The sequence below is a fragment of the Megamonas hypermegale genome (assembly GCF_900187035.1).
Taxonomy (GTDB): Bacteria; Bacillota; Negativicutes; order Selenomonadales; family Selenomonadaceae; genus Megamonas; species Megamonas hypermegale.
Genome location: NZ_LT906446.1, coordinates 576715 through 634385, shown reverse-complemented (window position 1 = coordinate 634385; position 57671 = coordinate 576715). Strand labels below are relative to the sequence as shown.

52 protein-coding genes and 2 pseudogenes (2 of these 54 only partly in view) are annotated in these 57671 nt (G+C 34.1%); 5 read left to right on the top strand and 49 right to left on the bottom strand.

Annotated elements, in window-relative coordinates:
- The 19 genes and pseudogenes from CKV65_RS03005 to CKV65_RS02915 all read right to left on the bottom strand — a co-directional run.
- Positions 1 to 1018, bottom strand: partial view of a glycoside-pentoside-hexuronide (GPH):cation symporter gene (locus CKV65_RS03005; protein WP_027889655.1) — the 5' portion only. 395 nt of this gene lie to the left of the window's left edge; 1018 of the gene's 1413 nt are visible here — the first part of the coding sequence; its start codon is at positions 1016 to 1018; its stop codon lies off the left edge, out of view.
- A gap of 90 nt (positions 1019 to 1108) precedes the next feature.
- Positions 1109 to 1711: a cytidylate kinase-like family protein gene (locus CKV65_RS03000; RefSeq protein WP_197695401.1), complete on the bottom strand. Its 603-nt coding sequence runs from the start codon at positions 1709 to 1711 to the stop codon at positions 1109 to 1111.
- A gap of 268 nt (positions 1712 to 1979) precedes the next feature.
- Positions 1980 to 2720 (bottom strand): ABC transporter permease, encoded by a 741-nt coding sequence (locus tag CKV65_RS02995; RefSeq protein WP_027889653.1) that lies wholly within the window; start codon positions 2718 to 2720, stop codon positions 1980 to 1982.
- Complete coding sequence (locus tag CKV65_RS02990) at positions 2710 to 3450, bottom strand: ABC transporter ATP-binding protein (protein WP_027889652.1); 741 nt, start codon at positions 3448 to 3450, stop codon at positions 2710 to 2712. The genes CKV65_RS02995 and CKV65_RS02990 overlap by 11 nt, the downstream gene beginning before the upstream one ends.
- Positions 3447 to 4400 (bottom strand): ABC transporter substrate-binding protein, encoded by a 954-nt coding sequence (locus CKV65_RS02985; RefSeq protein WP_027889651.1) that lies wholly within the window; start codon positions 4398 to 4400, stop codon positions 3447 to 3449. Before CKV65_RS02985 ends, CKV65_RS02990 begins: the two co-directional genes overlap by 4 nt.
- A 177-nt stretch (positions 4401 to 4577) precedes the next feature.
- Positions 4578 to 5954 (bottom strand): S-layer homology domain-containing protein, encoded by a 1377-nt coding sequence (locus CKV65_RS02980; RefSeq protein ID WP_036254447.1) that lies wholly within the window; start codon positions 5952 to 5954, stop codon positions 4578 to 4580.
- Positions 5955 to 6293: 339 nt separating this feature from the next.
- Positions 6294 to 9818: a pyruvate:ferredoxin (flavodoxin) oxidoreductase gene (gene nifJ, locus CKV65_RS02975; RefSeq protein WP_027889649.1), complete on the bottom strand. Its 3525-nt coding sequence runs from the start codon at positions 9816 to 9818 to the stop codon at positions 6294 to 6296.
- Positions 9819 to 10229: 411 nt separating this feature from the next.
- On the bottom strand, positions 10230 to 11447 hold the full coding sequence (locus tag CKV65_RS02970) for a peptidase U32 family protein (protein WP_027889648.1): 1218 nt from the start codon (positions 11445 to 11447) through the stop codon (positions 10230 to 10232).
- Positions 11448 to 11467: 20 nt separating this feature from the next.
- Positions 11468 to 11737: pseudogene (locus CKV65_RS02965) on the bottom strand (O-methyltransferase); the annotation flags it as partial.
- Positions 11738 to 11848: 111 nt separating this feature from the next.
- A pseudogene (locus CKV65_RS02960) lies at positions 11849 to 12277 on the bottom strand (RNA-guided endonuclease TnpB family protein); the annotation flags it as partial.
- 509 nt (positions 12278 to 12786) lie between these two features.
- A complete protein-coding gene (locus tag CKV65_RS02955; protein WP_051177665.1) occupies positions 12787 to 13182 on the bottom strand; it encodes an O-methyltransferase in 396 nt (131 codons plus the stop codon).
- Positions 13183 to 13202: 20 nt separating this feature from the next.
- Positions 13203 to 14237 carry an endolytic transglycosylase MltG gene (gene mltG / locus CKV65_RS02950; RefSeq protein WP_027890908.1) on the bottom strand — a complete coding sequence of 345 codons (1035 nt, stop codon included), beginning with the start codon at positions 14235 to 14237 and terminating at the stop codon, positions 13203 to 13205.
- Between the two features lie 21 nt (positions 14238 to 14258).
- The gene (smpB, locus tag CKV65_RS02945) at positions 14259 to 14732 is read right to left on the bottom strand and encodes an SsrA-binding protein SmpB (RefSeq protein WP_027890907.1); all 474 of its coding nucleotides are present in this window, start codon (positions 14730 to 14732) and stop codon (positions 14259 to 14261) included.
- A 31-nt stretch (positions 14733 to 14763) separates the two neighbouring features.
- Positions 14764 to 17250 (bottom strand): ribonuclease R, encoded by a 2487-nt coding sequence (gene rnr / locus CKV65_RS02940; protein WP_027890906.1) that lies wholly within the window; start codon positions 17248 to 17250, stop codon positions 14764 to 14766.
- A gap of 20 nt (positions 17251 to 17270) precedes the next feature.
- Entirely contained in the window at positions 17271 to 18005 is a 735-nt protein-coding gene (locus CKV65_RS02935; protein ID WP_027890905.1) for an alpha/beta hydrolase, read from the bottom strand.
- An 87-nt stretch (positions 18006 to 18092) separates the two neighbouring features.
- Complete coding sequence (secG, locus tag CKV65_RS02930) at positions 18093 to 18323, bottom strand: preprotein translocase subunit SecG (RefSeq protein WP_081654882.1); 231 nt, start codon at positions 18321 to 18323, stop codon at positions 18093 to 18095.
- Between the two features lie 81 nt (positions 18324 to 18404).
- On the bottom strand, positions 18405 to 18902 hold the full coding sequence (locus tag CKV65_RS02925; RefSeq protein WP_036254994.1) for an LptA/OstA family protein: 498 nt from the start codon (positions 18900 to 18902) through the stop codon (positions 18405 to 18407).
- Positions 18902 to 19750 (bottom strand): amidohydrolase family protein, encoded by an 849-nt coding sequence (locus CKV65_RS02920; RefSeq protein ID WP_036254992.1) that lies wholly within the window; start codon positions 19748 to 19750, stop codon positions 18902 to 18904. Before CKV65_RS02920 ends, CKV65_RS02925 begins: the two co-directional genes overlap by 1 nt.
- Positions 19751 to 19880: 130 nt before the next feature.
- Entirely contained in the window at positions 19881 to 20480 is a 600-nt protein-coding gene (locus CKV65_RS02915; protein WP_051177664.1) for a Uma2 family endonuclease, read from the bottom strand.
- A gap of 226 nt (positions 20481 to 20706) precedes the next feature.
- On the opposite strand from CKV65_RS02915, the gene CKV65_RS02910 reads away from it, so the two are divergent.
- The 3 genes from CKV65_RS02910 (at position 20707) to CKV65_RS02900 (ending at position 25457) form a co-directional block, all read left to right on the top strand.
- Positions 20707 to 21561, top strand: a complete 855-nt coding sequence (locus tag CKV65_RS02910) for a tetratricopeptide repeat protein (protein WP_051177663.1) — start codon at positions 20707 to 20709, stop codon at positions 21559 to 21561.
- 277 nt (positions 21562 to 21838) lie between these two features.
- Positions 21839 to 24463, top strand: coding sequence for a heavy metal translocating P-type ATPase (locus tag CKV65_RS02905; RefSeq protein WP_027890901.1), 2625 nt, complete (start codon positions 21839 to 21841; stop codon positions 24461 to 24463).
- A gap of 109 nt (positions 24464 to 24572) precedes the next feature.
- A complete protein-coding gene (locus CKV65_RS02900) occupies positions 24573 to 25457 on the top strand; it encodes a penicillin-binding transpeptidase domain-containing protein (protein ID WP_051177662.1) in 885 nt (294 codons plus the stop codon).
- Positions 25458 to 25519: 62 nt separating this feature from the next.
- Here the strand turns inward: CKV65_RS02900 and CKV65_RS02895 are convergent, their stop codons facing one another.
- From CKV65_RS02895 to CKV65_RS02885, 3 genes are all read right to left on the bottom strand, one after another.
- Positions 25520 to 26713: an MFS transporter gene (locus CKV65_RS02895; RefSeq protein WP_027890899.1), complete on the bottom strand. Its 1194-nt coding sequence runs from the start codon at positions 26711 to 26713 to the stop codon at positions 25520 to 25522.
- Between the two features lie 169 nt (positions 26714 to 26882).
- On the bottom strand, positions 26883 to 27773 hold the full coding sequence (locus CKV65_RS02890) for a fumarylacetoacetate hydrolase family protein (protein ID WP_231922705.1): 891 nt from the start codon (positions 27771 to 27773) through the stop codon (positions 26883 to 26885).
- A 60-nt stretch (positions 27774 to 27833) separates the two neighbouring features.
- Positions 27834 to 29477, bottom strand: a complete 1644-nt coding sequence (locus CKV65_RS02885; protein WP_027890897.1) for a putative manganese-dependent inorganic diphosphatase — start codon at positions 29475 to 29477, stop codon at positions 27834 to 27836.
- Between the two features lie 300 nt (positions 29478 to 29777).
- Between CKV65_RS02885 and CKV65_RS02880 the strand changes: the two genes are divergently transcribed.
- Complete coding sequence (locus CKV65_RS02880) at positions 29778 to 30560, top strand: tRNA lysidine(34) synthetase (protein WP_027890896.1); 783 nt, start codon at positions 29778 to 29780, stop codon at positions 30558 to 30560.
- Here the strand turns inward: CKV65_RS02880 and CKV65_RS10760 are convergent.
- The 17 genes from CKV65_RS10760 to dapF form a co-directional block, all read right to left on the bottom strand.
- Positions 30551 to 30691: a hypothetical protein gene (locus CKV65_RS10760; RefSeq protein ID WP_155909611.1), complete on the bottom strand. Its 141-nt coding sequence runs from the start codon at positions 30689 to 30691 to the stop codon at positions 30551 to 30553. The two genes, CKV65_RS02880 and CKV65_RS10760, sit on opposite strands and share 10 nt — an antisense overlap.
- Before the next feature lie 152 nt (positions 30692 to 30843).
- Entirely contained in the window at positions 30844 to 31902 is a 1059-nt protein-coding gene (ispG, locus tag CKV65_RS02875) for a flavodoxin-dependent (E)-4-hydroxy-3-methylbut-2-enyl-diphosphate synthase (protein ID WP_027890895.1), read from the bottom strand.
- A 141-nt stretch (positions 31903 to 32043) separates the two neighbouring features.
- Positions 32044 to 33078 (bottom strand): RIP metalloprotease RseP, encoded by a 1035-nt coding sequence (gene rseP, locus CKV65_RS02870; protein ID WP_027890894.1) that lies wholly within the window; start codon positions 33076 to 33078, stop codon positions 32044 to 32046.
- Positions 33072 to 34226 carry a 1-deoxy-D-xylulose-5-phosphate reductoisomerase gene (locus CKV65_RS02865; RefSeq protein WP_027890893.1) on the bottom strand — a complete coding sequence of 385 codons (1155 nt, stop codon included), beginning with the start codon at positions 34224 to 34226 and terminating at the stop codon, positions 33072 to 33074. The genes rseP and CKV65_RS02865 overlap by 7 nt, the downstream gene beginning before the upstream one ends.
- A 22-nt stretch (positions 34227 to 34248) precedes the next feature.
- Positions 34249 to 35085: a phosphatidate cytidylyltransferase gene (locus CKV65_RS02860; protein WP_420891135.1), complete on the bottom strand. Its 837-nt coding sequence runs from the start codon at positions 35083 to 35085 to the stop codon at positions 34249 to 34251.
- A gap of 5 nt (positions 35086 to 35090) precedes the next feature.
- A complete protein-coding gene (locus CKV65_RS02855) occupies positions 35091 to 35876 on the bottom strand; it encodes an isoprenyl transferase (RefSeq protein WP_027890891.1) in 786 nt (261 codons plus the stop codon).
- A gap of 88 nt (positions 35877 to 35964) precedes the next feature.
- On the bottom strand, positions 35965 to 36132 hold the full coding sequence (locus tag CKV65_RS02850) for a DUF362 domain-containing protein (protein WP_027890890.1): 168 nt from the start codon (positions 36130 to 36132) through the stop codon (positions 35965 to 35967).
- Entirely contained in the window at positions 36133 to 36336 is a 204-nt protein-coding gene (locus CKV65_RS02845; RefSeq protein ID WP_027890889.1) for a hypothetical protein, read from the bottom strand. It lies immediately after the preceding gene.
- 5 nt (positions 36337 to 36341) lie between these two features.
- Positions 36342 to 36899 (bottom strand): ribosome recycling factor, encoded by a 558-nt coding sequence (gene frr, locus CKV65_RS02840; protein WP_027890888.1) that lies wholly within the window; start codon positions 36897 to 36899, stop codon positions 36342 to 36344.
- A 1-nt stretch (position 36900) separates the two neighbouring features.
- The gene (gene pyrH, locus CKV65_RS02835; protein ID WP_036255002.1) at positions 36901 to 37641 is read right to left on the bottom strand and encodes a UMP kinase; all 741 of its coding nucleotides are present in this window, start codon (positions 37639 to 37641) and stop codon (positions 36901 to 36903) included.
- 320 nt (positions 37642 to 37961) lie between these two features.
- Positions 37962 to 39365 carry an aminopeptidase gene (locus CKV65_RS02830; RefSeq protein WP_027890886.1) on the bottom strand — a complete coding sequence of 468 codons (1404 nt, stop codon included), beginning with the start codon at positions 39363 to 39365 and terminating at the stop codon, positions 37962 to 37964.
- A gap of 126 nt (positions 39366 to 39491) precedes the next feature.
- Complete coding sequence (coaBC, locus tag CKV65_RS02825) at positions 39492 to 40706, bottom strand: bifunctional phosphopantothenoylcysteine decarboxylase/phosphopantothenate--cysteine ligase CoaBC (protein ID WP_027890885.1); 1215 nt, start codon at positions 40704 to 40706, stop codon at positions 39492 to 39494.
- Between the two features lie 14 nt (positions 40707 to 40720).
- Positions 40721 to 40930 (bottom strand): DNA-directed RNA polymerase subunit omega, encoded by a 210-nt coding sequence (gene rpoZ, locus CKV65_RS02820; RefSeq protein WP_036254990.1) that lies wholly within the window; start codon positions 40928 to 40930, stop codon positions 40721 to 40723.
- Between the two features lie 27 nt (positions 40931 to 40957).
- Positions 40958 to 41578: a guanylate kinase gene (gene gmk, locus CKV65_RS02815; protein ID WP_027890883.1), complete on the bottom strand. Its 621-nt coding sequence runs from the start codon at positions 41576 to 41578 to the stop codon at positions 40958 to 40960.
- 4 nt (positions 41579 to 41582) lie between these two features.
- Positions 41583 to 41843: an extracellular matrix/biofilm regulator RemA gene (gene remA / locus CKV65_RS02810; protein ID WP_027890882.1), complete on the bottom strand. Its 261-nt coding sequence runs from the start codon at positions 41841 to 41843 to the stop codon at positions 41583 to 41585.
- 23 nt (positions 41844 to 41866) lie between these two features.
- Positions 41867 to 42763 (bottom strand): YicC/YloC family endoribonuclease, encoded by an 897-nt coding sequence (locus CKV65_RS02805; RefSeq protein WP_027890881.1) that lies wholly within the window; start codon positions 42761 to 42763, stop codon positions 41867 to 41869.
- 11 nt (positions 42764 to 42774) lie between these two features.
- Entirely contained in the window at positions 42775 to 43605 is an 831-nt protein-coding gene (gene dapF, locus CKV65_RS02800; protein ID WP_027890880.1) for a diaminopimelate epimerase, read from the bottom strand.
- Between the two features lie 340 nt (positions 43606 to 43945).
- On the opposite strand from dapF, the gene CKV65_RS02795 reads away from it, so the two are divergent.
- Positions 43946 to 45715: an Rqc2 family fibronectin-binding protein gene (locus tag CKV65_RS02795; protein WP_027890879.1), complete on the top strand. Its 1770-nt coding sequence runs from the start codon at positions 43946 to 43948 to the stop codon at positions 45713 to 45715.
- Positions 45716 to 45763: 48 nt separating this feature from the next.
- On the opposite strand, the gene CKV65_RS02790 is transcribed toward CKV65_RS02795, so the two are convergent.
- The 10 genes from CKV65_RS02790 to gatA all read right to left on the bottom strand — a co-directional run.
- Positions 45764 to 46222, bottom strand: a complete 459-nt coding sequence (locus CKV65_RS02790; protein WP_027890878.1) for a DUF3887 domain-containing protein — start codon at positions 46220 to 46222, stop codon at positions 45764 to 45766.
- Positions 46223 to 46234: 12 nt separating this feature from the next.
- Positions 46235 to 46540 (bottom strand): hypothetical protein, encoded by a 306-nt coding sequence (locus CKV65_RS02785; RefSeq protein ID WP_143746725.1) that lies wholly within the window; start codon positions 46538 to 46540, stop codon positions 46235 to 46237.
- A 276-nt stretch (positions 46541 to 46816) separates the two neighbouring features.
- Positions 46817 to 47593, bottom strand: coding sequence for a GTP-sensing pleiotropic transcriptional regulator CodY (gene codY / locus CKV65_RS02780; RefSeq protein WP_027890877.1), 777 nt, complete (start codon positions 47591 to 47593; stop codon positions 46817 to 46819).
- 172 nt (positions 47594 to 47765) lie between these two features.
- A complete protein-coding gene (gene hslU, locus CKV65_RS02775; RefSeq protein ID WP_027890876.1) occupies positions 47766 to 49160 on the bottom strand; it encodes an ATP-dependent protease ATPase subunit HslU in 1395 nt (464 codons plus the stop codon).
- 17 nt (positions 49161 to 49177) lie between these two features.
- Complete coding sequence (gene hslV / locus CKV65_RS02770; RefSeq protein WP_027890875.1) at positions 49178 to 49717, bottom strand: ATP-dependent protease subunit HslV; 540 nt, start codon at positions 49715 to 49717, stop codon at positions 49178 to 49180.
- A gap of 35 nt (positions 49718 to 49752) precedes the next feature.
- Complete coding sequence (trmFO, locus tag CKV65_RS02765) at positions 49753 to 51084, bottom strand: FADH(2)-oxidizing methylenetetrahydrofolate--tRNA-(uracil(54)-C(5))-methyltransferase TrmFO (RefSeq protein WP_027890874.1); 1332 nt, start codon at positions 51082 to 51084, stop codon at positions 49753 to 49755.
- Positions 51085 to 51118: 34 nt separating this feature from the next.
- Complete coding sequence (gene topA, locus CKV65_RS02760) at positions 51119 to 53362, bottom strand: type I DNA topoisomerase (protein ID WP_027890873.1); 2244 nt, start codon at positions 53360 to 53362, stop codon at positions 51119 to 51121.
- Positions 53362 to 54447, bottom strand: coding sequence for a DNA-processing protein DprA (gene dprA / locus CKV65_RS02755; RefSeq protein ID WP_027890872.1), 1086 nt, complete (start codon positions 54445 to 54447; stop codon positions 53362 to 53364). The genes topA and dprA overlap by 1 nt, the downstream gene beginning before the upstream one ends.
- Positions 54448 to 54940: 493 nt before the next feature.
- Entirely contained in the window at positions 54941 to 56368 is a 1428-nt protein-coding gene (gatB, locus tag CKV65_RS02750) for an Asp-tRNA(Asn)/Glu-tRNA(Gln) amidotransferase subunit GatB (protein WP_027890871.1), read from the bottom strand.
- Positions 56368 to 57671 carry the 3' portion of an Asp-tRNA(Asn)/Glu-tRNA(Gln) amidotransferase subunit GatA gene (gene gatA, locus CKV65_RS02745; protein ID WP_027890870.1) on the bottom strand. Its footprint extends 160 nt past the window's final position, so 1304 of the gene's 1464 nt are visible here — the last part of the coding sequence; its start codon lies off the right edge, out of view — the gene reads right to left on this strand; it ends in the stop codon at positions 56368 to 56370. Before gatA ends, gatB begins: the two co-directional genes overlap by 1 nt.

The window sequence follows — 57671 nt, the reverse complement described above, 5'->3', positions numbered from 1 at the left end:
TTAAGCACATAACTGTATTTTGACCTGCAAAGGCATAAATAACGAGTGCGATTACCATGATTGCAATGGAAGCGACGAATAATTTACGTCTTTTGAAGTTTTTAGTTAATGTTGGGAATAAAGCAACAGCAAGTAAACCGATAATAACGTTAATAACACCTAAAGAGGATAATACAGTGGAGTCACCTAAAATATAAGTAAAGTAGTACATTTGGAAAGCATTTACTAAGTCCTGACCAAAGCAGAAGATAAGGAATGTAATAGCAATCCACATTAACTGGTCATTTTTACCTAAGATAGAGAATACTTCTTTGAAAGATGTTTCTTTTTTGTTCTGACGAAGTGCAGAAGCATGTTCTTTAGTACCGAGACCGAGGATAATAGCACCAAGAATAGAGATACCGCCGCCGATTACAGCAAATGCTAACCAACCTTGTGCATCACCAACACCACCATTTTTATTAGCAGAGAAGAATAATACAATTGGAATAACCATTACTGTAACGAGTTGAGCACCAAATACAGAACCGATACGAGCAAAAGTTGCTGTAATTTCACGTTCACGGGAATCAAAGGACATTGCAGGAACCATAGACCAAATAGCAACGTCTTTTGCTGAGTAGAATACGTCCATAACGATATATAAAATAGCAAAAACTATTAAATATAACATTGGAGAAGAAGTTAATCCACCCATATCTGTGAACAAAATAATCAAGGAAATTGCTGCAATTAAACCACCAACGATAACCCATGGTTTAAATCTTCCCCATCTAGTATTTGTTTTATCAATAGTATTACCAATGAATGGGTCAATGAAAAGTTCTGCAATACGGATTACTAAGATAACTGTCATAATAGTAGCAATCATATATTCATCATGAGCTTTATCGCCTGAATTGAATAAGTTACTAGTTATGAACATGATAAAATACGTGTTTACCATCATGAAGAATATATCATGACCAAATGTACCACACGCATATGATATACGTGACAAAAGTTTATTGCCTGACATAAAAATCCTCCTAATAAAAATACATCAAAATAAATATACAATAAATACAAAATACAATAAAATAAATATAAATATTTGAAATTATTAAAATTATTTTTTAATAGTTTTTATATAATTGATGATAGCATCTGCTATTTCATCTAAAGAACCGCTACTTGTATTTACAACTAAATCATAATTAGCTGGGTCGCCCCATTTTTTGCCAGTATAATAGTTGTAATATCTAGCTCTTTTATCATTTTCTTGATTTAATTCTTTTAACGTTTTTCCTTCGTAAACGATTTTGCCTCTTTTTTCTCTGTATTCATCACTAGCACAAACGAATATAGAAAAATGATTTGGTTCATCTTCAAGTACATAATCAGCAGAACGACCTAAGATAACGCATGGGCCATCATTTGCTAATCTTCTAATAACACCTGCTTCGGCAATAAACATACCACGGCTAGATTCACCTGCATGATTACCGAAAGAATGGAATGGTACATAAGTAAGTGTCATTGGTTCAACAGTATTTTCTAATTCTTTTAGTTCCTCTTCACTTAAATCGTTGATACCAAGTTTAGCTGCAGCAAGATGAATAATCTGTTTGTCGTATAATTTTACATTTAGCTTTTTAGCTAAAATAGTTGCTAATTCACGACCACCGCAACCATACTGTCTGCTGACAGTGATTACAACATTTTCCATAATAATCCCTCACTTTTAATATAATAATGAAAATCTACAATGAATAGAAGATATATAAAAAATAAATTTATTCGTTTTTTTTGAAAATTTAATCTGAAAACGTTTACATATCTTCTCAACATAGTTAAATTATAATACATCTTTAGTATAAATGCAACATAAATTTTTAAAAAATATATTAAATTTACAAATAACTCAAATTTCATCTAAATATCAAAAAAAGACCGGACAGCCTAATAACTGTCCGGACAAATAATATTTTGATTTGTTTTTATCTGTTCCATTTGCAAAAATAGCGTTCGCATAAATCTAAAATACCAAATAAACACAAACCCATTAAACTTAAAACTATTATTCCCGCATACATATCTAAATAATTAACACGTAGCCAAGCATCCATAATAAAATATCCCATACCGTATTTTGTACCGAATGTTTCGGTAAAAAATAAAACAGATATTGCTGTTCCCATAGCTACACGCAAAGCTGTAATAAAATTTGGCAAAACAGCTGGCCAAAGAATTTTACAAAAAATATCTTTAAATGAAGCACCTAACGTATATAAAGGATAAAACATCTCTTTTGGTATAGAACTTATGCCATCGCGTAGTGCCACAAGTACTTGAAAAATAACGATTAAAAATATCATTAATATTTTAGGCAATTCACCGATGCCACATAATAACATTAAAATTGGCAAAAGTGCAATCTTAGGGATTGGATATGTCAAATATACAAGTGGTGCTAAAATTGTATCTACTTTTTTCGTATATCCCATCAAAATTCCAATAGGTACACCGATTAGTACCGCTAATAATACACCAGCTACAATGCGCCAAAAACTATAAAAAGCATGTATCGCTATTGTATCACTGAAGATATCTATTAACCTTTCTATCGCCAAATACGGTGATGGAATAATCGGCAAATGAACTATAAGAGATATCACATACCATAAAGCGAGCAGAAAAACTATTGCAGGTATATAAAAATAAATAGATTTATGCTTCATTTTCTCTACCTGCCTTTTTCAAATAAATTCTGAGTTGTTTACTGAGCTGTACAAATTCTTCTCTATCGCGGAAATTTTTATCAGCAAATAATGGATTATCGATTATTTTATAAACCTTCCCTGGTGTAGCAGTCATAACCACTATTTTTTGCCCTAAATACAACGCTTCTTCTACATAATGCGTCACAAGCACAGTCGTAACATTTTGTTGTTGCCAAAGATTAATAAATACATCTTGCATTTCTTCGCGCGTTATAGCATCAAGTGCAGAAAACGGTTCATCCATCAAAAGCAAATCAGCTTTTAATGCAAAAGCTCTTGCAAGACTAACTCTTTGCTGTTGACCGCCACTTAATTCTTTAGGATAACGATTTAATAATTTATTTAATCCTAAACTGTCGATTAAATCCATTGGTATTTGCGAATTATTTTTATGCTTTATATTTAAGCCAAGCATGATATTATCTTTAACTTTAAGCCATGGCAAAAGCCCATAATTTTGCGGTATAAAACCAATCGTCTGCTTTTTCGGGCTCGGCTTCATGCCATTTATAAATACCTTGCCTTCATAATCATGATTAATACCCGCTAAGATATTGAGCAGTGTCGATTTACCACAGCCCGAAGGCCCAATCACTGCGCAGACTGAGCCCTCTGCCATTTGTAAATTAATATCTTCTAATATATTTAGATTGTCGTATTTTACAAAAAGATTATCTATCTGTATCATTTGCTTAAAATATCACTAACCATATCATCATAACTATAAGTTTCTTTTACTAAACCTTTTTGATTGAGCCATTGTATAGATTTTTCCCATGCATCTTTACTAGGAAGAGCTGCTTCATGATATTTTGGCATAGTCAAAGCATCTTTTGTTGCCGGTGGAAGTCCTGCTTTTTCAATGACTAAATCCATGTATTCTTCTTGTGGTGTATTATTCAAATATTCAACAGCTTTATTATAAGCTCTGTACATCGCTTTTATTTCTTCCGATTTATTTTGCAAACTATCATTTGTAAATACCATTACACCTGGATTAATCTGCATTTCTTCAGAAGAATTAATTAAATGACAACCATTTTTTATAGCAATACTGCCCATAGGTTCAGGAAGTACAGCTGCATCTAATTTACCATTTTGTAACATTTCCAATCTCGTTGGAATTTGTGGAATAACTGTTTTATTTATATCAGCTTCAGTCATCTGATTTTGCATGAGCATTTGGTCCAAAACAAATTCTATAATCGTATTTTTGGATACAGAAATATTTTGACCTTTCATATCTTTAATGGACTGTACATTATTTGCTGTACCCGCAACTAAACAATAATTGCCATCTGTCATAGAAGTCATCTTCACATCAAAACCGCCATCTTTAGCAAATCCCGCTGCTAACATATCAGATACACCGCCATCTAAATTGCCACTTTGCAGTGCGCTATCTCGGTCCATAGCACTTTTAAAATGTTGAAGTTCTACATTTACACCTTCTTCTTTAAAGAAGCCTTTTTCTTCTGCAATAATAAATGGAATAGAATCAATATCTGGCATCAATCCTATTTTTAATGTTGTGTCACTTGCATTTTTACTATTATCTGCACTTTGTTGTGTATCTGAAGTGCAACCTGTAACAGCTAACAAGCCTAAACAAATAATTAAAACTAATAATTTTTTCAAGAAACTCCTTCCTTTCTATAAAAAGTTAACTATTTAATCACTTCATATATCATAACAAAAATAAATGATTATATGCAAATAAAAAAAAGCAGATGTTAATCGTATAATATAACATCTGCGAATAAGATTATTGTATTTATTATTTATTTTGAATAGAGGACTTTATTATTTTACAAATTAGAAATAGAATTCCATTTGTGCACGGAATATATCCGCATCTTGAATACCTTCATTAGTAGTAGCATTTACTTGTTTACCATTAATGTAGAATACTTCAATTGTTGTATTTTCAATTGGCACATAGTCAAATCCAAGTGTCCAGCCTTTAATATTTTCTGTATAATCGACTGTGGCATCAATTGTGGATAATGCACCAACATTACGATAGTTTGCAAAGATAGCGAAGGAACCTGGGTCAGTTATATCATGTTTTTTATAACGTAATTCACTAAACCAACCGTCATTTTTAACTTCACTACCTACACTATCATAGATACCATCTCTATCAGATTTAGAGTAAGCAGCCATCCAAGTGAGATTATCAGCTACAGTTGTATTAAAACCAACTTCCCATAAATCAGCACCATCATCACTGAATTTATTTACATCACTTTCATAAACAGTGAGATTATCTAAATGACCATAAGTAACACCCATAGCTGTTACTGGGCTGAAGTTATATTTCAATCTTGCTGATGTATATTCTCCAGCTTCACCTGGTGCACCGAGTTTAATACCAAAGTTATCATTTACAGTGCCATCTTCAAAGTTCTTTACACCAGATGCTGCAAAGGATGTACCAGCCATATTTCTACCATGTTTTAAACGACCATAAGTTAAAGCACCGGATAAACCTTCATTTGGGTCACCCCAAGTCAATTCAGCACCGGAAATTTCCGTATCAATAATACGTCCATAGGAAGAGAATTCACCATAACGGCCTGCTTTAAGCGTACCGCCGAATAACGGGCCTTCCACATAAACTTTATTTACCTGATGGTCATTACCGCCGTAAGCTGTAATACTGCCAGTTTCATTATTGAATTCCGTTTCAATCTGACCAATGGCCGTCCAATCGTCATTTACTTTACCTTTAATCCAATATTCAATATGAGAATGGCTGGCGGTATCATCATTATTTGCTTTTGTATTTGTGGCATTTATGCCGCCATCGTCATAACGAAGACGCGCCGTACCAGAAAACTGCACATTATCGCTCTTCTTTTCAAGGTCGGCCACACGGACACCGAGATTGTCGAGTTCTTCAGCAAATTCAGCTGCTAATTTATCTACAAGAGCTTTATCTGCTTTTTCCATATCTGTTTTCGCCATTGCACGTGCTACAATTTGAGCCATTTCATAACGAGTCATTGTTTTTTGTCCCTGATATGTACCATCAGGATAACCATCAATTACACCATCAGCAGCAAGTGTAGATACTGCATCATATGCCCAGCTATCAGCTGGAACATCACTAAATGGGTTATTTGCTGCTGCTGCAATACCAGTGCTCATTACAAGAGCTACTGCTGATAATCCTAATATTTTTTTCATAATCTTCCCTCTTATTTTTAATTATACATTCCTTATCGCTCATTATTACTCATTTTGTAAACGCTTACTTATATTTAAATTTTTTCTTCTTTTTTATATATATTTATACTTATTTATTAGAGCTTTTATAAAACATGTTTTATCTGCATATTATTATATATTACAGAAGCTATAATATCATTATGTAAATGTTGTTATAATTTGTTATAATGTTGTTCTTTATGACACAAATTCAATTATTCATTACTTTAAAAAAATTCACGACTATAAAAAAATAGATATTTAGACAAAAAAAGACTGACATAAAAATGTCAGTCTTTTAGATTTACAACTATAATATTATTTACCTGCTAATTTTTTATAACCTTCAAGACGTTCTTTAGCATCTTTTTCAGTCTTAGCAAATAATTCTTCAGCAATTTCAGGGAATGCACGTTTCAAGGAAGTATAACGAACTTCACCTTGTAAGAATTCCTGGAAGTTGCCTGTTGGTTCTTTAGAATCTAAGCTGAATGGGTTTTTATCTGTGCCACGAAGTTCTGGATTGTAACGATAAGTTGCCCAGTAACCGCATTCAACAGCACGTTTTGTTTCGTTTTGGCTCTTGCCCATACCTGCACGTAAACCATGATTAATGCATGGAGCATATGCAATGATAAGAGAAGGTCCTTTATAATTTTCAGCTTCAACGATAGCTTTTAAAGTTTGGTTTTTATCATAGCCCATAGCAATTTGAGCAACATATACATAACCATAGCTCATAGCCATCATGCCGATATCTTTTTTCTTTGTACGCTTACCAGCTGCGGCAAATTGTGCAATAGCTGCTGCTGGAGTGGATTTAGAAGCCTGACCGCCAGTATTGGAGTAAACTTCTGTATCAAGGATTAATACGTTAACATCTTCGCCGGAAGCAAGTACATGGTCAAGACCGCCATAACCGATATCATAACCCCAACCATCGCCGCCGATAATCCATTGGGAACGTTTTACAAAGAAATCTTTTTTATCATAGATTTCATTTAAGAGGTCATTATCGCCTTTTTCTGCTTCTAAGAGTGCAGTTAATTTCTCAGCACGTTCACGGCTACCTTCACCTTCATTGATGTTTTCTTTCCAATCAACAAGAGCAGCTTTGAGTTCATCGCTACCAAAACCAGCTTCAAGAACTGCATCAACTTTAGAAGCAAGTGCTTCACGAACAGCTTTAGTACCAAGGAACATACCTAAACCATATTCAGCATTATCTTCAAATAAGGAGTTTGCCCAAGCTGGACCTTGTCCTTTATGGTTTTTAGTGTATGGCATAGATGGTGCAGAACCACCCCAAATAGAGGAGCATCCTGTTGCATTAGCAACCATCATGCGGTCACCGAAGAGCTGAGTAACGAGTTTAACATATGGAGTTTCACCGCAACCTGCGCATGCACCGGAGAATTCTAAGAGAGGTTTTTCAAACTGGCTACCTTTGAGAGTAGTTTTCTTCATAGGATTTTTCTTTGGTGCAACTTTTGTTGCATCTACTGCATAATCGAATTCAGGCTGTTTTGCAAGCTGAGTTCCAATAGGTTTCATTGTGAGAGCAGAACCTTTTGGAGCTGGACAGATATCAGCACAGTTACCGCAACCTTCGCAGTCTTTAGCGGAGATAGTGATAGCGAACTGAAGTCCTTTTGCACCAAGAGCTGGTTTTGTCTTCATACCTTCTGGAGCGTTAGCAACTTCTTCTTCTGTCATGAGTACAGGACGAATTGCAGCGTGTGGGCAAACGAAAGAGCATTGGTTACACTGGATACATTTATCGATATCCCATTCTGGTACATTGATAGCAATGCCACGTTTTTCATAAGCAGCAGTACCTACAGGGAATGTACCGTCTTCTCTGCCACGGAATGCACTTACTGGAAGTTCGTCGCCTTCTTGACGGTTCATTGGTTCTTGAACGTTTCTGATGAAATCTGGTGCATTATCTTCTTTAACAGCTTCATCTACAGCATCTTTCCAAGAAGCAGGAACTTCAACTTTATGAAGTGCTTCAATACCTTTATCGATAGCGCCATTGTTCATATCAACGATGTGTTGACCTTTTTTACCATAAGAAGTAACAACAGCGTCTTTTAAGTATCCAACAGCTTCATCAATTGGAATGATATTAGCGAGTTTAAAGAATGCAGACTGCATAACCATGTTAAAACGACCACCAAGACCAAGTTCTTGCGCAATTTTAACAGCGTTTACAGTGTAGAAATTAATATTGTTAGCTGCAATATAACGTTTCATATATGCAGGTAAATTTTTATCTAATTCTTCATCGCTCCAAAGCGTGTTTAAAAGGAATGTACCATTTTGTTTTAAGCCAGCAAGTAAATTGTATTTATCTACATAAGATTGCTGTGAACAAGAAATGAAGTTTGCTTTGTTGATGAGATATGGGGAACGAATTGGTTTTTTACCAAAACGTAAGTGAGACATTGTTATACCGCCAGATTTTTTGGAGTCATATGCAAAATATGCCTGTGCATACATATCTGTTTTATCACCGATAATCTTAACGGCACTTTTATTTGCACCTACTGTACCATCAGAACCGAGGCCCCAGAATTTGCAAGCTGTTGTTCCTTCTGGAGTAAGGTCAATATCTTCATGATATTCTGGTAAAGATGTATTAGTAACATCATCTTTAATACCGATAGTAAAGCCATTTTGTGGGCATTCTTTAGTGAGTTCATTATAAACAGCGAAAATCTGGTCAGGTGTAACATCTTTACCACCTAAGCCATAACGGCCACCGATGATAACTGGTCTTATATCACTGTTATAAAGTGCAGACTGAATTTCTAAGTATAATGGGTCACCGATAGAGCCTGCTTCTTTTGTACGATCTAAAACAGCGATTTTCTTAACAGATTTTGGAAGAGCTCTCATAAAATGTTTAATAGAGAACGGTCTGTATAAATGAATAGAAAGTACGCCAACTTTTTCGCCTTTAGCATTTAAATAATCAGCTACTTCACTTGCTGTATCACAAATAGAACCCATAGCGATAATTACACGTTCAGCATTAGGGTCACCATAATAATTGAATAACTGATAATTACGGCCAGTTACTTTATTAATCTGTTCCATTGCTTCTTCTACCATTTGAGGTACAGCTGCATAATATGGATTGCTAGCTTCTTGTCCTTGGAAATAGATATCTGGATTTTGGCTAGTACCACGAATTACAGGATGGTCTGGATTTAAAGCATTATGACGGAATTTATTAACAGCTTCCCAATCAAGCATTTTGCCTAAATCTTCATAATCCAAAACTTCGATTTTTTGAATTTCATGAGAAGTTCTGAAACCATCAAAGAAGTTTACGAAAGGAACGCGACTTTTAATAGCAACAAGATGAGCTACAGCACTTAAATCCATAACTTCTTGAACACTTGCTTCTGCGAGCATAGCACAGCCTGTCTGACGAACAGCCATAACATCGCGATGGTCTCCAAATATATTAAGGGAGGAAGTAGCAAGCGCACGTGCACTTACATGGAATACGCCTGGCAATAATTCACCAGCAATTTTATACATATTCGGAATCATCAATAAGAGACCTTGTGATGCTGTATAAGTAGTAGTCAAAGCACCAGCTTGTAAAGAACCGTGCACTGTTCCAGCAGCACCTGCTTCGGACTGCATTTCAACAACACGTACTTTTTGGCCAAAAAGATTTTTTTTGCCTTTTGCAGCCATTTCATCTACAGCTTCTGCCATAGGTGAAGAAGGAGTGATAGGGTAAATTGCAGCTACATCAGTGAACGCATAGGACACGTATGCAGCGGCAGTATTACCGTCCATAGTTTTCATGTGTTTGCTCATTAAGGATAAGCTCCCTTCTATAAATATATACCCAAAATAGGTAAGTTAAACTATAATGTAAATTTATGATACAACTTTTTTCAATATTTTTCAACTATATTTAATTATTTTTTAGCATTTTTCATAAATCTTACACTATGAAACAAATTATCAATCATAATATCATGGTATTTACATTGGAAATAATCATTTTTCCATTATATAAAGCATAAATATTTTTAATCGAAAAAAGTATACTTAATACAATATATTTGTTTGTTTATTTAACCAATTTTAGATTTTATAATTATTGATAAAAATAATTTCATTTTATAAGTATTACCTATTAAATTCTATTAAATAATAAGTCTATTTCACTCAAATAAAAGCTCTTGCCAAATAAATCTTTCATTATTGACAAGAGCTTTTTTACTAACAATCTCTACGTAAAATTGTATACGGTACAACAGGCTTATCCATTTTCATAGTGATAATCTGCTGTGGATGAGGTGCAACTTCAATTGATATACCTTCATCATTAAACATTTCTGTAATAGTTTGCTTGAACAGCGGTGCATTCGGTTGGAAAAATTCTATTTCTTGTCCAACTGTTAAATGATTACGCTGCTGAATAGTAGCAATCTGTGTTTTTTCATCATAAGATAATACAAGTCCAACAAAGTCTGATGTGTGTTCGTATGAAGTTGTATTATAAATCTGGTCATCACTAGATGTCTTATGGTAAGAAAAACCACTTGTATATTCGCGATGGGATACTTTATTTAATTCTTCTATCCATTCATCTTTTATAGTGAAAGCTTCTGGTTTTTCAAAATAGCTATCAATAGCATGGCGATAAGCGCTAACTACACTAGCTACATAATGAATGGATTTCATGCGACCTTCAATTTTCAAGCTATCGACACCGCATTCAATTATGTCTTTTAAATATGGAAGTAAACATAAATCTTTAGAATTGAAAAAATACGTTCCATTTTCATCTTCTGTCACTGGAAAATATTGACCAGGACGTTTTTCTTCTGTTAAATTGTATTTCCAACGGCAAGGCTGTGTGCAAGCACCTCTATTGGAGTCTCTACCTGTTAAATAGTTGCTGATAAGGCAACGACCAGAATAAGATATACACATAGCACCATGCACAAACATTTCCAATTCAACATTTGTCTTTTCGCGAATTTCACGAATTTCAGCGAAAGAAAGTTCTCTCGCCAAAACAACGCGCTGTGCTCCTAAATCCTGCCATGCTTTTACTGCCATCCAATTAGTATTGTTTGCCTGTGTACTGATATGAACTTCTAAGCCTGGTACTTCATTTTTAATTAAAGTGAATAAACCAATATCAGATACCAAAACAGCATCTACATTCATTTCTTTTAATTCTTTTAAATACGGTAAAGCACTATTTATATCGCTATTGTGCGGAAAAATATTAACTGTTACATAGACTTTTTTGCCACGTTCATGAGCAAATTTTATGCCTTCAAGCATTTCTTCCTGTGTAAAATTACCGCCATAAGCGCGCAAACCAAATTTTTTTCCACCAAGGTAAACAGCATCAGCCCCATATAAAATCGCCATTTTTAATTTTTCTAGATTTCCAGCTGGTGCTAATAATTCAGGTTTTCTCAACAAAAATCCTCCTATATCAATTAATCATTGTAAACTCTCTGCGAAACAGCTAAGCCATCACCATTTTCATAGATTGTCGTCAAAAACTTATCTTTGTCTTCTATTATTTGCAAGTATTCTCTAAGTCTTTTTACAATCGTCTTATAACGACGAGGGGGCTTTTCTGTACTCAATACATAGCCTCGAAACAATACATTATCTGATATAATAACGCCGTCTTTCGTCAAATGTGGCAATACTTTTTGCAGATAATCTAAATACTGTCCCTTAGCTGCATCAATAAATACCATCTGAACCTCCCACGACTAAAGTCGCAGGGTTCTCGGTCAAGTATTCTAACGAATACAGTATCTCCGAGCTATCCCCATAGTTCCTACGGTTCTTGTATATGTTATTCAAGATTAAGCTATGTTTAATATTCTTAATCCTTCATCTCTAATATTTATAGCTACATTTACATCTCTATCGTGATGTGTTTTACATTCAGGACAGTTCCACTCTCTAACATTTAAATCTTTTACTTCAATATTTTTATACCCACAAATATGACATAATTGGCTTGAAGGATAAAATTTATCTATTTTGACAATAACCCTGCCAAACCATTTGGCTTTATATGTTAGTTGTCTCATAAACTCTGACCAACTGACATCAGCTATATTTCTTGCTAATTTATGATTTTTCATCATGTTTTCAACTTGCAAATCTTCAAGACAGATTACATCGTAGTTTCTGATAAGTTGACATGTCACTTGATGTAGTAAATTGCGTCTTTGATTGGCAATTCTATCATGCAATTTAGCTACTTTTACTCTAGCCTTTTCCCAATTTGAATTACTTCCATACTATCATCTAATATAATCATGACATATGTATAGCAATATAGCAAGTGTTTATATATTAACTGCCTATTTTAAATAACGTATACAAGAACTGTAGGTTCTGCTTTAGTCGTATTATGAGGTCTCGTTCATATAGAAACGCTACTTTCTATACAGTTCTCTTATGAACTTCCGTTACTTTCGTAACGGCACAGACTATATCTTATCCCTCAGCTTTACCTGTTAGAGTCTGTCCACTTCCTCAGTCAATAGCTTACTGAGTACTTCCCTCAAGAGGAATAGTCGTTGAACGTTCTCCTATTCGGAGCTTCGCTGCTGATTGTCCATTTTTCAACACTTAGGATTTAACCTTATGCTATATATCTGATTTTTTCTGCTTTCGCCACATTCACGTTTAACTTTATTTCATGTTTACGTTGTAGTTCAGATATCTTTAGGGCTTTCCAGCAATTCAAACAGTATTGGATAGATCTTAGTCTATCTCTACGTACATATTTCTATATACGCTGACTATTTTGTTCGCCTAACTCATGATTAAAATCACAAGTGTGAGGCTCACAATAATCAAAGATTTCTTCTTTGTCAAGTGATAACAGATTTTCACCTGCATCACCGATGACGATTTCGATATCATCTTTATACGGTGATTTATCAATAAAAGATTGAGCGATTTCTGCTCTTTCAGTTGACAACTCTAATGTCTTTATTTTTATGCCTTCACCGCAATTTGCCATGAGCAGTGCAGAATAACCAATGGCTGTACCGATTTCTAAAATACGCTTTGGCTTGTATTTAGCAATAATATCTTTAAATATCTTTCGCTCTGCTTCTTTAATAATCGGCACATGGTTTAATTCTGCAAACTCTTCCATTTCCTTAAATAAATAATCCAAATTTCTTACCTACCCAAATATTACTCACCATAAACTTCTTTTATCGTCTGCAAATGCTCGTCATACGTTGCGCTATAGTGATTATGTCCTTCACTATCTGCAACAAAATATAAATAATCTGTATCAGCTGGATTGAGCACTGCATTTATTGAATCAAGCCCTGGATTTCCAATAGGGCCAGGTGTTAAACCTGTATGTTGATATGTGTTATATGGTGAATCAATTTTTGTATCTTCTATAGTGAATTCTTCTTTATGCTCATCTAAAGCATATTGTATTGTAGCATCTGATTGCAACATCATGCCATCAGCTAAACGCTTAAAAAATACATTAGCAATTATCGGTCTATCTTCAGCAAATTTAGCTTCTTTTTCTACAAGAGAAGCCATAGTTATCAATTCAAACACAGACAAATTTTCTTCTTTAGCCTTTTCGCGCATCTGTGCATTGACTCTGCGGTCAAAATTATCAGCCATGATTTGCATGATTTGCTTTGCTGTATAGCCTCTATCAAAATCATACGTATCCGGGAATAAAAACCCTTCTGCTGCGTAATTTATATCAGGTTTATCTAATGCTTCTTTCATATAATCATACGGCGCAAAATCTTTTGCCACATTGCAAAAATCTTCCTTATTTACTAAGCCTTCTTTTTCCATGAGTGTTGCAATATCTTCAACTGTATACCCTTCTGGAATTGTAACTCGTACGACTGCATTTTGCGGACCAGATACTAAATTTTGCAATACAACACCAACACGCATATCGGATTTAAAATAATATATGCCTTCTTTAAAATCTGCTTCATAACCGCCAACTTTTGCCAATATACGAAAACCTGTACTACTGTTTATAACGCCTTTATCTTTTAAAGTTTCCGCAATCTCTGCAGTCGTCATTCCCGAAGATATCTCTACTGAAATATTATCGCCTTGACCTTTGCTTGTTCCCATGCCAAACAAGGCAAAAAATATTATGCAGATAATAATTAAAGCTACGATTGCACTGCCGATATATCGTTGTTTTTTTGAAAGTGATGCAAATTTTTCCCACATATAAAATTCTTCACCGCTCTCTTAATATCTTTGTCGTTCTTTTAATGCTCTTTCTACATCTCGTTTTGCTGCTTTTTCAGCTAAAGCCTGTCGTTTATCATAATTTTTCTTACCAGTAGCAAGCCCCAATTCAAGTTTAGCTCTACCTTTTGAAAAATATACTTTAAGCGGTACAAGTGTATAGCCTTTTTCTTTTACTTTACTAGAAAGTTTTACGATTTCCACTTTATGCATCAATAATTTTCTCGCACGAATTGGGTCATGATTGAAAATATTTCCCTGTTCATATGGGCTTATATGCATATTGTCTAGAAATATCTCATTATTTTTTATACGCGCAAAACTATCTTTTAAATTTGCTTTGCCTGCACGAAGTGATTTTACCTCTGTTCCTACGAGCACAATACCTGCTTCATACGTTTCATGGATAAAATAATCATGACGTGCTTTGCGATTTTCACATACGATTTTTATATTCGCATTCTTCTTTCCCATTTATTCACCCTTCATTTTTCAAATCAATTTATTATTTTCTTCTCTTTCTTTTAGAAGCTTTATCTTTTGTTTTTCTATCTGAACCATTTTTGCGATGTGATTTTTTATTGTATATATCATCATAAAATTTATGGCTCTTGACTTTTTTCTTAGCAATATTTTTACTGTGCTTTTCTTTAGATAATTTATCCTTGCGCACTCTATCTGTCAATTTTTCTTTTTTATGTTTACGTTTTTTTGCTCTTCTTGATGGTTTTTCTTCTTTAATATCATTATCTACCGCTTTTTTAGCAAAAAACTTTTTATCAACATCTTCAACGCCTGTAAGTATCGGCTTTGCAATGATATCATCTTCTAAAAATAACGGCATTTTACCATTGTCTTTTAAGATTAAATCAATAGCTCGCTCTTTAATACTAGCGCGTGTTAAAATGACAGTTACTGGGTCGCCCAAGCGATAGCGGAAATTTGTTGCTTCGCCAACTAAAGCGTATTCACTCTCTACATATTCATAATAATCATTTACCATAGTAGATACATGAACAAGCCCTTCAACGCCATTATCCAATTCAACAAATATACCAAAAGCTGTAACACCGCTGATTATGCCGTTAAATTCTTCGCCCAAAAATTGTGCCATGTATTCAACTTCTTTAATCAAAATCGTTTCGCGCTCTGCTTCTGTTGCTATGCGTTCACATTTTGAAGTATGCGTTGCAATTTCTGGCAGACGAGCTTTCAATTTTTCTTGGCGAGCTGTACTCATTTTACCATTTAATTGTTCTTTTAATAAACGATGTACAATTAAATCAGGATAACGCCTAATCGGTGAAGTAAAATGTGTATAATACTGTGCTGCCAAACCAAAATGGCCGAGATTTTCCGCATTATACCTAGCTTGTTGCATACTGCGCAATGCCACTGCTGAAATTATCTTTTCTTCTGGCTTGCCTTTAATATTGTTTAAAACTTGCTGAATTGCTAGTGGCTCAATTTCACCATCTTTATTTCTATTTAAATGTAAATTAAATGTAGCTAATAATTCATTCAGCGCATTCATCTTATCTTCAGTTGGATTTTCATGCACGCGATAAATAAATGGCAAATTGCGCTGTGCCATATGCTGGGCAACTGTTTCATTAGCGACAAGCATACATTCTTCAATGATGGACTCGCCTAAACCGCGTTCTCGTTTTATAAGTCCAACAGCTTGTCCTTTAGCATTTAATTTTACCTTTACTTCCGAAATATCAAAATCTATCGCTCCGCGTCTATTGCGACGAGCAAATAATCTTTCTCTAACTTCCTTTAATATATCGAGCAATGGCAAAATATCCTGATTATCCGATATCACTTGTTCATCTTTTTCCACTAAAATCTTATTGACTAAATTATAAGTCAAACGGCGATATACATGAATTACTGCTGGAGCAATTTCATATTTTACAACTGCACCATTGGCATCAATTTCCATTTCAGCGCACATGGATAAGCGGTCTTCGCCTGCATTTAAGCTACAAATGCCATTGGAAAGTTCCACAGGAAGCATCGGTATTACTCTATCTGCTAAATACACACTTGTGCCTCGATTATAGGCTTCTCTATCGAGTGGCGCAAATGAATGAACGTAATGGCTGACATCAGCGATATAAACGCCAAGAAAAATATTGCCGTTTGGCAATTTTTCTGCGTAAACACCATCATCTAAATCCTTAGCATCTTCGCCATCAATCGTTACAATCTGAAAATCGCGTCTATCTTTGCGATTTTTATATTCTCTCTTACTTGGTTCTGTTTCAATATGTTTAGCTTCTTCCTGCACTTCAAGCGGAAATTCTTCCGTTAAATCATATTGGCGCATAACAGATAAAATATCTACGCCTGGTGAACCAATCCTACCGAGAACCTCTATTATTTTCCCTTCTGGGCTGTGGTTTTTTGTCGGCCATTTAGTGATTTCTGCCACGACCTTCATGCCCACTTTAGCTCCGTTAAAATTGCGCCCTTCAATAAAAATATCTTGATTTAATCTATTATCATCAGGCACAACAAAACCGAATGTTCTACTACTTTCAAAAGTACCAACTACGCGATTGTTAGCACGTTCTAAAATGCGAATAACTTCGCCTTCACGTGTTCTATTTTCATAACTTTTTTCAGCAGTAATACGCACGAGAACTTTATCATTGTTCATTGCTGTTCCAAGCATACCTGATGGAATAAATACATCATTGACTTTAGCTTTGCCCTCTTCATTGCCATTATCAGGAATGACGAAACCAAAACCTTTGGCAGTTATAGACATACGACCAATAACTAAATTCATATGACTAGGCAAACCATATAAACCACTGCGATTTTGAATAAGTAGATTTTTTCTCACTAATTCTTCCATCGCTGGCACTAATTCACGAATTTCTTCATCATGCCAATCAAGCGCTGTAAGTAATTCTTCTTGACTCATTGGCTTTTTTGCACGCTCTTGCATGTACTTCATTATACGTTCTTGTAAACTCATAAAAACCTCATCTATATCAATTAAATTAGAAAATCTTTTATTTCTTTAAATACTTTATCATGTTCCACATCTAGTGTTACTAAATGCCCCGATAATTCTATTTTAAACAATTTTTTATCTTGGCTTTGTACATGGTCGAAAATATATTGACCACTTTCCGCTTTCACTGTATGGTCATTTTCACTTTGTACTACAAGTATCGGCTTTGTCAATTCTGGCAAAATAGCTTTTGTCTTAGCGATTACATCTAAAAGCTGATACACGCAAACAAGCGGTATTTTATTGTACGATACATTATATCGCTTAGCTAATTCTGGCAAATGGCGACGATTTTTGCGATGATAGCGCCCTGCTGAACGTTCTAAAGGTGGAAGTAGGCGCAAATTTCGCTCATTTGCAATGAAAATCGGCGCTGACATAGAAACAACTTTTTTTACTGGAAAATCTATGCCTAAACGAATAGATAAAAGACCACCCATAGATAAACCAATTACAGAAATTTCATCACACCAACCGCGCAATAAATGGTACCCATCGCAAACAGAATGATACCACTGTTGCCAATCTGTATTTGCCATTTCTTCAACGCTCGTTCCATGACCTGCCAATCTAACACCTAAAACAGTATATCCCTGTTTATACAGATAATTTCCCAATAAAATCATTTCTGAAGGTGAACCAGTAAATCCATGGACTAACAAAACACCCTTATGACTACCCCGCAGAAAAAAAGGCTCTGCTCCTTTTTCTATCATGACAAGCCCTCCTTCAATTTTAATTTATCTTAGTTAAAATATTAAAAAAAAGCTCTCTACCCAAATTAATAGATAGAGAACATTTCTTTAATTTGTTATCTTAGCAATGATTACAGTAACAATCATGAATAATACGGCAAAAAATACAGTAAAACGTGCCATCAGTGCATCAAGACCACGAGCACTGCTACTAAAAACCGTTTCATTCTGACCGGACAGACTGCCCATGCCACTTGTTTTTCCTTCTTGCATCAATACAGAAGCAATTAAACCAATCGCAATCAAGGCATCTAAAATCATTAGAATAGTTAATAACATATATCTATCCTTCCCTTAATTCTTAGTTATTTAGACTACTTCCTATAATACCATATATATTACATCAAAGACAATACAATATTATTGAGCGTCAATTATTTTATCTTCTATGACATTGTAATGAACAACATCATAAACATCAACTTTACCATCTTTTGTCACTTCAACGAGATTATCAAATTCAGCAATTTTAGTCTTCCAATTAAAAGAACAACGTTCTGCCTTGATAGTGATATCTGGTCTTTGGAAATTTACATTACCTTTTATAGTAACTGTTTTAATTTCATCAGCAGCATATAGATTTCCGCCAGTAAAATTAATTTGCTGACCTGGTTCTTCTAAATAAATATTGCCATCAGCCCAAACTTCTTTAGTTATCAAATTAACTCTTGCTTTATCTGCCTTAATAGTTCTATCATCTGTTTTTACAACGACATTACCATCTAAAACAAAGCACTTTGTAGTAAAATCAAAATACCTACTATTTGAGCTTATTTCTGGCATAGCTGCAAACGAAGTACTTATCATACTAAGCATAAAAACAAAAGTTAAAATAAACGACCTAAAAGTTTTTCTCATTACACAGTCCTCCATTTATTTAAATAATTCGATATCCTATCAAAAACTTTAATAGCATTATTATAAAAAACATCTTCATATGCAAACTCTGGCACAATTGATTTAATAACTTCAATATATGAAGCAAAATCAACTAACGGCCAATCTGAACCATACATAAGTTTTTTATAGTTACCCAAATAATTAAACCATGTTCTAAATACATCAAGATATGGCTTAAAATGTTCAATCTGGGTTTTTGCTTCAAATTTACCTTCCATTAAACCAGATAAATCAATATAGACATTTTTATTTTTAGCCGCTACTTCTACTGCATCAGCCACCCAAGGTGTACCGCAATGCGCGATAACAAAGCGAACATTTGGAAAATCCACAGCTACATCATCTACAACAAGCGGATGAGAATATTTTAATCTTCCCATAGAATTTGCCGTATCTCCCATATGGAAAACAACTGGCACATCGTATTTTTGAGCTAATTTATAAAAAGGTTTATAAATGTCATCTGTCGCATAAAAAGGCTGATAACCTGTATAAATCTTTATACCTGCTGTTGTATCCTCGTTCATTTTAGCTTCAAAACTGTCTAATACATCTGCTATATTTTCTTTCGTTATAACTGAAGCATCCACGCCTAAACATTGCATCATAAACGGTGGAAATCTATCTTCCCCATGATAAATAATTTGCGGATTGGTATTTGGATAATCACCGCTTTTATCAACACCCATGCCAATGCTAAGCACTATATTATTCTGTTTAAATTGCTGTTTCAACTCATCAAGTGTGCATTTTGCACCGATATTTTCTGCCGTTTTATCAAAAATACCATGCGCTGAAAAATGCATATGACAATCAATTATTCTATCTATTGTTATCACCTTCTTAAATTGATTTTAGCATATATCAGAATCTATTTCCATACTAACGAAAAACGCATTACAAAAAGCTGTAATGCGCTAAAATTATTTTTATATCTCAACGAACTCTAGCAAAAATATCATCTAATTTAATTATAAAATCATCGTAAAGCGAAACTTTTATTTCATCATAAATTTTTATTCGTTCTGCGCTATCTTCTGGCAAAGATTTAATTTTATTTTTCTCTTCATTAGAATAGTGATAATATACATTCTCCAGTTCAAATCGTTTATTTTCGTTCAATAAATACACTTCGATTGAGCGAGAAAAAGTATCTACAATCCAATACTCTTTAACACCAGCTTTTTCATATGCATCTTTTTTCTTACCTCTATCAAAACGAGCTGTTGTAGGAAATAAAATTTCCACTACTAAATCTGGTGCACCATGTACGCCTTCATCATCAACTATATCGGGATTGCACACTATCATGACATCTGGAATAAATCTGTTTTTTTCATCAAGAAAAACATCTACACCATCACTGAACGCTTCACAAGTTTTCCCTTTTAAATATAAACTGAATTCACGTGAAATAGCCGTACAAACTCTATTATGATTTATTCTAGGCCTAGGCGACATCATGACAATTTTACCATCAATTAATTCCTCTTTTATTTTATCAAAATCTTCATTTTTATAAGCTAAATTACTCATATACACTCCCTCCTTATAATTTTCTTTAATTATACCATAAAAAAAATCAGCCCAAATAAAAAATACCTAGTGTAATATAAATAATTATAAATAGAAATTTTGTTACATTATATTAAAAAATTACTTCATACACCAAAATTTTTTATCGATAAAATAAGTATTTAACAATTTTATTTTAAGAAAAATACGGTATAATATAAGAAGATTTTTATAAGGAGTGTTATTGATGAATTTGTCAAAAAATTTTATTGCAAGTATTGTATTCACCTTTTTACTAACATTTAATACAATTTGTTTAGCAGAAAATGCTTCAAATGATGAGGATTATAGTGCTCGAATTGCCTATTATACAATGATGATAGAAAAAAATCCAAATGATGGCGATATGTATTTCAATCGTGCTCTCGCCTATTCTATAATCGGCGGAAATATCAATGCCATCAATGATTATTCTAAAGCTATTGAATTAAATCCTAATGATGCTGAAGCACATTTCAATAGAGGATTTTTATATTATAATGTAGGCGAAACAAAAAAGGCTATTGATGATTTAAATAAAGCCATTGATTTAAAAGATGATTATGCTCAAGCTTACGTTGTACGCGGTGTTGCATATCATCAAATGAACGAAAACAAAAAAGCCATTAAAGATTTAAATAAAGCTATGGAATTTGACACTAAATACCAAGCTATGCGCGGAATTATCTATCAAGATATGGGCGAAAATGAAAAAGCACTTGCCGATTATAACAAAGTTCTCGAAACAAACCCTAGCGAAGACATCTACACCAATAGAGGTATTTTATACACAAAACTCGGCAATAATGAACAGGCATTCGCAGATTATCAAAAAGCCATCGAAATAAATCCAAATTGTGATAAAGCCTATTTCAACAGAGGTATTTTATATAAAATTCTAAATGACAATACAAATGCCCTCAACGACTTTACTAAAGCTATTGAAATAAATCCAAAATACATTGACGCTTATGAGGCTAGAGGAGAAGTTTATCAAGCATTAGGCGATAACGATAAAGCTAATAGCGATTTTGAACGAGCAAATCAATTAATAGCTCATTAATAATAATAATAAAATAATCATCAAGAAGAAGCCAATTTGATATGGCTTCTTTTTTATTTTTAGCTCCATTTAGAAATATTTTTAATCCATTTGAAAAAACTTCATTTTAAAGTGTTGAACTTATTTTGCCATTTGCTATACTTTATTTAAATATTCAAGCAAATATTTGAATATTTAACTGATAAAACATCTCATTTTCATTGCCTTTAAAAATAGAATGATATATAATGTAAGTAATTTAATGGTGATAAAAATTCTCAAGAAAGAAGTGATTTTCTTGCAAAAAAAACATTTCGCTGTTACTGGCATGACTTGTTCAGCTTGCTCGGCACGTGTGGAAAAAGCTGTCAATAAGTTAAATGGAACAAAAGAAGTAGCAGTTAATCTATTAAAAAACAGCATGGTAGTTTCCTTTGATGAACAGACTTTATCTCCTGCCGATATAATAACGGCAGTGGAAAAAGCTGGCTACGGTGCAACTATGCAAGAAGCAAATAATTTAAAAAATAATACATCTACTACTTCTAAGTCTGATGATAATGCTCAAAAAGCTCATCAACAAATGAAACGCCGTTTGATAATCTCTATAATTTTTGCCATTCCACTGTTTTATATTTCAATGGGACATATGCTCGGCGCACCTTTACCTAATTGGTTGACAGGTACAGCCAACGCCCTATCATATGCTTTTACACAATTTTTATTAGTTTTGCCTATTATTTTTGTCAACTTTAAATATTATTCTGTTGGCTATAAAACATTATTTCATCTATCGCCAAACATGGATTCATTAATAGCAATCGGTTCTAGTGCCGCCATCATCTACGGAATTTACGCTATTTACAAAATAGGTTTGGCTTTCGGTGTTAACGATTTAGCCACTGTTGAAAAGTTCAGCATGGATTTATATTTTGAATCGGCTGGCACGATTTTAACTTTGATTACTTTAGGCAAATTCTTTGAAAGTCGTGCTAAAGGCAAAACTTCTGATGCCATCACTAAATTGATGAATTTAGCACCGAAAACAGCTATTAAATTTACAGATGGCGTTGAAGAAGAAATCCTCGTCGATAAAGTGCAATTAAATGATATCTTAATTGTAAAAGCAGGGCAAACCGTGCCTGTTGATGGTATCATAATTGAAGGTAACGGACTTATTGATGAGTCAGCTCTTACGGGTGAGCCTTTACCTGTGGAAAAAGATTTAAATATGCAGGTAATCGGTGGTACAATTAATAAATCAGGCTATTTTAAAATGCGCGTGACAAAAATCGGCGCAGATACAACACTAGCTCAAATAATCAATCTCGTCGATGAAGCGACAAGTTCTAAAGCTCCAATCGCTAAAATTGCTGATAAAGTCAGCGGTGTCTTCGTTCCTGTTGTAATCACCATCGCTGTCTTGACTGCACTTGGCTGGTATATTTCTGGTTATTCACTGGAATTTGCTTTATCCATCGGCATTTGCGTACTCGTCATCTCTTGTCCTTGTGCTCTCGGTCTTGCTACTCCTACTGCAATCATGGTTGGCACAGGTAAAGGCGCAAGCAATGGTATTTTATTGAAATCTGCTGAAGCACTCGAAACGGCACATACTGTTGATACAGTTGTACTCGACAAAACAGGCACAGTTACAATGGGCAAACCTGTCGTCACTGATATGATTTTATTTAATGAAGAAAAAACTTCAAATTTATTGCAAATAGCCGCATCACTAGAAAAATTATCTGAACACCCTTTAGCCGAAGCAATTTTAAATGAAGCTACTGCACAAAATATAAAAACTTTGCCAGTGGAAAACTTCAAACAAATTCCAGGACAAGGGCTTAGCGGTAAAATAAATGATACTATGTATTTTGCAGGCAATAGCCGTTTATTATCGAATAATAATCTATTGACAGATGATATCATTAAAATCAGTGAAAAATTCTCTACCGAAGGCAAAACACCATTATTTTTTGCCTCTTATAAAGAGATTATAGGTATTATAGTCGTAGCTGATGTCATAAAACCAACCAGTCCTCAAGCTATATCCGAATTAAAAAACATGGGCATAGATGTAATCATGCTAACGGGTGATAATGCTAGAACAGCGCAACATATCTGCAATCTTGTCGGCATAAATCACGTTATTTCCGAAGTTCTGCCACAAGATAAAGAACAGGAAATACAAAAACTGCAAAATGCTGGCAAAAAAGTAGCAATGGTAGGTGATGGCATAAATGATGCTCCAGCACTCGCCCGCGCTAATGTAGGCATAGCCATTGGAGCTGGCACAGATATAGCTATTGATTCTGCTGATATCGTTTTAATGAAGAGCGATTTACTTGATGTTGCCACAGCTATAAAACTCAGTAAAGCCGTTATCACCAATATCAAACAAAATCTGTTTTGGGCTTTCATTTACAATATAATCGGTATACCAATTGCTATGGGATTATTTTATACGACTTTCGGTCTAAAACTCAATCCAATGATTGGCGCTCTTGCCATGAGTTTTAGTTCCGTTTTTGTCGTCAGCAATGCTTTAAGATTGCGCTTTTTCCACGCTACACATCAAACATTATCCCCAGCAAAACAAAACACAGTTAAAAATGCTGAAGTAAATATCATTTCAGTAAATATAAACACAAAATCCAAAGGAGATGTTTCCATGAGTTTCTTAGGAAATATATTCAACAAACAATCTGGCACAAAAAAAGTTATCTCTATTGAAGGCATGATGTGCCAACATTGCGTAAAACACGCCACTGAAGCATTACAAAAAATTGATGGCGTAAGCGATGTAACAGTAAGTTTAGAACAAAAAAACGCTGTTGTTTATGTAAATGACAAAGTTACTGATGATATGCTTAAAAATGCTATCATTGAAGCAGGCTATGAAGTAACAGCTATAAATTAATCATCATAAAAAAGACAGCCTTTATTGATTTAAAAGCTGTCTTTTTTAGTATAAATCACTTATAATGAAAAAAATTACATATCACAAAATAATGAAAGGATTTTATTTAATGCGCAGAAAAATACTTTATACTACTATTTTATCCTTATTGACATTTTTATTCGCCACTTGTAGTTTTGCTCAAGAACAGACGTCATCAACAAATTCTCCCCAAAATATAACAGAGCAAATCGATTTAAAAAAATACTTTGATGACTTAAATGGTACAATTATTTTTTATAATCCTGAAAACGAAAAATACATTGTTTATAATGAGCAATTAAGTGAAAAACCATCTTCTCCATGCTCTACATTTAAAATATTTTCCACTTATGTAGGACTTTTAACAAATCATATTGACCCAGAAAACTCACTGCGCCGTTGGAATGGCACAAAGTACTGGATGAATGAATGGAACCGCGACATTGATTTAGACAATGCCTTTAAATATTCTTGCGTATGGTATTATCGTCGTGTCATCGATGATATTGGACAGGAAACAATGCAACAATATCTCAATGAATACAATTATGGCAATAAAGATATCTCTGATTGGAAAGGTGATTTGAATACGAACGAACCTTCCTATGATCTTAAAGGCTTTTGGATAGAGTCTTCACTTAAAATTTCACCAAAAGAACAAACACAAGTTATATCAAAAATCTTTGCCGATTTACAAAAAGCAAATAATCAAGCAGTAATTAATGAAATGAAGCATGTAATGCTTGCCTACGAAAATACAGACCAAAACCTAAAAATCTACGGCAAAACTGGCTACGGCGTTGTAAATGATGAACCAGCAGATGCATGGTTTGTTGGTATGTACGAAGTTAATGGCAAAATAAATTATTTTGCCCTTCGCCTTGATAACCCGAAAAACGCCGAAAGTACCAGTGTTAAAGCAAAAGAAATTGCTATAAACATCATTAAAGATAACGCAGATAAACTTTTCTAAATAACTAAAAAAGGAATGTAGCATTGATATAAATTTTGCTTACATTCCTTTTTTATTTTATATTATTTTAAACGGCGCGCGCGTTCGATAACAAATCTATAATCGTATTTTATTTTAGCGGCTAATCTATAGCTTACAAGTGTAGCTAAGATAGCAAATATACCGCCTGCAATACCTACACTGCCAAGTCCGAATATATCTACAGAGATAGAACCTGCAAAAGCACCTAAAGCGATGCCAACATTGTAGGAAGAGGAAGTCAAAGAACCAGCTAATGCCATTGTTCCAGGATAAAATTTCTTAGAAATCTGCAAATAATACATCTGAGTTGGTGTATTCAACAAATACATCAATAGACCTAAGATAAAAATAGTGATACTTCCAGCGATAAAATAAGTCATAGTGAAAGTCAATAATATAGAAGCGATTGCCTGCAAAGCAAATACAATCCAAAGATTGCGCATACCGCCAATTTTATTTAAAAATGGTGATGTTAAATTACTGATAATAGCTGCTATACCAAAAATGATAAAAGCTAGACTTAGCATATCTTCAGGAAGTGCCAATTTTTCCGCTAAAATAGGTGTCAGATATGTATAAAAACAGTACGAAGCAGAACCGCTTAAAATCATAGCCGAAGCAGCCATAATAATACGTTTATCAGTCAACAATACTAATTGTCCTTTAAGATTGCTAGTTTGTGGCATACTTTTTTTTGGTAAACGTTTTAAGACCAATATGAATAAGATTATGCTTACTATTGTAATAAATGCAAAAGCTGCTCGCCATGAAGCAAATTGGGTGATGAGCATACTGAAAGGCACACCGACAACTGATGCGATATTAAATCCGGCAAATATCAGAGAAATTACAGAAGATGTATACTTTCGCATAGCAACATCTGGCGCAAAAGTCATAGAAATTGAAATAGTAGCACTTGATACAGCCGCTAAAAATACACGTGATGCTACCATCATCGCATAACTTCCTGCTGTCATACAAGCAATATTGCCGACAATGAATAAGAATATTAAAGTGAGCAATGTTTTATGGCGAGGAAAACGCGATAAAAACGCTGTAATAACAGGAGCTCCTATCGAATACACCACGGCAAATACAGAAATTAAAAGACCAGCTTGGGTGATAGGTACATTTAAATCAGTAGCAATATTTGGCAAGATACCAATAATTACATACTCACATGTTCCCAGCGCAAAACTAAGTAAAACCAAAGTAAACACTGATAAATTAAACATAAAATAAAATTTCTCCTTATAAAATATTCAATTTTGAACTACATTATAATTATTTTCATGGATAATTTCAAGTTGTTTTTTGGAAAACTTCACCATAAATTAAACGAAAAATACCATTTAATTGTATAAAAAAACTGCTGATTACCTCATCAGCAGTTTTCTTTTATCATCATTCTATTGTATTTATGAGTTTGCCAATCTGTGGAATTTCACATACAACACAATCGCCTTTTCTGAGCCATTTTCCTGGTCTATAACCCATGCCTACACCTGATGGTGTTCCTGTCGCTATGATATCGCCAGCTTCTAATGTCATTCCCTGTGATAATTCTGAAACGATATACGGAACATCATGCAAGAACAAACTTGTATTTGAATTCTGGCGCAATTCTCCATTTACAGTGCATTTTACATCTACTTTCAATGGAAATGGCAATGCTGATTTATGCAAAATTACAGGACCCATAGCGCTGTAAGTATCAAGTGATTTACCTCTAAACCACTGCATATGCTTTTTCTGCAAACGGCGCGATGAAAAATCATTGAATACACTGTAACCGAAAATATAATCTTCAACATCTTCTATTTTGATATTTTTTCCAGTCTTACCAATTATAACGGCTAATTCCACTTCATAATCAAGTGCACTATCCACATCGAATTGACCTTGAACAGCTTCATTCGTACCTAAAATTTTTATAGCTCGTTTACCAAAATAAACAGCATCATTCGTATCCTTTTTAAAATTAGCAACACGGTCTTTTGTTTCTTCTAAATGAGCGCTGTAATTTACACCTACGCATAAAATATCATGAATAGGTCTTTCTATCGGAGCTAATATTTTAATATCTTTTGTCGCTGTTTTAAACAGACTTTCATCTTGCAAAGATTGCTGTAATCTCTGTATGTCTTCATCAGTTAAATTTTCAATTACTTTTTGCATTGTCGAGCAATCTTTTTGTGCAAAAATATCTTTTAAATTCAATACAGCTGTTTCAGCTTTATTGAATATACCGATATTCACTGTATCATCTTGAAAATATCGTACGAATTTCATCATTTTCACTCCTTTTTATTTAGTAAAAAAGCAGGGCAATAATACCCTGCTAAAATTACTCAATTAAAGTCTTTTTACTGCTTCAGAAAGAGGTGGTACAATCTGTTTTTTACGGGACATTACGCCTGGTAAATACATAACAGATTTGCTAGCATCTTGTTTAAATGCTTCACCGATTAAGTTTTTAGGTTCACCGCTGAATAATAAATAGCTACCTTCGTTAATGATATCAGTTACGATAACAAGGGACATAGCATATCCTTCTTTTTCGCAAACTTGAGCCATATTAGCTAAGATTTCATCTTTCATAGCCATTACTTGGTCAGTATCCATTACAGATAACTGGCTGATGAGCATTGGATAGTTGCCAATCTGGAATTCTTTGGAGTCATTTTTAACGATATCTGCTGGAGTCATATCGCCGATATCTGCGCCAGCTTTAAGCATTGCTAAGCCGTATTCTTTATAATCAACGCCTGCAATTTTTGCTAAATATTCAACAGCATCTTTATCTGCCTGAGTGCAAGTTGGAGATTTAAACAATACTGTATCAGAGATGATAGCGGATAAGAGTAAACCTGCAATCTGCTGAGGAATTTCAACATTATTTTGCTGATACATATTTGTAACAATTGTGCAAGTGCAACCTACTGGACGAACGTTAATGAAAATAGGGTCACTTGTTTGAAGTCCACCAAAACGATGATGGTCTACTACTTCGATGATTTTACCAGATTCAATACCTTCTACAGCTTGACCGAGTTCATTGTGGTCAGTCATGATGATAGATTGTTTTTCTGGCATCATGAATTTATCTTTGCTAACAATACCAACGAGTTTACCATTTTCTACAACTGGATAATTGCGATATTCATTTGTTTCTAAAATACCTTTAACATCGCTTATCATATCAGTTGGTTTGAAAGATACTACATTTGTAGTCATGATGCTAGATACTGGTGCGCACTGGCTGATAAGACGAGCTGTGCTGTAAGTATCAAATGCAGTAGTGAGAACAATAACGTTTTTATCTTTTGCTTTAGCGATTATTTCTTCAGAAACTACTGCATCACTTGTGATAATCATGCAAGATACACCGAGGTCAATGCATTTATCATAAGCTTTTTCTGGTCTATTGCCAATAATTACAATTTCACCAGCTTTGATAGTGTCTGCAACGCGTTCAATGCAACTTGCAATAACTTTGATATCGCCTGTGATTTTAGCTGTATCATTACCTTTTACTAATACTTTTGCTTCAATTACATTTTCAATATCAACAATAGAAGCACCAGAAGCGGATACACTATCTAATGTAATTTCTTGGAAATAAGCTTTTGCTAAATCGCTGACACTTGCCATACCAACGAGTTTATCTTCTTCATCGACAACAGGCACGGAACGAAGACCAGCTTCTTTCATAGCCATGCCTAAAGTACGAAGGTTATCTGTAGTTTTCACTTTTTTAGTTACGCTGATAGCAATATCACTTACACGTGGATAAATATCAGTTATAAGCTGTGGAGCCTGTGCTTTAAAGTAATCCAAAGCGTATTTTGTTTCTTTGTTAATGCTGCCAGCACGAGCTGCTACAACATTTTTTGCGCCCATAACATTTTTTAAATTTGCATATGCAATAGCAGAGCAGATAGAGTCCGTATCAGGATTTCTATGACCGATGACATAAATATTTTTTTCTGTGCTCATAAATTAGCCTCCATATTTTAAAATATAACTTTATTATAGCATTATAATGAATATCTGCAAAACCATTTTGTACTTAAAATCTTTAAACCATAGCTCTTTTTCACTGTAAACTGTAAATTTGCTTAGATTACAATAAAAATATTTATATAATTAAGTAATAAATTCACTTTAACTATAATAATTGCTAAAAAACGACACAACCTATATAATTATAGCGTATATAATGTAGAATATATTTATAAATATTACTTTACAAATCAAAATATTTAACAATAAATTATCTCAAAGAAAGGATTTTTTATGAAACCATTACCTAAAGAATATTTAAGTCGTTTAATCCGTGCTGTAGTAGAATTTCAACTCATTGAGGATAACGATAAAATTTTAATCGGATTATCCGGTGGCAAAGATAGCCTGTTCATGGCATATGCACTCACAGAATTAAAAAACACCTTAAAGAAAAACTTTTCTTTAGGTGCTATTACGATAAATCCAATGTTCACAAAAGATTTTTCTTGCCAAGAAATACAAAATTTCTGTGACAAATTAAATATACCTTACCATATTCATCAAGTTAATATTGCTGAAACAATTGCTAACCAAGATAACAAAAACGCTTGTTATTCCTGTGCATTTTTCCGCCGTGGCGCTATTAATGGATATGCTAAAGAACATGGCTACAACAAAGTTGCTTATGCTCATAATCATGATGACGCTGTAGAAACATTTTTTATGAACTTATTTTATTCCGGTCAGCTTAAGACTTTCATGCCATCAACGTATTTAAGCCGTTCTGATATCACGGTTATCCGTCCGCTCTTATATTTCCGTGAAGCAGAAATACGCGATGCCATTTCACTTCACGGACAAAAACCTTGCGCTCCACCTTGTCCTTTTAATGGCAATACTATGCGCCAAAAAGCTAAAGAATTGATTGAAACACTGTCTAAAGACAATCCTAAATTGTATGAACATTTAGCTGCTGGCATGCGCGTAACAGCTATCGGTGATTTATGGCCAGCGCCAAAAAGTCGCAAGGAAATGAAACCATTTTATTATAAATTCTTTAAAAATCAATCTTGATGAATACATTCTGGAGGTTTTTTTCTTCTACTAAAAAGAACATGCTTGCACATTGATGAACATTTTTTCATTATAAAGTTTAAGAGTTTTTCATCCCAAAACAAAATATCGCCAACTGTTAAATCATTCATCAATACATTACCTCCATTCTAAATCACAGCAAAATAAATCATATCTAAATTATAAAATCTTTATGTAAAAAATATATTATCACTAAGTGAAATCTATGTATTAAAAAAGCTGCGCTAATCTTTGCGCAGCTTTTCTTTGTTTAATAAAAATATTATTTTATTATTTTATCGAGTTCAGCAAATAGTGCATCTACTAATTTATCTTCCGGAACTTTGCCAATGATTTCACCTTTGCGGAATAATAAACCTTCACCTTTTCCACCAGCAATACCGATATCAGCATCACGCGCTTCACCTGGGCCATTTACCACACAGCCCATTACTGCTACTTTAACAGGTTTTTTTATGCCATCTAAGCGTTTTTCTACTTTAGCCGCAATGCTTGGCAAATCAATATTGCAACGACCACAAGTAGGACAAGAAATGAGCGTAGGACCGTATTCTTTAAGTCCCAAAGCTTTTAAAATTTCATTGGCAACTTTGACTTCATTCACTGGGTCACCAGTTAAAGAAATGCGGAAAGTATCGCCTATGCCTTCAGCTAAAAGTGCACCAATGCCAACAGCCGATTTTATAATACCCGTATTGACTGTACCTGCTTCTGTTATACCTAAATGAAGCGGATAATCTACTGTTTGACTCATTAAGCGATATGCTTCAATTGTAAGTGGCACATCATGTGCTTTAAGAGAAATTTTTATATCATGAAAATCTAATTTTTCCAAAATGCGCACATGTTCCATAGCACTTTCCACTAGAGCTTTTGCCGTAACTTTGCCATATTTTGCCAATAATTTTTTATCCAACGAACCTGCATTTACACCAATGCGTATTGGAATATGTTTTGCTTTAGCTGCTGTTACTACAGCTTTAACGCGTTCTTCATCTCCGATATTGCCCGGATTTATGCGAAGTGCATCAATTCCCTGTTCAATCGCTTTAAGCGCTAATCTGTAATCAAAATGAATATCAGCTACAAGCGGTATATTCACTTGTACTTTAATATTAGCTATATTCTCTGCCGCTGTCATATCTGGTACAGCAAGGCGCACGATATCACAGCCAGCATCTTGCAACGCCTTAATCTGAGCCACTGTTGCCTCTGTATCAGTTGTTTTAGTATTTGTCATAGATTGCACAGAAATTGGCGCACCGCCACCAATTTTTACATTACCAATAGCAATTTGACGAGTTTTTCTTCTTGTTATCATCTTATTACATCCTTATCTTAAAATTATGTACACTTAAATTTTAAAAACGAATAATAAAATGCCTAGCGCAATATAAATAAAAGCATACAATAGCCTTTTTCTATATTGCGCTAAACTGATAATTTTATAAATTTATTTACTTTAATTAAATAAACGTCCTATGTCTTGTGCAGTGGCAAAGAACATCAACGAAAGAAGTAAAATAATCCCTGCCATCTGTACTACACGTACATATTTAGCTTCAATAGGCTTACCGCGTAATGCTTCTACTAGCAATACTATAAAATGACCGCCATCGAGTGCTGGAATAGGTAATAAATTGATTATACCTAAGTTTAAGCTCAAAAGCGCTGCAAATTGCAATAATGGAACAATACCTAGATGAGCTGCTTGACTCGTCATTTGAGCTACGCCGACAGGGCCAGACAATTCAGCTGATACACTACCTGTTATCATACCTATGAGCGCACTGTACATCTGATAAACAATATTTACTACAGTACTTAATGCTAAAATTATTGAGTCAACAAATCCAACATTTTGCGTTTGTACCGGTGCTGTTACACCGATTAAAGCGCGTTTTGCCTGTTCATCATATTTAGGCACAACAGAAGTTTTCATCGTTTCATCATCGCGAATAAATTCAACGCTTAAAACTTTACCATCTTCATGCTGTACTTTTTGCACGAAATCTGTCCAGCTATCAACAGGTTGACCATTGATGCTTACGATTTTATCGCCCATTTTAAGACCAGCTTGACTAGCCGCTTGACCTTCCATAACTTGACCAAGCACAGGCTCATTGATAGGCGTTTGAATACCATTGAAGAAGAATATTCCCGCAAAAATAACGAATGGCAATACAAAATTCATAAATGAACCTGCAAGAATAACAATCATTCTTGCCCATACAGGTCTAGCCCAATATGCTCTATCGCCAGCATCTTCATCCATACCCTTTTCCATACCAGCGATTTTGTTAAAGCCACCAAGCGGAATACTTCTTATAGAATAAACAGTTTCTCCTCTTCGTGTGCTCCAAATCTTAGGACCAAAACCGATAGCAAATTCATCAACTCGCATACCTGTTTTCTTTGCCGTAATAAAATGACCAAATTCATGAACTAGAACCAATAGACCAAAAACAAATACAATTGCAATGGCACTTATTAACATATTTTACTCAATTTCTCCTTTACATTCTGTCGAGTTTTTGCATCAATCTCAAATAAATCTTCTAATTCTGGCTGAACTAAAGTTACATGAGCTAGCATTTCTGCTTCTATTATATCATAAATGTCTAAAAAGCTGATTTGTTCATTTAAAAATGCTTCTACAGCGATTTCATTTGCTGCGTTCATAACGCATGGCATAGAACCACCGATTTTGCCTGCTTCATAAGCAAGTGCCAAACCGCGGAATGTATCTGTATCAGGTTTTTCAAATGTGAGTGATTGCATTTTCCAAAAATCGAGTTTTGGAGCAACACATTCCAATCGTTCTGGATAAGTGAGCGCATATTGAATAGGTAAACGCATATCAGTCGATGCTAATTGAGCAATGACTGAACCATCTACATATTGAACCATAGAATGAACAATGCTTTGTGGATGTACTACAACTTGAATTTTATCATATGATACACCATAGAGCTGTTTTGCTTCTATGACTTCTAAGCCTTTATTCATCAAAGTTGCACTGTCAATTGTTATTTTTCTGCCCATTCTCCAAGTTGGATGATTTAAGCATTGTTTTACTGATACATTTTTAAGTTCATCTATTGTCTTGCCTCTAAATGGACCACCAGAAGCTGTTACGAGAAGTTTATCCACTTTTGCCATATCTTCGCCATGTAAACACTGAAATAATGCACCATGTTCACTGTCGATTGGCATAATTTCTATGCCTTTTTCTTTAGCTTTTTGCATGACTAATTCGCCAGCTACTACTAGAGTTTCTTTATTGGCAAGAGCAATATTTTTGCCAGCTTCAATAGCTGCCATAGTAGGGCGAAGACCAGCAAATCCCATAAGTGATGTAACGACTGTATCAATCTTATCACTTGTAGCGCCTGCAATTAATCCTTCTTCACCATATAATAGCTTTGTTTCACCATTATAACGCGCTTTTAATTTTTCATAAGCATTTTTATCACAGAGTACAGCGATACTAGGTTTAAATTCATTAATTTGTTTTTCTAATAATTCATCACTAGCATTAGCTGCTAAAACTTCTATTTTTAAAATATCTGCATGATTTCTTACGACATCTAAAGTTTGTGTACCAATAGAGCCTGTTGAACCCAATACAGCAATTTTTTTCATAAACAATACTCCTTTAATCTAATCAAAAACCCAATAAAAATACCGCTGTATAATAAACAAGCGGAGCTGTGAACAACAAACTATCAAAGCGGTCTAATACTCCGCCGTGACCTGGAATTAAATTACCAGAATCTTTAATACCCACATATCGTTTAAAACAAGACTCTACTAAATCGCCTAAAGTTCCAATTACAGCAATCAAAGCTCCCATTACGAGCATAACAATTAAATTAAAACCAAAAATATTGCCTAATATTGCCATACAAATCATAGTACCTACAATACCGCCAACAAATCCTTCAATGCTTTTTTTAGGACTTATTGTTTCGCAAAGACGATGTTTGCCTATGCTACAACCAACAAAATAAGCAAATGTATCACTTGCCCATGTGCCGATGAAAGTCAACCAAACAAGTGCACAACCTGCTGTAAAATCTCCCATTAATGAATTTGTTGCCAATACAACATCACCACCTAAAGTGCGTAATGCTGTCAAATGATAAAACGGTATTACGATATACATAATACCAGCTAACATAATACATGCCTGCTGTACAGAAAAAGAACTATGATTAAATATCATCTTAAAGAATACAAACATCAATACTACCATAAATGGAAATACTATATATTCCGGTAATAATACTGCTTCTAAAATAGCATATACAGTTAAAATTGCTCCAAAAACAGTAGGTAAATTTATACCTTTATGTGCAAAAGCATGAGAATATTCTACCCATGCCAACATAGCTAAAACAAGTACAGCTATTATAAACAGCCAACTACCTGTTTGTATTATTATTCCGGCAGCTATTATCCCAACAATTCCACTGATAATTCGTGTTAGCAAAATACACACCGCCTTTAATTTAATTTCTTATCTAATCCGCCAAAACGTCTATCTCTATGTTGAAAATCAATTAGTGCTTCAATAAATTCTTCTGATGTAAAATCTGGCCAATTTGTCTTTGTAAACCAAAATTCAGCATAAGCTGATTGCCATAATAAGAAATTGCTAAGACGCATATCTCCACTTGTACGTATCATTAAATCCACAGGTGGAAGACCTTTTGTATATAAACTGTCATCAATTATTTTATCATCTATCTGTTCTACAGAAAGCGTACCATCATTTACTTGTTTTGCAATATTCTTCACAGCAGTAACGATTTCATCACGCCCACCATAGTTTATAGCTACATTAAATTTTACACCTGTATTATCTTTAGTAATTTCTTCTGCTTTATGAAATTCTTTTGCTAAAGTACCAGGTAATTCATCAATTCTACCAATAAATTTTATTTGAACATTATTTTTACATAAATCTTCAATTTGAGCTGCTAAAAAATTAGAAAATAAATTCATTAAAAAATTTACTTCCGTAATAGGTCTTTTCCAGTTTTCTGTAGAAAATGCATATACTGTTAAAACCGGAATATTAAGTTTTATACATGTCATTAATATATTTTTTACTGTGTTTGCGCCTGCTTTATGTCCAGAAGTTCTAATAAGGCCTTTTCCTGTAGCCCAACGACCGTTTCCATCCATTATTATGCCAATATGTTGAGGTAATTTATTTAAATCTAAATTATCTTTAGACACAATATGTTTCCTCTGCGTTTTTTTCTTAAAAAAAATCTTTTTGAGCATTTCCTTATTACTCCTCTTACATAAATTTACTAATATAATAAACTAGCCCCTCTTAATTAATAATAGAGGGGCTACGCATGAAAAATAATTATGCTTCAATAGCACCTGCAGGGCAGCCAGCTTGACATGCACCACATTCAACGCACATATCTGGGTCAATTTCATAATGGTTTTCGCCTTCAGAAATTGCACCTACAGGACAAGTACCAGCGCAAGCACCGCAAGAAATACATTCGTCAGTAATTTTATAAGCCATCTAGGACACCTCCTTTCGCATTTTAGCAGCAGCAGTAAGCTCTAAAATATCATCTTCTAATTTTCTCACTCTAATAATATACAATTTATCAGGGTCAACTTTAAAATAGCCTTTTATCGGCACAGTATAATTTATCTTAAATTTTACATTATTAGCATTTAATCTTTCAATAACATCAATAGCAGGTAATCCTACATATTCCATAATTATTATACTTCCATTATTTCTTTTTCTTTTTCTGCTCTAGCAGCATCTATTTCTTTGATGTATTTGTCAACGATTTTCTGTACATCTTCTTGACCTTTTTTAGCTTCATCTTCTGTTATAGATTTAGCTTTTTCTAATTTTTTAATAGCGTCATTAGCATCACGACGGATATTACGAACAGCAACTTTAGATTCTTCAGCGCGTTTATTTAAAGTCTTAACTAAATCTTTACGACGGTCTTCTGTGAGCTGTGGAATATTTAAGCGAATAACACTACCATCACTGTTAGGGCTTAAACCTAAATCAGATTTAGTAATAGCTTTTTCAATTTCATGTAACATAGTTTTTTCCCAAGGCTGAATAACAATCATTCTAGGTTCTGGTACAGAAATATTTGCTACCTGATTAACAGGAACTAAAGAGCCATAGTATTCTACAGAAACTTTATCTAAAAGTGCAGGAGTTGCACGACCTGCACGAAGAGATGCAAATTCGCCTCTTGCAGCTGTAACAGCTTTTTTCATACGTTCTTCTTGTGTTTTTATTACGTCTTTTACCATATTATGCCTTACCTCCAACAGTTGTACCTATATTTTCTCCAAGAGCAGCTTTTACAATATTTTCATGATTATCAATGTTAAATACTACTAAAGGAATTTTATTATCCATACAAAGGCTTGTAGCAGTGGAATCCATTACTGCTAAACCACGATTTAAAACTTCCATATATTCAAGACTATCAAATTTCTTAGCTTGTGGATTTTTATTAGGGTCAGAATCATATACACCGTCTGTATTCTTTTTACCCATTAAAATAACTTCTGCTTCAATTTCAGCAGCACGAAGAGCAGCTGTTGTATCTGTAGAAAAGTATGGATTACCAGTACCTGCACCAAAGATAACAACTCTACCTTTTTCCAAATGACGAATAGCCTTGCGGCGAATATATGGTTCCGCTACCTGACGCATTTCAATAGCAGACTGAACTCTACTATCTATACCCATACTTTCAAGTGCATCTTGAAGTGCCAAAGCATTCATTACTGTAGCGAGCATTCCCATATAATCAGCTGTTGCTCTGTCCATGCCCTTATTACTACCAGATAAGCCTCTCCAAATATTACCACCGCCAACAACAACGGCTACTTCAATACCGAACTCACGAACTTTTTTTATCTGTCTAGCAATAGATTCTACAACTTCTGGATTGATACCAAATCTCTGTTCTCCAGCTAAAGATTCACCACTAAGTTTGAATACTATGCGTTTATACTTAACATCAGCCACAATAAAAACCTCCATCATTACTAATAAAAAAACATTCTGTTAAATATCTTTACTTATTTTATCATATATCAATGACAAACGGTAGCTATAATTTACTATTTGTTAATATACCTTAAAATATTTTCTTTAAAACAAATATTACTCAATAAATTAATTTTTATTTTTAATGATTTACTTCTTAATAATTGAATACTGTTTAAATACTATAAGCACAAAAAAAGAGATAGATAATACATGATATACACCCTAAAAATTGTTTTTATGTCCAAATTTTAGGGTGTAGTTCAAACAATATCTATCTCTTTTTATAATCCAACTAATTTATTTCTATAATATTATGCATCTTTTAAGAAAGCACTATAACCTTTTTTAGTTTCATACACATCAATTTTACTAGTGATTTCCCATGGAGCGTGCATATTGAGTACAGCTACACCACTATCAATTACCTGCATACCATAAAGAGCCATGATATACGCTATAGTTCCGCCACCGCCAAGGTCAACGCGACCAAGTTCAGAGAACTGAATAGATACATTATTTTTGTCCATGATAGAACGAATATTGCCGAGATATTCAGCATTTGCATCATTAGAACCAGATTTACCACGAGCACCTGTAAATTTATTAAATGCCATGCCATGACCGAGATATGCAATATTTTTCATATCAAAAGAAGATTTGTATAAAGCATCATAAGCAGATGTTACATCAGAAGAAAGCATTTTAGAATTAGCAAGGCAACGTCTTAATGATAAATCACTGTATTGTCCAAGTAAATTCAAGATTTCAGCTAATGTATTTTCAAAGAAACGAGATTGCATTCCTGTTGCACCAACAGAACCGATTTCTTCTTTATCAACTAAAAGGCAGCATGATGTGCGTTTCATTGTCTTTGTTTCAAGCATAGCTACAAGAGAAGTATATGCACAAACTCTATCATCTTGACCATAAGAGATAATCATACTGCGGTCAAAACCAAGTTCACGCGCTTTACCAGCTGGAACAACTTCCAATTCAGCAGAAAGGAAATCTTCTTCTTCAAAATCGTATTTTTTGCCAACGATTTTCAAAACATTTGCTTTAACAGCTTCTTTTTCTGTATCTTTAAGTGGAATTGTACCCACAAGGATATCGAGATTTTCACCTTCTATAACTTTAGCAGCATTTTTCTGCATCTGTTCTTGAGATAAGTGAACTAACAAATCTGTAACGCAAAATACTGGGTCAGCTTCATCTTCCCCGATGACAACATCAACAACTGTTCCATCTTTTTTTACAACTACACCATGAATAGCAAGCGGTACAGTAACCCACTGATATTTTTTAATACCACCATAATAATGTGTATCCATATAAGCAAGTCCACCATCTTCATAAAGTGGATTTTGTTTAATATCAAGGCGTGGGCTATCTATATGAGCACCGAGAATATTCATGCCGTTTTCCATAGGTTCGCTACCAATATTGAATAAAGCTACAGATTTTTTCATGCAAACAGCATAAACTTTATCACCAGTTTGAAGTGTTTCATTGTTAGCTAAAATAGTGTTTAAATCTTTATATCCACAACTTTCAGCTTGAGCAATGATTTCTTTTACACATTCACGTTCTGTTTTGCATTGGCTTAAAAAATTACGATAATTAAGACAAAGTTTTTCTAATGCTTTTTTTTCACTAGCAGAATAATTATTCCATATATCTTTTTTCAATGATTGTTTATCTTTCTTTTTAGCCATAAAAATTACCTCTTTAAAATAATTTTAAATACATAATATAGATATTATAGCAGATTTATTACCATGTTAAAAATAAAAAAAAATTTATTGCCTATCTCTAGACAATAAATTTCTAATAAGTATACTTTAAGCTTTTATATTCATTTTTTCTTCAATTATATCAAAAATTAATTGAGCAAGTTCTGTTTTTTTCATCAATGGTGCTTGTTTTATTTGCCCATCACGTGTGATAATCTTAGCAATATTTGTATCAACATTAAAACCTGCTTGTGCTTGACTTACATCATTTGCCACAATCATATCCAAGTTTTTACGTTGTAATTTTCCTTGCGCATATTCTAAAACATTTTGCGTTTCAGCAGCAAAGCCTACTAAAAACTGTTTATCCGTCTTCTTTTCACCAAGACCTTTTAAAATATCTGGATTTTTGACGAGTTCTATTGTCATAACTTCATCAGATTTTTTAATTTTCTGCTCAGCAACTTCTTTTACACGATAATCAGATACAGCTGCTGCCATGATTGTTATATCGCTATCTGGAAAATACTGCTCAATATTGCTCTGCATATCGCGTGCAGACTCTACTTTAATCACTTTTACATTTTCCGGTGCAGGAAGATTAGTAATGCCTGAAACGAGCACTACATCAGCTCCGCGCTGTGCTGCTTCCTCAGCTATGGCATACCCCATTTTTCCACTAGAACGATTGCTAATATAGCGCACTGGGTCAATCGGTTCTCTAGTGCCTGCTGCACTTACTATTACTTTTTTACCTGCAAGCGATTGCTTCTTATCCATTTTAGCAAAATAATCTTCTACTTCATGGAATAAGTCTACAGCTTCTGGCAATCTTCCTATACCATTTACACCACAAGCAAGATGACCACTAGCTGGCTCAATTATTTTGTAATTAAATTGACGTAAAGTATCCAAGTTGCGCTGTGTTATTGGATTTGTATACATATTGCTATTCATAGCTGGTGCTAATAATACAGGTGCTTTTGTTGCCATGATAACTGTAGAAAGCATATCATCAGCTATGCCACCAGCAATTTTACCAATTATATTGGCTGTAGCTGGTGCAACGAGCACTAAGTCAGCTAAATTAGCCAATGCAATATGTTCAACATTCCAATTTGTAACTTTTTCCCACATAGAAACATTGACAGGATTGCCACTGATTTCTTGAAATGTGAGTGGTGTTACGAAATTAGTAGCCTCTTTTGTCATGACTACATGCACATTAGCCCCTGCTTTGCGCAGACGACTGGCAACTTCTATAACTTTATAGACAGCTATCCCACCGCAAACAGCCAACAAGACATTTTTATCTTTCAGCATTTTTTAGCCCCTTATTATAATGCTTTTTTTTCACGTTTATAAGTGATTTTATCTTCAGCAATTTCTTCAAGAGCATTTGTTACATCTTTGTGAGATTGTAATTGGGATTTTACAGGAGAACCTGTTAAAATTTGTCTAGCTCTTTTTGCTGCTAATACCACTAATGTGTATTTACTATCAACTTTTGGTAAAAGTTGGTCCATAGAAGGATGTACAATATCCATTATAAATCCTCTCCTTTTTAAATCATTTTACTTTTTTTCATTCATAAGCTCTTGTAGCTTATCTAAATTATTATACACTGCACAGCGTTCTGCTTCAATAATATATTCGATTTTTCTAACTACATCATCGACTACATCATTTACAATAATATAATCATAATTATTGCCACGTGAGATTTCGCCTACAGCTTCATCAAGACGGCGTACAATTGCTTCTTCAGAATCTTTGCCACGACCGCGAATGCGTTTTTCGAGTTCTTTTAAAGATGGTGGAATTAAAAATATAAATGTAGCTTCTTTTAAAAAGATTTTCTGCACATTTAATGCACCTTTTGTATCGATTTCAAGTAGCATATCACGGCCACTTTCTAATACTTCGCGCACTTTTTCCACTGGTGTACCATAATAATTACCATAAACTTCTGCCCATTCCAAAAGTTTATTTTCATTAATCATCTGTTGAAATTCTTCTTTTGATAAAAACCAATAGTCTTTACCATTAACTTCGCCTACGCGTGGCGCACGAGTAGTTGCTGAAATAGAATATGCTATTTCACTATGCTTTTGCAATAATTGTTTGCAAACTGTCCCTTTTCCTGTACCTGATGGTCCAGAAATGACTATCAAATTCCCCTTTTTTTTACTCATCGTTTTAATCCTTTTCTCTTCTTATTTCAATATTAATTCGGCTGGCCACTGTTTCTGGCTGTACAGCAGATAATATGACATGTCCGCTGTCCATGATAATCACAGAACGAGTCTTCTTGCCAAATGTTGCATCTATTAAATTTTTGGCTTCTTTTGCATCTTGAATAATTCTCTTCACAGGTGCTGACTCTGGGCCAATTATGGAAATAATTCTGTTAGCGGCTACGATATTACCATAACCAATGTTAATCAAATTAACTTTCATTATTACAGCTTCACCTTTAATGGTTATTCAATATTTTGGATTTGTTCACGTATCTTTTCTAATTCGCCTTTTATTTCTACTACTAATTTAGCGATATTAGCATTATTAGCTTTCGATGCCATTGTATTCGTTTCGCGATTCATCTCTTGTACAATGAAATCCATTTTTCTGCCGATATTACCTTTGGCATTTAAACTTTCGCCAAACTGTTGTAAATGACTGTCCATGCGTACAAGCTCTTCTGTAATATCTATTTTGTCAGCCATTATAGCACATTCTTGAATAACGCGACTTTCCTCAATATCTGTTTCCGCCAAAAGTCCATTCAATACTTCCATTAAATGATTGCGATAATTAACCAATCTTTCTGGAGCAACTAAACGAATTTTTTCCACTAAATCAGCAATTACAGCTATGCGTTTCGTCAAATCTTTTTTGAGATTTTCTCCTTCGATTTCTTTCATCTTAACGAAGGCTTCTGTAGCTTCTTTAACCGTTTTAAGCAATAAAGGTTTTATTTCTTCTAAATTGAGCTGTACATCTTCTTCATTAACAATTCCCGGATAAGAGGCTAAATCCACCAAGGAAATCTTGTCAAATTTACTTTTTTTATACGCTTTTTTTATCGTATTTTCAATTTCCTGCAAGCTACTATAATACGCAACTAATAAATTTCTGTCAACTGATAATTGTTTTTTATTATCGCTATTATCAACAAAATTTATATATATGTCTATTTTACCACGTAAATTATATTCGTTCAAAACACCAACAATATCCGTCTCTAATGAACGCAACATATTTGGCATACGCACTGATACATCACGATAACGATTATTTACGGCTTTCATTTCTACGCCGATTTTATATTTACCATCATCAAACTGTGCACTGCCAAAACCAGTCATACTTCTTGGCACATTAATCCCCCTTAATCAACCCATCTAGCTTCATATACTTTTGTAGCTGGGCCAGTCATATAAATATGATTATTGTCAGCCCATTCAATTTTAAGTATACCACCATCAAGTTCTACTTGTATCTGTCGTTTAGTCAAATTATTGAGCATGCATGCAACACCTGTAGCACAAGAACCCGTTCCACATGCTAATGTAATGCCAGCACCACGTTCCCAAACACGCATACGTACATAACCATCATTTTTAATTTCTACAAATTCCGTATTTGTCTTACGTGGAAAAGCACTATGTGTTTCAAATTTAGGACCGATTTCATCCAATTTAATTTCGTTGATATCATCTACAAAGACAACACAATGTGGATTGCCCATAGATACACATGTCATCTTATAATTTTTTCCATCAACTATGATATCTTCATTGATTACTTTTCCATTGCCAAAGCCAGCAACTGGAATTTTGTCACCTTCCAAAATTGGTTCTCCCATATCAACATGAACAGTACCATCTTCTTGAATTTCTGGAATGATGATGCCAGCTCCCGTTTCTACTGCAAATTTACGCTTAGTAGTGAGCCCTGCACCATAAACAGCTTTAGCAAAACAACGAATACCATTGCCACACATTTCAGCTTCACTACCATCGCTGTTGATAATCTGCATGCGAAAATCTGCTACTTTTGATGGCAAAATAAAAATAACACCATCTGCACCTGCACCAAAATGACGGTCACAGATTTTTTCGGCATTATTTCTGATTTCAGACACATCTTCACCATTAAACGCATTTACCAGTACAAAATCATTTCCACAAGCCTGCCATTTAACAAAATCAAACTTCATTACAAAATCCTCCTTAAAATCATATACGATTTTACCTTAATTTATATATTGTCTGCAACAAACAATATAGATTTTATAACAAATAACTAAAATATAGTTCGCTATTTATTATCAATAATCCTGCTTAAATACATTGTACATATCTATTTTCTTTCATAATACATCAATTAATGCTGATTTTTTGACGAAAAATGCCTAGATGAAAACCTACCACTATTTACACAACATCAAAAAATCATTAAAATAAATATACTGCTTAGTTTTCCTATAAAAATATCTAAATAATTAAAAATCAACCAATATAATTGCGATAAAATTATACTGAAAGGAGCTATTTTTTATGAGCTTAGACGGTTTTTCTTTAAAACCTTTAATAGATGAATTAAATGAAAAAATCGCTGGTGGTCGCATTGACCGCATTTGTCAGCCAAATAAGCAAGATGTATATTTTTATATACGTCAACCAAGACAAACTCATATTTTATATTTATCCATAAATCCTCAAAACCCTATGGTAAATATAACACCTGTTCAACCGGAAAATCCACCTGAACCACCTGTTTTTTGCATGGTTTTACGCAAACAGCTCGAAGGCGGACGCATTGCCTCAATCAGTCAATACGGTCTTGACCGCATGGCATTAATCGATATTGATACATTAGGACCTAAAGGTGTTATCATAACAAAAACACTAGTTGCTGAACTGATGGGAAAATACAGTAATTTAATTTTAATGCAAGATGGAACTATTATTGATGCTTTCCGCAAAGTCGGTGAAAATAATAACCGTGTACGCACTGTTCTGCCTGGTCATCAATATGAATTACCCCCTGTTCAAGATAAATTAAATATATTAAATGCCAATTCCGAAGATTTTATTGAACGCGTAAAAATATATAAAGAAGGCACCCTATATCAAGCAATTTTAGCTAGTGCACTCGGTTTTGGTCCTGTTAGCGTTCAGGAAGTCATTTATCTTGCTGGATTATACGATGATTTATTAATTAAAGAAATGGATAATAGTGATTTTCAATCATTGCAAAAAGCCATTGATGAAATAAAATCTTGTTATCTGCAAAAAGAATTTTCTCCAACTCTTGTCCTGGATAAAAAACAAAAGATAAAAGCAATGACACCATTTGCCTTGCATACTTTTCCTGAAAATAAATTTACAGTACAGACATTTGATACAATGAATGATTTAATGGAACAATCTAAGAACTTTGTGAACAGCAACAAAATTCCTGAAAAAGACACATATTTAAAAATCATTCATAATGAAATAAATCGCTTGGTGAAAAAAGAAAAAATACTTGCTGAAGAATTTTCTAAAGCGCAAAAAGCAGAAAAACAAAAAATAAAAGCTGATAATTTAATGACATACCAATATCAGTTTACAGACCATAAAGACAAAGAAATTTCTGTACCTAATATTTATGACGAAAATGGTGCACTCATAAAAATTACGCTTGATACTAAACTCACATTAATTCAAAATGCACAGGCTTATTATAAAAAATATGATAAATTAAAGCGTTCTCAAGAAATGTTACAAATTCAGATTAAACAATGTCATCGCGATAAAAATTATGCTCAATCCATTGAAGCCGCCCTTGATACAGTAAATACTTTTTCTGATATTGAAGATATAAAGCAAGAAATGATAAAAGCAGGCTTTATACCACCTGATACAAAGAAAAAAGCCTCTGTTGCTCCATCTAAACCATATAAATTCAAATTGCCAAATGATATGATTTTATATGTAGGCAAAAATAACTATCAAAATGATAAACTGACTTTCAAAGTAGCACACAACGATGATATATGGCTTCATACAAAAGATATTCCTGGCTCTCATGTCATCATCGATACAAAAGGCGATGAAGTAGATGAAGATACAATATTTTTAGCTGCCCAAATCGCAGGATATTTCAGCAAAGCTCGTAACTCTTCTAAAATTCCAGTCGATTATGTACAGCGTAAATATGTAAAAAAACCATCTGGTGCAAAACCTGGTTTTGTTATCTTCACTAATAATAAAACATTGTATGTAACACCTGATGAAGAACAAATTCAATCAATTATAAACTACGATTTAAATAAAAAATAAACAAAAAAGGCTTGGATTTTTAAAATCCAGGCCTTTTTATTTCATTAATTATTGTGCCTGCTGAGTCGTCTGTGCTTCAGCATTAGTTTGTGGCTTCATTGTCATTAAACCAAAATCAATTAATTTAGTATCTTTATCAAATACAAACACCATTGCCACCATCTTTTCATTAGTAAAAGATGCTATATATGTTAATTTATCTTGTTGTCCATTAGGTTGTAATCTTTCAAAAGAGAAAAATCTTTCTTGATTTAAATCACCCATTTTAGTTTTAATATCATTTTTTAATCCTACAAAATCTTTTTCATTTAATTTAGTTTTTAATCCTTCACTGAGATTAGCAGAGACTTTATCATAATTGACATTATCACTAGTTAGAGCCGCAATAAATGTATCAGCTACTTTTTGTTCTTTGTTTAAATCTCCACCATCAGCAGCCATACAAATACTTGAAAATGCCATTACCATTACCATTACCACAGTTAAAAATAATACTAGTTTTTTCATAAAAAACCCTCCTTATTTACTCCAAACGATATTCATAAGTTCAGAGTATTCATCTTGCATTTGTTTTATAATATTATTTAACACAGCAATAATTATTTTACTTTCATCATCATCTTCTCCCATGATACAGCTGTCTAAAATCAAATCATTTTGCTGAGTTAAATAAAATTTATAAGATTTATACTTAGCATTTAATTTATTTAAAAAGGAAACTACTTTTTCTGTATTTTCCACACTAGAAATTAATTGCACTCTAATCATGCGATAAATACTATCATCTAAAATTATCGCCATAGGAAGTTGCTGTCCCTTAACCATAATTCTAGAACGAAATATCACTGTATTAAATTCATCTTTAAATTCTTCAAAATTAAATCCAGTGATATTATTTATTGTTAAATATTCCTTAAATTTTTAAGCTTTATTATTCATAAATTCATACTCCTTTTAGCATAATATATTAACATAAGAAATATGTATTTTTTAGTTTTGTATATTTTACATCTATTTATGTTTTCTTTCAATAAAAAAATAAAATTAATATAAAAAGCTATCATACAAAAATAAATGTATGATAGCTTTTATCTTCCATAATTATCTTTTAAGTTTTTGAATTTCTTCTAATAAATAGTCATTTAATACGCGAATATACGTACCTTTCATACCAAGTGATTTAGATTCAATTACACCAGCAGATTCAAATTTACGCAATGCGTTGACTATTACAGAACGTGTAATACCTACGCGGTCTGCAATTTTAGAAGCTACTAATAGACCTTCAGTGCCATTTAATTCGCTTAAGATATTAACAGCAGCTTCGATTTCAGAATAAGAAAGTGTAGCAAGTGCAATCTGAACAGTAGCTTTTTTACGTGCTTCAACTTCCATTTTTTGAGAATTATCACGTAAAATTTCCATGCCAACAACTGTTGCACCATATTCAGCTAATAATAAATCATCATCGTTAAATTCTTCATTAAATTTAGCCAATACTAATGTAGCAATACGTTCACCTACACCGTAAATAGGTACGATTGTGACAACTTTTCCTTCAACTTCACAAATATCTTTTTCAGCACCAAAAACACAATGTTCTTGTTGTTTAATATTTGGAGATGTTGCATCCATTTTTAACAACCAATTAACATAATGTTTTGGGAATTCTCCCTGGCTTACGATTTTGTCAATCATAGTGTCACATTCAAAATCATCGAGGAATGCATAGCCGTAAATTTTACCTGTTTTACTTACAATATATACATTCGCTTCGATAACATTGCTAAGTACGCGAGAGATGCTATCGTATTCTACAGCTTCTGCTTTTTGAAGTAATTTATTTATTTTTCTTGTTTTTTCGAGTAAAGACGCCATCTGTTATCCCCTTCCTGAGCAAGAGTTTTTCCCCTGCTAAACCATTTCCTTTATTTATTTTAACATATATATTCTTAATTTAAAAGAATAATTGTTATATTTTTTAGAATTTTGTACAATATTATTTAACAATTTTAATCCCCCACTAAAAGCGGGGGATTAAAGATATAGCTTATAAAATAAATTGACTTAAATCGCGGTTTTTGATGATGCCACCAAGTTTTTCATTTACATAATTAGCATCAATCATTACATTTTTTTCTTCAAGTTCTGGTGCATCAAAAGATAAATCTTCTAATAATTTTTCCATAATAGTATGCAATCTTCTTGCACCAATATTTTCTGTCTGTTCATTAACTTCACAAGCAACTTGCGCTAAACGTTCAATTGCATCTTCTGTAAAATCAATAGTTACACCTTCAGTTGCTAAAAGTGCTTTATACTGTTTTAACAATGCATTAGTTGGTTCAGTTAAAATACGTTTAAAATCAGCTTCAGTCAAAGAACTGAGTTCTACGCGAATTGGAAAACGACCTTGAAGTTCTGGGATTAAATCAGATGGTTTTGCCATATGGAAAGCACCAGCTGCGATAAATAAAATATGATCTGTTTTCATTTGACCATATTTTGTGGAAACGGTGCTACCTTCTACGATAGGTAAAATATCACGCTGTACACCTTCACGAGAAACATCTGGACCAGAGGAAGAACCTTTTACTGCAACTTTATCAATTTCATCGAGGAAAATAATACCATTGCGTTCTGCAATGCGTAATCCTTCATGTGCAATTGATTCCATATCGAGTAATTTTTGAGCTTCTTCTTGTTTAAATATTTCACGTGCTTGTGCTACTGTTACTTTGCGTTTTTTACGTTTTTTTGGCATGAGATTACCAATCATATCTTGAATGTTATTGCTCATATCTTCCATGCCAGAACCTGCAAACATACCAATTACAGGTGAACTTTTTGGTTCAACGTTGATTTCAACAATTTCATTTTCTAATTCACCTTTTTGAAGGCGTTTTCTGCACCATTCACGGCCAGCGGAATATTTTGGTTCTTCTACTGGTTTTTCTTCTGCATCTTCATCTTTGCTGCCACCAAATAAAGCATTAAGTGGATTACTTACAGATTTTTCCTTCGGTTCAGGTACAAAAATATCAAGAATTCGTTCTTCTGCCATTTCCTTAGCTTTATCTTGAACTGCTTCTAATTTTTCCTGTTTAACCATGCGAACAGCTGCTTCTGCTAAATCTCTAACCATGGATTCAACATCGCGACCTACATAACCAACTTCAGTAAATTTTGTAGCTTCTACTTTAACAAACGGCGCTTTAACTAATTTAGCTAAACGACGAGCAATTTCTGTTTTACCTACGCCAGTTGAACCAATCATCAAAATATTTTTTGGAATGATTTCATCGCGCATTTCTTCTGGTAAATGACGGCTACGCCATCTATTGCGCAATGCAATAGCTACAGAACGTTTTGCCTGTGCTTGTCCTACAATATATTTATCGAGTTCTTCTACAACCTGACGCGGAATTTGTTCGTTAAATTTCATCAACTAAAACTCCTTTATTAATTTAATTCTTCTACTATAATATTATGATTTGTGTATACGCAGATATCTGCAGCAAGTGTGAGTGCTTCTTTAGCAACTTCTCCAGCACTGAGATTAGAGTGTTTAACAAGTGCGCGACCAGCAGCTAATGCATAAAAACCGCCAGAACCTATAGCAGCCACATTGCCATCTGGTTCAATAACTTCACCGTTACCAGAAATCAATAACAATGTATTTTCATCTGCTACGAGCAATAATGCTTCTAATTTACGCAATACTCTATCCATACGCCAATCTTTGGCAAGTTCTACGGCTGCACGCGTTAAATTGCCATGGTATTCAACCAATTTTGCTTCGAATTTTTCAAATAAAGTAAATGCATCAGCAACAGAACCTGCAAAGCCTGCAAGTACTTTATTATTATATAAACGACGAACTTTACGAGCATTTGCTTTCATGATAGCAGCCTGTCCAAAAGTAACCTGTCCATCGCCTGCAATAGCAGTTTTACCATCTTTTTTTACGGCTATGATAGTGGTTGCTTTAAAACTATCCATATAATCATCTCCATTTATTAATTATATTAATATTATCAGTTTTCCTCATTTATTTTCAATACATCAGCACTAAATTTATCTAAAAATTCTAATGCTCTCTGCGCTATTTTTTGTTTCTTCAATTTTTTATCACGAATACGTTCTTCAAGCGGTGGCATCAATCCAAAATTAGCATTCATTGGCTGAAAATGTTTCGCTACAGCTGAAGTTATATAATTACACATAGAGCCATGTGCCGTTTCTTTTGGGAAAATCACTGGCTCTTGACCTTTAGCTAAATATGCTGCATTAATACCAGCTACAAGTCCAGAAGCCGCAGATTCTACATAACCTTCTACGCCTGTCATTTGACCAGCAAATAACAAATCATCGCGATTATAAAATTGTAATGTTGGGCGAAGTAATTCTGGTGAATTTATAAATGTATTGCGATGCATTACACCGTAACGCACAAATTCAGCATTTTCTAAACCTGGTATTAAACCAAATACGCGTTTTTGTTCTGGCCATTTTAAATGAGTCTGAAAGCCTACTATATTATACAGGCTATCGGCTACATTATCTTGACGAAGTTGAACTACAGCATATGGTCTTTTACCTGTTCTTGGGTCTTCTAAACCAACTGGTTTTAATGGGCCAAACAATAATGTATCTTCACCACGACGAGCCATTTCTTCTACAGGCATGCAACCTTCAAAGAACTTAGCTTTTTCAAATTCCTTAATCGGTGCCATTTCAGCATTTACTAATTCATGCCAAAAATGTTCATATTGTTCTTTATCCATAGCACAGTTGATATAATCTGCTGTGCCTTTGCCATAACGTGAAGCGCGGTATGCTTTACTCATATCGATGCTTTCTTTAGCGATGAGCGGAGCTGCTGCATCATAGAAATAGAAGTATTCTTGTCCTGTTAATTCTTTTATGGATTTTGCTAATACTTCTGAAGTGAGCGGTCCACTGGCAATAATGGTGATGGCATCTTCTTCTGTAGGAATTTGAGCGATTTCTTCATTTATTACAGTAATATTTGGATGATTTTTCACTTTATCTGTAATATATTGACTGAAACCTTCTCTATCTACGGCAAGTGCTCCACCTGCTGGTACTCTATTGATGTCTGCTGACTCCATAATCAAGGATTTCAAGCGACGCATCTCTTCTTTTAATAAGCCTACAGCATTTTCTAAACCTGCACCTCGCAATGAATTGCTACAAACAAGTTCAGCAAATTTATCTGTCTTATGTGCAGGTGTAGATTTTACAGGACGCATTTCATATAAATCGACTTTTATGCCGCGATTGGCAACTTGCCATGCCGCTTCACTACCAGCCATACCTGCTCCAACAATAATAACTTTTTTCACATTAAATCCTTTCATCAAACGAAATTAATATATCTTATTCTTTAGCAGTCGTATCTTCATTTTTATCGCTATTTTCTTTTTCAGCGGCTTTTGCTCTTGCTTCTTCTAATTTAGCTGCGGCTGCTTTTTGTTCTTTTTCTTTCATCTTGTTGATTTCTCTATTTATCGGCGTATCTTCTTTACGCGTTTTACATTCATCATTGCTACAATATAAAATAGTACGTCCATTTTTAAAACGATGTCTAAACAAGAAAGAACCGCATTCTTTACAATTCGTTGTAAGTGGCATATCCCAAGAAACGTAATCGCATTTTGGATAATTTTCACAGCCATAAAAGACAATGCCACGGCGTGTACGGCGTTCAATGATTTTACCGCCACATTTTGGACATTTAACGCCTGTGTCTTTGATTATCGGTTTAGTATTGCGACATTCTGGAAAACCTGGGCATGCTAAGAATTTACCATAACGACCTTGTTTTACGACCATCATACGACCGCATAATTCACACTGCACATCAGAAACTTCATCAGGTACTTCAACTTCACCGATTTCTTCTTCAGCATGTTCTAATGTTTTTTCAAATGGAACGTAAAACTCACGCAACAAAGTATTTTTTTCAATTTTGCCTACAGCGATTTCATCTAATTTATACTCTAAATCAGCCGTGAATTTTTCATCAACGATTTCTTTGAAATATTTTTCTAATAAATCGACTACTACAAAGCCTAAATCTGTAGGTTCAAATTTCTTATCAGAACGAACAACATACCCACGAGCTAAGATTGTTTCGATAATCGGTGCGTACGTGCTTGGTCGACCTATTCCTTTTTCTTCTAAGGTTTTGACAAGCGAAGCATCGTTATATCGAGCAGGTGGTTCAGTGAAGTGTTGCATCGGTTCAATTTTCTGTATGGAAAGCTCATCGCTTTCTGCTAAATCAGGCAATATTACATCTTTTTCTTTTTTACTATCACTGTCATTGTAAACTGCTGTGAAACCAGCAAATTTCATCTTTGAACCAGTAGCTTTCGCTGTGTATTTTCCACCTTGCATTGTAACGCTCATCATATCGTAATTAGCAGGCAACATCTGTGAGCCTAAAAATCTTTGCCAGATGAGTTTATACAATTTAAGTTGTTCTTTTGTCAAATACTGTTCTACACTAGCAGGAGTGAGTTTAATATTTGTAGGACGTACAGCTTCATGGGCATCTTGTGAAGCTTTACCTGCCACATAAATATTTGGTTTTTCTGGAAGATATTCCTTGCCGAAATTTTCTTCAATAAAAGTTCTAGCTTCATTTAAAGCAATATCAGATATACGTGTTGAGTCAGTACGCATATACGTTATAAGCCCTGTAGGACCTTTTCTGCCAAGGCTAATACCTTCATAAAGCTGTTGCGCTACCATCATGGTTTTACGTGATGTAAAACCAAGTTTACGTGCTGCATCTTGTTGTAAACTACTTGTTGTAAATGGAGCAGGTGCTTTGCGTTGGCGTTGGCGTTTTTTAATTTCTACGACTTTAAAATCGACATTTTCGATATCAAGGCAAATATCATCAGCTTCTGTTTTAGAAGCGATTTTGATATCTTCTTTTTTTGCTGATATCATCAATTTTTTATCATCAATAGCGATTAATTCAGCTGCAAACATATTAGAACGTGGTTTTTTCTTAAATTTAAAATCCACTGTCCAATATTCTTCTGATTTAAATTTTTGTATTTCTTTTTCCCTATCGCAAATCATCTTTACAGTAACAGATTGCACACGGCCAGCACTTAATCCTTTGCGAATTTTCTTCCATAAAAGTGGACTCAATTTATAACCCACAATGCGGTCGAGCATACGACGTGCTTGCTGTGCATCTACTCTATCGATATTGATTGCTTTTGGATTTTTCACTGCTTCTTGAATAGCAGGTTTTGTTATTTCATTAAATACAATACGGCATTTTTCATGTTCGTCAATACCCAAAATATATGCTAAATGCCACGCAATAGCTTCTCCTTCGCGGTCAGGGTCTGAAGCTAGATAAACTTTTTCAGATTTTTTAGCTTCTTTCTTCAATGCTTTTATCAAATCACCTTTACCGCGAATATTGATGTATTTAGGCGTAAAATCGTGTTCCACATCTATACCAAATTGACTTTTTGGCAAATCACGCAAATGACCCATTGAAGCCATTACTGTATATTTTTTATTGCCTAAATATTTTTCAATTGTTTTCGCTTTTGTTGGAGATTCTACCACCACTAGCGTTTTTTTGTTCATCAAACGCACCTCTGTTGTCGTATATAAAAATTAGGACTCGTTTCTTTTATCAGTCCCTTTAGTTTCATTTGTAATAAAATGAACGCGATATTGGAAACATCTATTCTGAGCTTATATATTATTTCATCTGTACATTTCGGTTCAGTTAAAGATAGATAATCGTAAATTGCCTGCTCTTCAGCAGTCATCTCTATCTGTACAGTTTCAACTTGCGCTTTAGGCACAAAAGAATGATATTCATCCATAATATCCTGTGCACTTGTAACGAGTTTAGCTCCCTGTTGTATTAATTTATGACAACCTTGGCTTTTTACAGAATAAATATTTCCTGGTACGGCAAAAACATCACGACCTTCACTAAGTGCCAACTCTGCTGTTATAAGTGAACCACTTTTTTTAGCAGCTTCTACTACTAAAATTCCTTTAGACAGCCCTGTGATAATACGATTTCTCGCTGGAAAATTTCCCGGTATTGGAGCTGTTTTTAATGGCAGTTCAGAAATGACCGCTCCCGTTTTTGCAATATCTTGTAATAATTGTTTATTTTCTTGCGGATAAGCTATATCAAGACCACAGCCTAATACAGCAATAGTGCGACCTGTTTTAAGCGCACCGATATGAGCATTCGTATCAATACCTTTGGCAGCACCGCTAACTATCGTGAAATCAGCTTTTGCTAATTGACTGGCTATGTTTTGCGCAATTTGTGCCCCATACGGTGTACAAGCTCTAGCTCCTACTACACCAATACAAGACTCATCAGATTTTAAAACACCTTGATAATACAAGATAAACGGCGGGTCAAAAATCTCTTTTAAACTAGATGGATATTCTTCATCAGCTTCAATACAGATTTTAACCTTATAACGCGATAGTTCATCTTCTAATTGCGCCAGTGAATAACCCTGTCTAAATTCTATTAATTCAGATAACGTCTTTTCTGATAAACATTTACTATCAAGTAAAGTTTTTTTATCTGCCATCCAAACTACTTCGCCATCTTTGAAATAATCATACAAATGACGCAAGGTTTTATTGCCAATACCTGGCACTAAATGCAAAGCTGCCCAATAAATATTTTTCATTTTCTCTGTTCTTTCTTAAAATAAAACTAGCTCATTACTATTATCCACAAAATATATTGATAACTATTAATATAATTTAAAATTACCTATATTAATGAAGGAATTTATCAAATTCAAATAAATATAAATCATTTTTAGCAATTTAAATTTTATTTTTATCAATATAGCAAATTATTACATATACGCACTACTAATCGAAAATACTTAAAACCAGCAGTACAATACTTTATATTTAATCAATTTATCTCATAATATAAAGGACCATACTGCCTAAAAATTCAATTAGCATAGCGAATTATTACATATATTCTATTATTATCACTATTAAATCCCCTTTTGTCAAATTTTTTTACAAAAACTCATATCTAATCAATGAAATCAATAAAATATACACCAATAAAAAAAATTTTTGTCAGTTAAAAACCCCGCTAAGAATAAATCTTTGCGGGGTTTTAATTTCAATTGGCTGATAAAAGTTATACTAAATAAATTATTAGCCTAATTTTTCTTTTATGAGTTTATTTACAAGTCCAGGATTTGCTTTACCTTTACTTGCTTTCATAACCTGTCCAATCAAGAAGCCCATGGATTTTGGATAATCAGATACAGCTTTTGGATTGTCAGCAATAGCTTTATCTACAATTTCTTCAATAGCTTTTGTATCTGTAATCTGAACTAAGCCTTTTTCTTTGACAATTTTTTCTGGTTCATCACCGGAAGACCACATTTCTTCAAATACTTTTTTAGCGATTTTTGAAGAAATTGTACCTTTACTGATTAAAGCGATGAGTGCTGCTAAGTTTTTAGCAGATACTGGGCTATCTTCAATAGTTTTTTCACTAGCATTTAAGTGTTTAGAAAGTTCACCCATCATCCAGTTAGCAGCAAGTTTAGCATCAGCACCAGCAGATACTACAGCATCAAAATATTCAGCCATAGCGCGTGTAGCTGTGATGATTTCTGCATCATATTCTGGTAAACCATATTCACCAACGAGGCGAGCTTTACGAGCATCTGGAAGTTCTGGCAACTGTTTTCTATATTCTTCAATCTGTTCATCAGTTGTAACGATTGGCACTAAGTCTGGTTCTGGCATATAGCGATAATCTTGCGCTTTTTCTTTACTACGCATGGAAAGTGTAATACCGCGACCATCATCCCAAGTACGAGTTTCCTGAACGAGAATACCACCATCTTCTAATACTTCAGCTTGGCGTTCAATTTCATATTCCAAAGAATCTTCAACGACTTTAAAGGAGTTCAAGTTTTTCATTTCTACTTTTGTACCGAGTTTATCGCTACCTTCTGGACGAAGTGATACGTTTACGTCAGCGCGCAAATTACCTTCTTCCATTTTGCAGTTAGATACATCGATGTACTGTAAAATAGAACGGATTTTTTCCATATAAGCGCGAGCTTCTGCTGGAGTGTGCATATCTGGTTCAGAAACGATTTCAATAAGTGGTACGCCAGTACGGTTGTAGTCAACATTAGAGCTAGAAGAATCTTTAATTGTTGTACCGGAATGAACGAGTTTACCAGCATCTTCTTCCATGTGAATACGAGTTATACGAACGCGTTTTTTCTTTCCTTCTACTTCGATATCTACATAGCCATGTTCAGCGATTGGCAAATCGAACTGTGAAGTCTGGAAGTTTTTCGGCAAATCTGGATAATAATAGTTTTTACGGTCAAATTTGCTGAATTTATTAATTGTGCAGTTAAGTGCTAAACCTGCTTTAATAGCAAATTCAACAACTCGTTTATTGACTACAGGCAATACACCTGGCAAGCCTAAGCAAACAGGGCAAACATGTGTATTTTGTTCAGCACCGAAGGAAGTAGCGCAACTACAGAAAATTTTTGTATTAGTTTTTAATTCGCTATGAATTTCCAGACCAATGACTGCTTCGTATTTCATTATTCTACCCCCTGTGCAATTTTGTTAGCATAATCATGATTTACTTCATATGTGTATGCTGCACGAATGATTGTTTCTTCATCAAGTGCTTTTCCGATAAACTGCATACCAATTGGCATATTATCTTTACTTCTACCGCATGGAATAGAAATACCAGGAAGACCAGCAAGGTTAAGTGGTACTGTAAAGATATCCATTAAGTACATTTTAAGTGGGTCATTTGCCATAGAGCCGATTTTATAAGCTGGTGTTGGTGCTACTGGAGCTAAAATCACATCAACATTTTTGAAAGCTTCATCAAAATCTTGTTTTACAAGAGTTCTTACTTTGAGTGCTTTCAAATAATAAGCATCATAATAACCTGCACTTAAAGCGTAGTTACCAATCATGATACGGCGTTTTACTTCTTTACCGAATTTAGCTGTACGTGTATTTGTCATCATAGCAATGATATCTTCGCCAGGTACACGAGCGCCATAGCTTACGCCATCATAACGAGATAAGTTTGTGGAAGCTTCAGCCGGAGCGATTAAATAATATGTTGAAATTGCATATTCAGTATGTGGTAAAGAGATTTCTACAATTTCAGCACCGAGTTTTTTCAAATCTTCAATAGCTTGATTGATAGCTTTTTTTACATCTTCATCCATACCATCGATGAAATATTCTTTTGGAAGACCGATTTTTAAACCTTTGATATCATTTACGAGTGATTTTGTGTAATCAGGTGTTGCTTGGTTTACGGAAGTGGAGTCTTTTTCATCGTGACCTGCGATTACATTCATAACATGAGCGCAGTCTGTAACGTCACGAGTGATAGGTCCAATTTGGTCAAGTGAAGAAGCAAATGCTACTAAACCATAACGAGATACGCGACCGTAAGTAGGTTTCATACCAACAACGCCACAGAAAGAAGCCGGCTGACGAATAGACCCACCTGTATCAGAGCCAAGTGCCCAAATAGAGCTACCAGCTGCTACAGAAGCTGCACTACCGCCAGAACTACCGCCTGGTACACAGTCTAAATTCCATGGATTATGTGTAGCAAAAAATGCTGAGTTTTCTGTAGAACCGCCCATAGCAAATTCATCCATATTTAATTTACCTAAAAGAGCTGGTTTTTGATGCAGAATTTTTTCCATAACTGTTGCATCATATGGTGGAACAAAATTTTCAAGCATATAAGATGCGCAAGTTGTTTTTAAACCTTTTGTACAGATATTATCTTTAATAGCTGCTGGGATACCTGCAAGTACAGGAATATTAGCTCCGCCTGCAATATCGGCATCAACATTTGCTGCCT

Excerpts from the sequence above, each read along its gene's own strand:
- CKV65_RS02995 (WP_027889653.1), bottom strand. The coding sequence starts at position 2,720 with ATGAAGCATAAATCTATTTATTTTTATATACCTGCAATAGTTTTTCTG.
- CKV65_RS02990 (WP_027889652.1), bottom strand. The coding sequence starts at position 3,450 with ATGATACAGATAGATAATCTTTTTGTAAAATACGACAATCTAAATATA.
- CKV65_RS02980 (WP_036254447.1), bottom strand. The coding sequence starts at position 5,954 with ATGAAAAAAATATTAGGATTATCAGCAGTAGCTCTTGTAATGAGCACT.
- nifJ (WP_027889649.1), bottom strand. The coding sequence starts at position 9,818 with ATGAGCAAACACATGAAAACTATGGACGGTAATACTGCCGCTGCATAC.
- mltG (WP_027890908.1), bottom strand. The coding sequence starts at position 14,237 with ATGTGGGAAAAATTTGCATCACTTTCAAAAAAACAACGATATATCGGC.
- smpB (WP_027890907.1), bottom strand. The coding sequence starts at position 14,732 with ATGGGAAAGAAGAATGCGAATATAAAAATCGTATGTGAAAATCGCAAA.
- rnr (WP_027890906.1), bottom strand. The coding sequence starts at position 17,250 with ATGAGTTTACAAGAACGTATAATGAAGTACATGCAAGAGCGTGCAAAA.
- CKV65_RS02935 (WP_027890905.1), bottom strand. The coding sequence starts at position 18,005 with ATGATAGAAAAAGGAGCAGAGCCTTTTTTTCTGCGGGGTAGTCATAAG.
- secG (WP_081654882.1), bottom strand. The coding sequence starts at position 18,323 with ATGTTATTAACTATTCTAATGATTTTAGATGCCTTGATTGCGATTGGT.
- CKV65_RS02925 (WP_036254994.1), bottom strand. The coding sequence starts at position 18,902 with ATGAGAAAAACTTTTAGGTCGTTTATTTTAACTTTTGTTTTTATGCTT.
- CKV65_RS02920 (WP_036254992.1), bottom strand. The coding sequence starts at position 19,750 with ATGCATTTTTCAGCGCATGGTATTTTTGATAAAACGGCAGAAAATATC.
- CKV65_RS02915 (WP_051177664.1), bottom strand. The coding sequence starts at position 20,480 with ATGAGTAATTTAGCTTATAAAAATGAAGATTTTGATAAAATAAAAGAG.
- CKV65_RS02910 (WP_051177663.1), top strand. The coding sequence starts at position 20,707 with ATGAATTTGTCAAAAAATTTTATTGCAAGTATTGTATTCACCTTTTTA.
- CKV65_RS02900 (WP_051177662.1), top strand. The coding sequence starts at position 24,573 with ATGCGCAGAAAAATACTTTATACTACTATTTTATCCTTATTGACATTT.
- CKV65_RS02895 (WP_027890899.1), bottom strand. The coding sequence starts at position 26,713 with ATGTTTAATTTATCAGTGTTTACTTTGGTTTTACTTAGTTTTGCGCTG.
- CKV65_RS02890 (WP_231922705.1), bottom strand. The coding sequence starts at position 27,773 with ATGATGAAATTCGTACGATATTTTCAAGATGATACAGTGAATATCGGT.
- CKV65_RS02885 (WP_027890897.1), bottom strand. The coding sequence starts at position 29,477 with ATGAGCACAGAAAAAAATATTTATGTCATCGGTCATAGAAATCCTGAT.
- CKV65_RS02880 (WP_027890896.1), top strand. The coding sequence starts at position 29,778 with ATGAAACCATTACCTAAAGAATATTTAAGTCGTTTAATCCGTGCTGTA.
- CKV65_RS10760 (WP_155909611.1), bottom strand. The coding sequence starts at position 30,691 with ATGAATGATTTAACAGTTGGCGATATTTTGTTTTGGGATGAAAAACTC.
- ispG (WP_027890895.1), bottom strand. The coding sequence starts at position 31,902 with ATGATAACAAGAAGAAAAACTCGTCAAATTGCTATTGGTAATGTAAAA.
- rseP (WP_027890894.1), bottom strand. The coding sequence starts at position 33,078 with ATGTTAATAAGTGCCATTGCAATTGTATTTGTTTTTGGTCTATTGGTT.
- CKV65_RS02865 (WP_027890893.1), bottom strand. The coding sequence starts at position 34,226 with ATGAAAAAAATTGCTGTATTGGGTTCAACAGGCTCTATTGGTACACAA.
- CKV65_RS02855 (WP_027890891.1), bottom strand. The coding sequence starts at position 35,876 with ATGCTCAAAAAGATTTTTTTTAAGAAAAAAACGCAGAGGAAACATATT.
- CKV65_RS02850 (WP_027890890.1), bottom strand. The coding sequence starts at position 36,132 with ATGGCTTATAAAATTACTGACGAATGTATTTCTTGCGGTGCTTGCGCT.
- CKV65_RS02845 (WP_027890889.1), bottom strand. The coding sequence starts at position 36,336 with ATGGAATATGTAGGATTACCTGCTATTGATGTTATTGAAAGATTAAAT.
- frr (WP_027890888.1), bottom strand. The coding sequence starts at position 36,899 with ATGGTAAAAGACGTAATAAAAACACAAGAAGAACGTATGAAAAAAGCT.
- pyrH (WP_036255002.1), bottom strand. The coding sequence starts at position 37,641 with ATGGAGGTTTTTATTGTGGCTGATGTTAAGTATAAACGCATAGTATTC.
- CKV65_RS02830 (WP_027890886.1), bottom strand. The coding sequence starts at position 39,365 with ATGGCTAAAAAGAAAGATAAACAATCATTGAAAAAAGATATATGGAAT.
- coaBC (WP_027890885.1), bottom strand. The coding sequence starts at position 40,706 with ATGCTGAAAGATAAAAATGTCTTGTTGGCTGTTTGCGGTGGGATAGCT.
- rpoZ (WP_036254990.1), bottom strand. The coding sequence starts at position 40,930 with ATGGATATTGTACATCCTTCTATGGACCAACTTTTACCAAAAGTTGAT.
- gmk (WP_027890883.1), bottom strand. The coding sequence starts at position 41,578 with ATGAGTAAAAAAAAGGGGAATTTGATAGTCATTTCTGGACCATCAGGT.
- remA (WP_027890882.1), bottom strand. The coding sequence starts at position 41,843 with ATGAAAGTTAATTTGATTAACATTGGTTATGGTAATATCGTAGCCGCT.
- dapF (WP_027890880.1), bottom strand. The coding sequence starts at position 43,605 with ATGAAGTTTGATTTTGTTAAATGGCAGGCTTGTGGAAATGATTTTGTA.
- CKV65_RS02795 (WP_027890879.1), top strand. The coding sequence starts at position 43,946 with ATGAGCTTAGACGGTTTTTCTTTAAAACCTTTAATAGATGAATTAAAT.
- CKV65_RS02790 (WP_027890878.1), bottom strand. The coding sequence starts at position 46,222 with ATGAAAAAACTAGTATTATTTTTAACTGTGGTAATGGTAATGGTAATG.
- CKV65_RS02785 (WP_143746725.1), bottom strand. The coding sequence starts at position 46,540 with ATGGTTAAGGGACAGCAACTTCCTATGGCGATAATTTTAGATGATAGT.
- codY (WP_027890877.1), bottom strand. The coding sequence starts at position 47,593 with ATGGCGTCTTTACTCGAAAAAACAAGAAAAATAAATAAATTACTTCAA.
- hslU (WP_027890876.1), bottom strand. The coding sequence starts at position 49,160 with ATGAAATTTAACGAACAAATTCCGCGTCAGGTTGTAGAAGAACTCGAT.
- hslV (WP_027890875.1), bottom strand. The coding sequence starts at position 49,717 with ATGGATAGTTTTAAAGCAACCACTATCATAGCCGTAAAAAAAGATGGT.
- topA (WP_027890873.1), bottom strand. The coding sequence starts at position 53,362 with ATGAACAAAAAAACGCTAGTGGTGGTAGAATCTCCAACAAAAGCGAAA.
- dprA (WP_027890872.1), bottom strand. The coding sequence starts at position 54,447 with ATGAAAAATATTTATTGGGCAGCTTTGCATTTAGTGCCAGGTATTGGC.
- gatB (WP_027890871.1), bottom strand. The coding sequence starts at position 56,368 with ATGAAATACGAAGCAGTCATTGGTCTGGAAATTCATAGCGAATTAAAA.